57 protein-coding genes and 1 tRNA gene (2 of these 58 running past the window's edge) are annotated in these 55,583 nt (G+C 63.5%); 31 read left to right on the top strand and 27 right to left on the bottom strand.

Annotation, left to right across the window (positions count from 1 at the left end; genetic code table 11):
* From glyS to DXH78_RS17160, 4 genes are all read left to right on the top strand, one after another.
* Positions 1-1,772 carry the 3' portion of a glycine--tRNA ligase subunit beta gene (gene glyS, locus DXH78_RS17175; protein ID WP_115518432.1) on the top strand. Its footprint begins 475 nt before the window's first position, so only the last 1,772 of its 2,247 coding nucleotides appear in the window; its start codon lies off the left edge, out of view; it ends in the stop codon at positions 1,770-1,772.
* Positions 1,773-2,031: 259 nt separating this feature from the next.
* A complete protein-coding gene (locus DXH78_RS17170) occupies positions 2,032-2,175 on the top strand; it encodes a DUF3096 domain-containing protein (protein WP_115518431.1) in 144 nt (47 codons plus the stop codon).
* 111 nt (positions 2,176-2,286) lie between these two features.
* On the top strand, positions 2,287-5,088 hold the full coding sequence (gene ppdK / locus DXH78_RS17165) for a pyruvate, phosphate dikinase (protein ID WP_115518430.1): 2,802 nt from the start codon (positions 2,287-2,289) through the stop codon (positions 5,086-5,088).
* A 35-nt stretch (positions 5,089-5,123) separates the two neighbouring features.
* Complete coding sequence (locus DXH78_RS17160) at positions 5,124-5,390, top strand: hypothetical protein (RefSeq protein ID WP_115518429.1); 267 nt, start codon at positions 5,124-5,126, stop codon at positions 5,388-5,390.
* A 2-nt stretch (positions 5,391-5,392) separates the two neighbouring features.
* Here the strand turns inward: DXH78_RS17160 and DXH78_RS20290 are convergent, their stop codons facing one another.
* A complete protein-coding gene (locus DXH78_RS20290; RefSeq protein WP_115518428.1) occupies positions 5,393-6,742 on the bottom strand; it encodes a methyl-accepting chemotaxis protein in 1,350 nt (449 codons plus the stop codon).
* Between the two features lie 184 nt (positions 6,743-6,926).
* Here DXH78_RS20290 and DXH78_RS17150 point away from each other — a divergent pair, with 184 nt between their 5' ends.
* The 5 genes from DXH78_RS17150 to DXH78_RS17130 all read left to right on the top strand — a co-directional run bounded on the left by DXH78_RS17150 (position 6,927) and on the right by DXH78_RS17130 (position 11,624).
* Complete coding sequence (locus tag DXH78_RS17150; RefSeq protein ID WP_245416915.1) at positions 6,927-8,174, top strand: cell wall hydrolase; 1,248 nt, start codon at positions 6,927-6,929, stop codon at positions 8,172-8,174.
* A gap of 166 nt (positions 8,175-8,340) precedes the next feature.
* Positions 8,341-9,585 carry an MFS transporter gene (locus tag DXH78_RS17145; RefSeq protein ID WP_115518546.1) on the top strand — a complete coding sequence of 415 codons (1,245 nt, stop codon included), beginning with the start codon at positions 8,341-8,343 and terminating at the stop codon, positions 9,583-9,585.
* A gap of 83 nt (positions 9,586-9,668) precedes the next feature.
* Complete coding sequence (acuI, locus tag DXH78_RS17140) at positions 9,669-10,655, top strand: acrylyl-CoA reductase (NADPH) (protein ID WP_115518427.1); 987 nt, start codon at positions 9,669-9,671, stop codon at positions 10,653-10,655.
* A gap of 107 nt (positions 10,656-10,762) precedes the next feature.
* Entirely contained in the window at positions 10,763-11,221 is a 459-nt protein-coding gene (locus DXH78_RS17135; RefSeq protein WP_147292667.1) for a hypothetical protein, read from the top strand.
* Between the two features lie 79 nt (positions 11,222-11,300).
* Complete coding sequence (locus DXH78_RS17130) at positions 11,301-11,624, top strand: 2Fe-2S iron-sulfur cluster-binding protein (protein ID WP_115518545.1); 324 nt, start codon at positions 11,301-11,303, stop codon at positions 11,622-11,624.
* Positions 11,625-11,635: 11 nt separating this feature from the next.
* Here the strand turns inward: DXH78_RS17130 and DXH78_RS17125 are convergent, their stop codons facing one another.
* From DXH78_RS17125 to ygfZ, 5 genes are read right to left on the bottom strand one after another with little or no spacing between them, the layout of a single operon-like run.
* Positions 11,636-12,109 (bottom strand): PaaI family thioesterase, encoded by a 474-nt coding sequence (locus DXH78_RS17125; RefSeq protein WP_115518425.1) that lies wholly within the window; start codon positions 12,107-12,109, stop codon positions 11,636-11,638.
* A 19-nt stretch (positions 12,110-12,128) separates the two neighbouring features.
* Positions 12,129-12,635, bottom strand: a complete 507-nt coding sequence (locus DXH78_RS17120; RefSeq protein WP_115518424.1) for a tyrosine phosphatase family protein — start codon at positions 12,633-12,635, stop codon at positions 12,129-12,131.
* Positions 12,636-12,641: 6 nt separating this feature from the next.
* Positions 12,642-13,289, bottom strand: coding sequence for a YfbR-like 5'-deoxynucleotidase (locus tag DXH78_RS17115; RefSeq protein ID WP_115518423.1), 648 nt, complete (start codon positions 13,287-13,289; stop codon positions 12,642-12,644).
* The gene (locus DXH78_RS17110; RefSeq protein WP_115518422.1) at positions 13,286-13,921 is read right to left on the bottom strand and encodes a DNA-3-methyladenine glycosylase I; all 636 of its coding nucleotides are present in this window, start codon (positions 13,919-13,921) and stop codon (positions 13,286-13,288) included. Before DXH78_RS17110 ends, DXH78_RS17115 begins: the two co-directional genes overlap by 4 nt.
* Before the next feature lie 43 nt (positions 13,922-13,964).
* On the bottom strand, positions 13,965-14,855 hold the full coding sequence (gene ygfZ, locus DXH78_RS17105; protein ID WP_115518544.1) for a CAF17-like 4Fe-4S cluster assembly/insertion protein YgfZ: 891 nt from the start codon (positions 14,853-14,855) through the stop codon (positions 13,965-13,967).
* Positions 14,856-14,989: 134 nt separating this feature from the next.
* Here ygfZ and DXH78_RS17100 point away from each other — a divergent pair, with 134 nt between their 5' ends.
* Both DXH78_RS17100 and DXH78_RS17095 read left to right on the top strand, forming a co-directional pair.
* A complete protein-coding gene (locus tag DXH78_RS17100) occupies positions 14,990-16,327 on the top strand; it encodes a dihydroorotase (RefSeq protein WP_115518421.1) in 1,338 nt (445 codons plus the stop codon).
* Between the two features lie 145 nt (positions 16,328-16,472).
* Positions 16,473-17,210 carry a response regulator gene (locus DXH78_RS17095; RefSeq protein WP_168192876.1) on the top strand — a complete coding sequence of 246 codons (738 nt, stop codon included), beginning with the start codon at positions 16,473-16,475 and terminating at the stop codon, positions 17,208-17,210.
* A gap of 44 nt (positions 17,211-17,254) precedes the next feature.
* Here DXH78_RS17095 and DXH78_RS17090 read toward each other — a convergent pair whose 3' ends face one another.
* The 4 genes from DXH78_RS17090 to DXH78_RS17075 form a co-directional block, all read right to left on the bottom strand.
* Positions 17,255-17,521, bottom strand: a complete 267-nt coding sequence (locus tag DXH78_RS17090; protein ID WP_115518419.1) for a hypothetical protein — start codon at positions 17,519-17,521, stop codon at positions 17,255-17,257.
* A 167-nt stretch (positions 17,522-17,688) separates the two neighbouring features.
* Complete coding sequence (locus DXH78_RS17085; protein WP_115518418.1) at positions 17,689-18,096, bottom strand: TIGR02301 family protein; 408 nt, start codon at positions 18,094-18,096, stop codon at positions 17,689-17,691.
* Between the two features lie 84 nt (positions 18,097-18,180).
* Positions 18,181-18,630: an NUDIX hydrolase gene (locus DXH78_RS17080; RefSeq protein WP_115518417.1), complete on the bottom strand. Its 450-nt coding sequence runs from the start codon at positions 18,628-18,630 to the stop codon at positions 18,181-18,183.
* A gap of 28 nt (positions 18,631-18,658) precedes the next feature.
* Positions 18,659-19,174 (bottom strand): hypothetical protein, encoded by a 516-nt coding sequence (locus DXH78_RS17075; RefSeq protein WP_245416914.1) that lies wholly within the window; start codon positions 19,172-19,174, stop codon positions 18,659-18,661.
* A 90-nt stretch (positions 19,175-19,264) separates the two neighbouring features.
* Between DXH78_RS17075 and DXH78_RS17070 the strand changes: the two genes are divergently transcribed.
* A complete protein-coding gene (locus DXH78_RS17070) occupies positions 19,265-20,023 on the top strand; it encodes an SOS response-associated peptidase (RefSeq protein WP_115518415.1) in 759 nt (252 codons plus the stop codon).
* Here the strand turns inward: DXH78_RS17070 and DXH78_RS17065 are convergent.
* Genes DXH78_RS17065 through DXH78_RS17055 form a run of 3 tightly spaced genes read right to left on the bottom strand, consistent with a single transcriptional unit; the run spans position 20,020 to position 22,896 of the window.
* On the bottom strand, positions 20,020-20,448 hold the full coding sequence (locus DXH78_RS17065; protein WP_115518414.1) for a GNAT family acetyltransferase: 429 nt from the start codon (positions 20,446-20,448) through the stop codon (positions 20,020-20,022). The genes DXH78_RS17070 and DXH78_RS17065 overlap by 4 nt on opposite strands.
* Before the next feature lie 8 nt (positions 20,449-20,456).
* Positions 20,457-21,893, bottom strand: coding sequence for an FAD-binding oxidoreductase (locus DXH78_RS17060; protein ID WP_168192875.1), 1,437 nt, complete (start codon positions 21,891-21,893; stop codon positions 20,457-20,459).
* 28 nt (positions 21,894-21,921) lie between these two features.
* Positions 21,922-22,896 carry an L-threonylcarbamoyladenylate synthase gene (locus DXH78_RS17055; protein WP_115518413.1) on the bottom strand — a complete coding sequence of 325 codons (975 nt, stop codon included), beginning with the start codon at positions 22,894-22,896 and terminating at the stop codon, positions 21,922-21,924.
* A gap of 101 nt (positions 22,897-22,997) precedes the next feature.
* Between DXH78_RS17055 and DXH78_RS17050 the strand changes: the two genes are divergently transcribed.
* Positions 22,998-23,074: transfer RNA gene (locus DXH78_RS17050), tRNA-Pro, on the top strand.
* 44 nt (positions 23,075-23,118) lie between these two features.
* Here the strand turns inward: DXH78_RS17050 and DXH78_RS17045 are convergent.
* Genes DXH78_RS17045 through DXH78_RS17035 form a run of 3 tightly spaced genes read right to left on the bottom strand, consistent with a single transcriptional unit; the run spans position 23,119 to position 25,521 of the window.
* A complete protein-coding gene (locus DXH78_RS17045) occupies positions 23,119-24,066 on the bottom strand; it encodes a DMT family transporter (protein WP_115518412.1) in 948 nt (315 codons plus the stop codon).
* Positions 24,063-24,794 (bottom strand): FadR/GntR family transcriptional regulator, encoded by a 732-nt coding sequence (locus tag DXH78_RS17040; RefSeq protein WP_430727504.1) that lies wholly within the window; start codon positions 24,792-24,794, stop codon positions 24,063-24,065. Before DXH78_RS17040 ends, DXH78_RS17045 begins: the two co-directional genes overlap by 4 nt.
* 16 nt (positions 24,795-24,810) lie before the next feature.
* A complete protein-coding gene (locus DXH78_RS17035) occupies positions 24,811-25,521 on the bottom strand; it encodes a ribonuclease activity regulator RraA (RefSeq protein ID WP_115518411.1) in 711 nt (236 codons plus the stop codon).
* Positions 25,522-25,715: 194 nt separating this feature from the next.
* Here DXH78_RS17035 and DXH78_RS17030 point away from each other — a divergent pair, with 194 nt between their 5' ends.
* The 4 genes from DXH78_RS17030 to DXH78_RS17015 all read left to right on the top strand — a co-directional run bounded on the left by DXH78_RS17030 (position 25,716) and on the right by DXH78_RS17015 (position 31,406).
* On the top strand, positions 25,716-26,666 hold the full coding sequence (locus DXH78_RS17030) for a TAXI family TRAP transporter solute-binding subunit (protein ID WP_115518410.1): 951 nt from the start codon (positions 25,716-25,718) through the stop codon (positions 26,664-26,666).
* 65 nt (positions 26,667-26,731) lie between these two features.
* Entirely contained in the window at positions 26,732-28,645 is a 1,914-nt protein-coding gene (locus DXH78_RS17025; RefSeq protein WP_115518409.1) for a TRAP transporter permease, read from the top strand.
* A 22-nt stretch (positions 28,646-28,667) separates the two neighbouring features.
* Positions 28,668-30,395, top strand: a complete 1,728-nt coding sequence (araD, locus tag DXH78_RS17020) for an L-arabinonate dehydratase (RefSeq protein ID WP_115518408.1) — start codon at positions 28,668-28,670, stop codon at positions 30,393-30,395.
* A gap of 96 nt (positions 30,396-30,491) precedes the next feature.
* A complete protein-coding gene (locus DXH78_RS17015; protein WP_245416911.1) occupies positions 30,492-31,406 on the top strand; it encodes an MBL fold metallo-hydrolase in 915 nt (304 codons plus the stop codon).
* A gap of 56 nt (positions 31,407-31,462) precedes the next feature.
* Here DXH78_RS17015 and DXH78_RS17010 read toward each other — a convergent pair whose 3' ends face one another.
* Both DXH78_RS17010 and DXH78_RS17005 read right to left on the bottom strand, forming a co-directional pair.
* A complete protein-coding gene (locus tag DXH78_RS17010) occupies positions 31,463-32,302 on the bottom strand; it encodes a DUF1499 domain-containing protein (RefSeq protein ID WP_168192874.1) in 840 nt (279 codons plus the stop codon).
* A 118-nt stretch (positions 32,303-32,420) separates the two neighbouring features.
* Entirely contained in the window at positions 32,421-34,748 is a 2,328-nt protein-coding gene (locus DXH78_RS17005; RefSeq protein WP_115518406.1) for a putative bifunctional diguanylate cyclase/phosphodiesterase, read from the bottom strand.
* A gap of 593 nt (positions 34,749-35,341) precedes the next feature.
* On the opposite strand from DXH78_RS17005, the gene DXH78_RS17000 reads away from it, so the two are divergent.
* Together DXH78_RS17000 and DXH78_RS16995 are read left to right on the top strand one after the other, a co-directional pair.
* Entirely contained in the window at positions 35,342-36,319 is a 978-nt protein-coding gene (locus DXH78_RS17000; protein WP_115518405.1) for a crotonase/enoyl-CoA hydratase family protein, read from the top strand.
* A 97-nt stretch (positions 36,320-36,416) separates the two neighbouring features.
* A complete protein-coding gene (locus tag DXH78_RS16995; protein WP_115518404.1) occupies positions 36,417-37,556 on the top strand; it encodes a zinc-binding metallopeptidase family protein in 1,140 nt (379 codons plus the stop codon).
* Positions 37,557-37,572: 16 nt separating this feature from the next.
* On the opposite strand, the gene DXH78_RS16990 is transcribed toward DXH78_RS16995, so the two are convergent.
* From DXH78_RS16990 to DXH78_RS19685, 3 genes are all read right to left on the bottom strand, one after another.
* Entirely contained in the window at positions 37,573-38,709 is a 1,137-nt protein-coding gene (locus DXH78_RS16990) for a hypothetical protein (RefSeq protein ID WP_115518403.1), read from the bottom strand.
* 124 nt (positions 38,710-38,833) lie between these two features.
* A complete protein-coding gene (locus tag DXH78_RS16985) occupies positions 38,834-39,268 on the bottom strand; it encodes an FKBP-type peptidyl-prolyl cis-trans isomerase (protein ID WP_115518402.1) in 435 nt (144 codons plus the stop codon).
* Between the two features lie 100 nt (positions 39,269-39,368).
* On the bottom strand, positions 39,369-39,596 hold the full coding sequence (locus DXH78_RS19685; RefSeq protein WP_147292666.1) for a hypothetical protein: 228 nt from the start codon (positions 39,594-39,596) through the stop codon (positions 39,369-39,371).
* A 460-nt stretch (positions 39,597-40,056) separates the two neighbouring features.
* Between DXH78_RS19685 and DXH78_RS16980 the strand changes: the two genes are divergently transcribed.
* Both DXH78_RS16980 and DXH78_RS16975 read left to right on the top strand, forming a co-directional pair.
* Positions 40,057-40,485 carry a DUF1810 domain-containing protein gene (locus DXH78_RS16980; RefSeq protein WP_115518401.1) on the top strand — a complete coding sequence of 143 codons (429 nt, stop codon included), beginning with the start codon at positions 40,057-40,059 and terminating at the stop codon, positions 40,483-40,485.
* A 155-nt stretch (positions 40,486-40,640) separates the two neighbouring features.
* Entirely contained in the window at positions 40,641-42,335 is a 1,695-nt protein-coding gene (locus DXH78_RS16975) for an alpha/beta hydrolase (protein WP_115518400.1), read from the top strand.
* On the opposite strand, the gene DXH78_RS16970 is transcribed toward DXH78_RS16975, so the two are convergent.
* On the bottom strand, positions 42,283-43,923 hold the full coding sequence (locus DXH78_RS16970; RefSeq protein WP_115518399.1) for a fatty-acid--CoA ligase: 1,641 nt from the start codon (positions 43,921-43,923) through the stop codon (positions 42,283-42,285). The two genes, DXH78_RS16975 and DXH78_RS16970, sit on opposite strands and share 53 nt — an antisense overlap.
* Before the next feature lie 233 nt (positions 43,924-44,156).
* On the opposite strand from DXH78_RS16970, the gene DXH78_RS16965 reads away from it, so the two are divergent.
* The gene (locus DXH78_RS16965) at positions 44,157-45,134 is read left to right on the top strand and encodes an extensin-like domain-containing protein (protein ID WP_168192873.1); all 978 of its coding nucleotides are present in this window, start codon (positions 44,157-44,159) and stop codon (positions 45,132-45,134) included.
* Between the two features lie 9 nt (positions 45,135-45,143).
* Positions 45,144-46,067 carry a metallophosphoesterase gene (locus DXH78_RS16960; RefSeq protein ID WP_115518398.1) on the top strand — a complete coding sequence of 308 codons (924 nt, stop codon included), beginning with the start codon at positions 45,144-45,146 and terminating at the stop codon, positions 46,065-46,067.
* A 65-nt stretch (positions 46,068-46,132) separates the two neighbouring features.
* Here DXH78_RS16960 and DXH78_RS16955 read toward each other — a convergent pair whose 3' ends face one another.
* Positions 46,133-46,810, bottom strand: a complete 678-nt coding sequence (locus DXH78_RS16955; protein ID WP_210209605.1) for a L,D-transpeptidase — start codon at positions 46,808-46,810, stop codon at positions 46,133-46,135.
* Positions 46,811-47,191: 381 nt separating this feature from the next.
* On the opposite strand from DXH78_RS16955, the gene DXH78_RS16950 reads away from it, so the two are divergent.
* The 3 genes from DXH78_RS16950 (at position 47,192) to DXH78_RS16940 (ending at position 48,860) form a co-directional block, all read left to right on the top strand.
* Positions 47,192-47,377: a hypothetical protein gene (locus DXH78_RS16950; protein ID WP_115518397.1), complete on the top strand. Its 186-nt coding sequence runs from the start codon at positions 47,192-47,194 to the stop codon at positions 47,375-47,377.
* Between the two features lie 221 nt (positions 47,378-47,598).
* The gene (locus DXH78_RS16945) at positions 47,599-48,570 is read left to right on the top strand and encodes a magnesium transporter CorA family protein (protein WP_115518396.1); all 972 of its coding nucleotides are present in this window, start codon (positions 47,599-47,601) and stop codon (positions 48,568-48,570) included.
* 89 nt (positions 48,571-48,659) lie between these two features.
* Positions 48,660-48,860 (top strand): hypothetical protein, encoded by a 201-nt coding sequence (locus tag DXH78_RS16940; protein ID WP_115518395.1) that lies wholly within the window; start codon positions 48,660-48,662, stop codon positions 48,858-48,860.
* Positions 48,861-48,883: 23 nt separating this feature from the next.
* On the opposite strand, the gene DXH78_RS16935 is transcribed toward DXH78_RS16940, so the two are convergent.
* Together DXH78_RS16935 and pdxH are read right to left on the bottom strand one after the other, a co-directional pair.
* Positions 48,884-49,636, bottom strand: a complete 753-nt coding sequence (locus tag DXH78_RS16935) for an SDR family NAD(P)-dependent oxidoreductase (protein ID WP_115518394.1) — start codon at positions 49,634-49,636, stop codon at positions 48,884-48,886.
* 25 nt (positions 49,637-49,661) lie between these two features.
* Positions 49,662-50,303, bottom strand: coding sequence for a pyridoxamine 5'-phosphate oxidase (pdxH, locus tag DXH78_RS16930; RefSeq protein ID WP_115518393.1), 642 nt, complete (start codon positions 50,301-50,303; stop codon positions 49,662-49,664).
* 130 nt (positions 50,304-50,433) lie between these two features.
* Between pdxH and DXH78_RS16925 the strand changes: the two genes are divergently transcribed.
* Both DXH78_RS16925 and DXH78_RS16920 read left to right on the top strand, forming a co-directional pair.
* Complete coding sequence (locus DXH78_RS16925; RefSeq protein ID WP_430727500.1) at positions 50,434-50,856, top strand: RT0821/Lpp0805 family surface protein; 423 nt, start codon at positions 50,434-50,436, stop codon at positions 50,854-50,856.
* Between the two features lie 143 nt (positions 50,857-50,999).
* Entirely contained in the window at positions 51,000-52,010 is a 1,011-nt protein-coding gene (locus tag DXH78_RS16920; RefSeq protein ID WP_115518392.1) for a DnaJ C-terminal domain-containing protein, read from the top strand.
* Positions 52,011-52,135: 125 nt separating this feature from the next.
* Here the strand turns inward: DXH78_RS16920 and DXH78_RS16915 are convergent, their stop codons facing one another.
* Positions 52,136-52,945: an anti-sigma factor family protein gene (locus DXH78_RS16915; protein WP_115518391.1), complete on the bottom strand. Its 810-nt coding sequence runs from the start codon at positions 52,943-52,945 to the stop codon at positions 52,136-52,138.
* Between the two features lie 13 nt (positions 52,946-52,958).
* Entirely contained in the window at positions 52,959-53,447 is a 489-nt protein-coding gene (locus DXH78_RS16910) for a sigma-70 family RNA polymerase sigma factor (protein WP_115518390.1), read from the bottom strand.
* Between the two features lie 242 nt (positions 53,448-53,689).
* On the opposite strand from DXH78_RS16910, the gene fabI reads away from it, so the two are divergent.
* The 3 genes from fabI to aroC form a co-directional block, all read left to right on the top strand.
* Complete coding sequence (gene fabI, locus DXH78_RS16905) at positions 53,690-54,502, top strand: enoyl-ACP reductase FabI (RefSeq protein WP_115518389.1); 813 nt, start codon at positions 53,690-53,692, stop codon at positions 54,500-54,502.
* 58 nt (positions 54,503-54,560) lie between these two features.
* Positions 54,561-55,154: a histidine phosphatase family protein gene (locus DXH78_RS16900; RefSeq protein WP_115518388.1), complete on the top strand. Its 594-nt coding sequence runs from the start codon at positions 54,561-54,563 to the stop codon at positions 55,152-55,154.
* A 62-nt stretch (positions 55,155-55,216) separates the two neighbouring features.
* Positions 55,217-55,583, top strand: the beginning of a protein-coding gene (gene aroC, locus DXH78_RS16895; RefSeq protein ID WP_115518387.1) for a chorismate synthase. Its footprint extends 752 nt past the window's final position; the window shows 367 of its 1,119 coding nt (coding positions 1-367); its start codon is at positions 55,217-55,219; its stop codon lies beyond the right edge, outside the window.

The following is a 55,583-nucleotide window of genomic DNA, read 5'->3' as shown; positions in this document are numbered from 1 at the left end:
ATTCCATCATCGCCACCTTCGGACCCGAGACCGAGGAGCCGGTGGTGCTGCCGTTCGCGATTGGCGGCATCACAGCCGGCAACGAAACCCGCGGCCATCGCTTCATGGCGCCGGCCGCCTTCAAGGTGCGGCGCTTCGACGATTACGTGGCGTCGCTCGAGAAGGCCAAGGTCGTGCTCGATCCGGCGCGGCGCATGGACATCATCCGCACCGATGCGCGCAACCTTGCGTTCGCGCAAGGGCATGAACTGGTCGAGGACGAAGGGCTGACGGCGGAAGTCGCCGGTCTCGTCGAATGGCCGGTGCCGCTGATGGGCGCCTTCGACAAGGCCTTCCTGGATATTCCGGGCGAAGTCATCCGCTCGACCATCCGCGCCAACCAGAAATGTTTCGTGCTGCGCGATCCCTCGACGAGCAAGCTGGTCAACAAGTTCATCCTCGTCGCGAATATCGAGGCGACCGACGGCGGCAAGGCCATCGTCGCCGGCAACGAGCGCGTCATTCGCGCGCGCCTGTCGGATGCCAAGTTCTTCTACGAGACCGACCTGAAGAAGAAGCTCGAGGATCGTCTGCCGAAGTTCGAGCAGATCGTGTTCCACGAGAAGCTGGGCTCGCAGGCTGAACGCATCGCGCGCATCGTCTCGCTCGCCGGCGATCTGGCGCGGGCCGTCGACGCCGACCGGGCCAAGGCCGAACGCGCGGCGCAGCTCTGCAAGGCCGATCTGCTCACCGAAGTGGTCGGCGAATTCCCTGAACTGCAAGGCCTGATGGGCCGCTATTACGCCGAAGCGCAGGGCGAGGACGAGGCGGTCGCGCATGCGATCGAGGATCATTACCGGCCGAAGGGCCCGGACGATCTCGTGCCGGCCGATCCGGTGTCGATCGCCGTGGCGCTTGCCGACAAGATCGATACGCTTGTCGGTTTCTGGTCCATTGATGAGAAGCCGACCGGATCGAAGGACCCCTATGCGCTGCGCCGTGCGGCGCTCGGTATCATCCGCATCATCATCGACAACCAGTTGCGCCTGCCGCTGCGCCGCCTGCTGTGGCGTCACTTCGGCGCCGTGGCGCGCGACGAGGCTTTGGCTTCGGCCTTCGCGGCGCTGCATCCGATCCACGACGAGATCGCCAATATCGGCGCCACCGACATCGAACTGGCGATGAAGCTCGAAGTGCTGGTGTCGACCAAGGAGCGCAGCGTCGCCGGGCCGAAGCTGATCGAGGCGCATTCCTTCGTCGTGCCGACGCGCGATCTCATTGCCTTCTTCGCCGACCGTCTCAAGGTGCAGCTGCGCGAGCAGGGCGCCCGGCACGATCTCGTCGATGCCGTGTTCGCGATCGAGGGTCAGGACGACCTGCTGATGGTCGTGCGCCGCGTCGAGGCGCTCGGTGCGTTCCTCGAAACCGACGACGGCAAGAACCTGTTGGCCGGCGTCAAGCGCGCCTCGAATATCCTGCGCATCGAAGAGAAGAAGGACGGCAAGGCTTATGCCGGTGCCGTCGATGCGTCGCTGCTCAAGGAAGCGGAAGAGAAGGCGCTGGCCTTAGCCACCGCTGCCGCCAAGCAGGAGACGGCGGCCGCCGTTGCCAAGGAAGACTTCGCCGTCGCGATGAGCGCGCTGGCCAAGCTCCGCCCCACCGTCGATGCCTTCTTCGACAAGGTCACCGTCAATGCCGACGACAAGGCCGTCCGCGCCAACCGCCTGACGTTGCTCAACGAGATCCGTGAAGCCACCCGCACGGTGGCGGATTTCGCGCGGATCGAGGGGTAAGTTCCTTCGTCATTCCGGGGCGCGAGCGCAGCGAGCGAACCCCGGAATCCAGCGGAGTTTGAGGGTGGGTCTGGATTCCGGATCCGGTGCTTCGCGGACGGAAGGAGAAAGGCAGGCCGCCCCGGGCCTTTAAAGAACAGGGGCGATGGCGCACGCCTTGCGATTCTGGCAAGGCCATCCTGCAGCGGGCGCGGGAACTCGCGCCTGCTTCATCTGTTCTAGGTTCCGTCCCTCCTGCACCCCAAAAGGATTCTCTCCCATGACCATCAGCATCGCCAATTTGCAGCCGATCGTCGCCATTCTGGCCGGCGTTCTCATCCTCATCATGCCGCGGCTGCTGAACTACATCGTCGCGGCCTATCTGATCGTCATCGGCCTGATCGGTCTCGGTATCTTCCGCTAGGTCTAAAGACCTGTCCGTACCGGGCCTTTCCGGGCTTGCGCTGCAGCATTCGGCGTGATTTGACGGCCCCGGGTTCCATATCCTCCCCCGATCCAGGACCAGATCTCCGAGATGGCTAAACGCAAATCCAAGAAATCCGCCCCGAAAAAGGCCGCAGCCAAGAAGGCTGCGGTCAAAAAGACCGCGGCCCGGAAGATGCCGGCCAAGGCAAAAGCCAAAGCCGCGCCAGCGGCGAAGGGCAAGTGGGTCTATGCTTTCGGCGGCGGCAAGGCCGAGGGCAAGTCGGAGATGAAAAATCTCCTGGGCGGCAAGGGCGCCAACCTCGCCGAAATGGCCAATCTCGGCCTGCCGGTGCCCCCCGGTTTCACCATCACCACCGAGGTTTGCGTTTATTACTATGCCAACGGTGAAAAATATCCGGCGGCATTGAAGGGCCAGGTTGAAAAGGCGCTGACCCAGGTCGGCAAGATCACCGGCAAGGTGTTCGGCGACCGCGTCAACCCGCTGCTGGTGTCGGTGCGCTCCGGTGCCCGCGCCTCGATGCCGGGCATGATGGATACCGTGCTCAATCTCGGTCTCAACGACCAGACCGTCGAGGCGCTGGCGGCGAAGTCCGGCGACCGTCGCTTTGCGTATGACAGCTATCGCCGCTTCATCACCATGTATTCGGATGTGGTGCTTGGCGTCGGTCACGAGCATTTCGAGGAAATCCTCGACATGCACAAGGAGAAGCAGGGCTACTCGCTCGACACCGATCTGACCGCCGACGACTGGGCGCAGCTCGTCGAGCGTTACAAGGCGCGCGTCAAACAGGAGCTGGGCCGCGACTTCCCGCAGGATCCGCACGAACAGCTCTGGGGCGCCATCGGCGCCGTGTTCGGTTCCTGGATGAACCAGCGCGCCAAGACCTATCGCCGACTGCATTCGATTCCCGAAAGCTGGGGCACCGCGGTCAACGTGCAGGCCATGGTGTTCGGCAATATGGGCGACACCTCGGCGACCGGCGTTGCCTTCACGCGCAATCCTTCGACCGGCGAGAAGAAGCTCTACGGCGAATTCCTCATCAACGCGCAAGGCGAAGACGTTGTCGCCGGCATCCGCACGCCGCAGGAAATTTCCGAGGACGCGCGCAAGGAAGCCGGCTCCGACAAGCCCTCGATGGAGTCGGCGCTGCCCGACGCCTACAAGGAGCTGACGCGCATCTACAACAAGCTCGAGAAGCATTACCGCGATATGCAGGACCTCGAGTTCACGGTCGAGCAGGGCAAGCTGTGGATGCTGCAGACCCGCAGCGGCAAGCGCACGGCGAAGGCGTCGCTGCGCATCGCCGTTGAACTGGCCAATGAAGGCCTGATCTCGAAGAACGAAGCAGTGTTGCGCGTCGATCCGCTGTCGCTCGATCAATTGCTGCATCCGACGCTCGATCCGAAGGCGCACCGTCATGTGCTGGCGACCGGCCTGCCGGCGTCGCCGGGCGCGGCCTCGGGCGAAATCGTGTTCTCGTCGGATGAAGCGGCGCAGCTCAAGGCCGACGGCCACAAGGTCGTGCTGGTGCGCGTCGAGACCTCGCCGGAAGACATTCATGGCATGCACGCCGCCGAAGGCATTCTGACGACGCGCGGCGGCATGACCTCGCACGCCGCCGTGGTGGCGCGCGGCATGGGCAAGCCCTGCGTCTCCGGCGCCGGCCAGATCCGCGTCGACTATGCGGCCGGCACCATGAGCGCCGGCGGCAAGACCTTCAAGAAGGGCGACCACATCACCATCGACGGCTCGACCGGCCAGGTGCTGGAAGGCAAGGTGTCGATGATCGAGCCGCAGTTGTCCGGCGAGTTCTCGACGCTGATCGGCTGGGCCGACAAGGTGCGCAAGCTTGGCGTTCGCGCCAATGCCGACACGCCGAACGACGCCAAGGCGGCGATCCGCTTCGGCGCCGAAGGCATCGGCCTGTGCCGCACCGAGCATATGTTCTTCGACGACGAGCGCATCCAGGCGGTGCGCGAGATGATTCTCGCCGACGAGGAAAAAGCGCGCCGCGCCGCGCTCGCCAAATTGCTGCCGATGCAGCGCGGCGACTTTGTCGAGCTGTTCGAGATCATGGACGGCCGTCCGGTCACCATCCGTCTGCTCGATCCGCCGCTACATGAGTTCCTGCCGCATGGCGACGAGGAAATCGCCGAAGTCGCAGCCGCGATGGGCGTTGATGCCAAGAAGATCGCCGACCGCGCCAAGGAGCTCGCCGAGTTCAACCCGATGCTCGGCTTCCGCGGCTGCCGTATCGCGATTGCCTATCCGGAAATCGCCGAGATGCAGGCGCGCGCCATTTTCGAGGCCGCCGCCGATGTCACCAAGCGTACCGGCAAGAAGGTCGTGCCGGAAGTGATGGTGCCGCTGATCGCGACCAAGGCCGAACTCGACCTCGTCAAGGCGCGCATCGACGCGATGGCCGAAGCGGTCAAGAAAGAAACCGGCGCCAAGCTCACTTACGACGTCGGCACCATGATCGAACTGCCGCGCGCCGCACTGATGGCCGGCGAAATCGCCGAGTCGGCCGAATTCTTCTCCTTCGGCACCAACGATCTGACGCAGACCACGTTCGGCATTTCGCGCGACGATGCCGCGAGCTTCCTCGGCATCTACACCGCGCGCGGCATTCTGCCGGCCGATCCCTTCGTCTCGATCGATCAGCAGGGCGTCGGCGAACTCGTGAAGATCGGCGTCGAGCGCGGCCGCAAGGTGCGCCCGAAGCTCAAGGTCGGTATCTGCGGCGAACACGGCGGCGATCCGTCGTCGGTCGCGTTCTGCCATGAGGCCAAGCTCGACTATGTGTCGTGCTCGCCGTTCCGCGTGCCGATTGCGCGTCTCGCGGCGGCGCAAGCGGCGCTCGGCAAGGCGGCGGCAAGTCAGGCCTAAGACAGCCGATCAACAATAAAGGGGGGCGACAAGCCATGAGGATCGACTGGATTTTCTACGGCTTCTCGCTCCTCATCGGCCTTGCCGCCGCGGGACTGTACATCTATGTGCCGGCGAGCCGCAGCTTTGCGGTGTCGCCTTATTTCTGGATTCTGGTCGCGATCGCGTTGTTCGAAACCGTGGTGATGTATCTCCGCGGTTTTCAATTCGGTCCGCCGCTGAGCATGACGCATCGCATCGCCGGCTTTGCGCTCGCGGTCGGCCTGTTCCTGATCCTGCGCACCAGCGCCGGGCTGCAGTAGCGCTAGACAGCCACTTTCTTCAGGAAGTCCTCGACCTCAAGCCGCAGATTGCCGACTGCGGCTTCGACGGTCTGCGACGTCGCGCGCACGACCTCGGCCGACGCGCGCGTTTCGTCCGCAGCCGCCACCACTTCGCCGGTTACCTGCACGACATGGCTTGCGCCTTGGGCCGCGCCAGCAACGTTCTGCGAAATTTCATCGGTGGCCGCGCTTTGCTCCTCGATCGAGGCGGCGACCGTCGCGGTGTAGCGATTGATCTCGCCCATGCGCTCGGCGATCTTGCGGATCGCTTCAATGGCGCCGCCGGTCGAATTCTGCACGGCGAGAATATGGCCGGCGATTTCCTCGGTCGCTTTCGCCGTTTGCACCGCCAGCGATTTGACTTCGGAGGCGACTACGGCAAAGCCGCGGCCGGCCTCGCCGGCGCGCGCGGCTTCGATGGTGGCGTTAAGCGCCAGCAGGTTGGTCTGCCCCGCAATGTTGCCGATCAGCTTGACCACGTCGCCGATCTTTTGCGCGCCATCGGCCAGTTGACCGATTTCGCTGTCGGTCGCGCGAGCTTCGTCGGTCGCCTGCTTCACGATATCGCTGGTGTGGCTGAGCTGGCGGCTGATCTCGCCGATCGATTGCGACAGCTGTTCGGCGGCGATCGCCGCGGTTTCGACATTGGCGCTGGCTTCGGTGAAAGCCTGTGCGGCGCTGTCGGCGCATTGCGAGGTCTTGTCCGAGGCATCGAACAACGCACTGGCGGTGGTGCGCATGGTTGATGCGCCCTCGCTGACGCGCAACAGCAGATCTTCGGCAACCGGGCGGAAGGCGACGATCGCGCCGTCGACCGCGGCGCGGCGCTTCTCGGTGTCGCGGTTGGCGGCGCGCTCGAGTTCGGCGTTGCGCTGCTGGGTGACGTCCTCATGCGTCGAGACCCAGCCGCCGTCGGACAGCGCTTCGTTTCTGGCGAGGACAATGCGCCCGTCGCTGGCCGGCACATAGGCGCCCATGTCGCTGCCGCCGCGCACTCGCCTCAGGATATCGGCGCAATAGGCATCGATGTCGCCCTTGAACAGGCCGGTCGCCTGCCTTTGCACCATCAGGTCGCGCAGCGGCAGGCCGGGCGTCACTGTTTCCGTCGACAGCCGGTACATTTCGAGATAGCGGCGATTGCTGAAAACGACGCGGCCGCGGTTGTCGAACATGCACAAGCCTTGCGACATGTTGTCGAGGCCCAGCGACAGGTGTCGATACTGCGAGCGTTGCCGGCGATAGACGACTGCAGCGGCGATCAGCAACACAACGCTGATCTTGCCCAGCGCGGCCTGGCCGCCGAGAGTCGCCAACAGCGGTAACAGGTCCATGATGGCCCCGCGATCACCAGAAATGGTATCCGATTGTGAGCGATACCGATTGCCAGAGGGTTAATAGACTCTTGCGAAACGCCGCGGCGGTGCGGCGTTAACGCGCGGGCAAGGTTAACCGGCCAATAACGAAACCTGTCGCATTGTCCTGATCGCGGGTGGCATTTGTGGTCGAGGACGTTGCGTGGCGTCGCGTAAGGTCGATTTCAGAACGCGTCGGCGTTATGGCGCCAGGACGAGGGGCAAGCTGTTTGGCTGTGCCCTGTCGGTCTTTGCCGTTCTGCCCACATCCACCGGTTATCAGGACCTGGCTTCATTGCTGGCGCGGCAGCCCGGCGTCGCCGAGCGCGCGCGGGAACATCTGATCGCGTCGCCCTTCGGCACCATTCACGCCGCGATGTTCTCGATGCCGCGGCCGGTCGGCACCACGATTCCGCAGCCGGTTGCCTACACGCTGGCCAGCCTCGATCCGAACGATGTGTCGCGTTCAATCGCGGCGCAGCCCTGGACCGATCCGAACGCGCCTTTCAGGTTCCCGACCGTGAACCGCAAGAACAAGCGGGACTCGCTGATCTCTCGGGCGCGCACACCGATGCCGCCGATGCCGGCGCTGACCGCGATCGAACCTGCGGGGCCATCGCTCGATCTGAGGCGCAAGGATGACGGCCCGAAGCTTGAGCTTTATTCCACCGACGAGGTGTTCTTCGGCCGCCAGCCGCTGGCCGGCGAACGCGAACGTCTGTTGCCCTGGGCGCCGGGCGACGCGCCGGTCGTGGTTGCGTCGGGCGATCCCGATGTGAAGATGTCGGCGCTGGCGCCGCCGAACGGCGACATCAAGATCGACGAGGGCCACAGCGTCGCCTCCAAAGGTGTCGTCACCGGTCCCGATCAGCGGCCGCGCTCGCCGTCCGAACGTTTGTCGTTGTCCGGCGTCAAGCGCACCCAGGCCGAAAAGTGTCTCGCCCATGCCATCTATTTCGAGGCCCGCGACGAACCGGTCACGGCGCAGATCGCGGTGGCGCAGGTCGTGCTCAACCGCGTGTTCTCGCCTTATTACCCGAACGATGTCTGCGGCGTGGTCTATCAGAACAAGCACCGGCATCTGGCCTGCCAGTTCACCTTCGCCTGCGACGGCAAATCGGAAGCGATCAAGGAGCCGGAGGCCTACGACCGTTCGATGCGCATCGCCCGCGATTCGCTCGACGGCAAGCTGTGGATGCCGGAGGTCGCCAAGTCGACGCATTATCACGACGACTGGGCGCGGCCGAACTGGGTGCCCGAGATGAAGAAGATGGACAAGCTTGGCGGCCTCATCTTCTACCGCCCGCGCAACTGGGGCGACGGCGCTGCGGAGCCGAGTTGGGGGGATCCCAAATTCACGCTGCAGGAGGCTCGCAACCTGACCCGGATCTACGGCAACGCCGGTCGATAGCGGCGGGCGAGGGCGAAATCCCCAACGATTTCCGCGCGAGCCATGCGTGCCGCAAATGGCTTTGATCAGTACTTTTCGCTAGGGGCGGCGCAGGCTTGTTACTATGTTTCGGCTCTTGGCCGGTGGCAAACTGCCGCTGGCATTGAACTTCGCCGGAGCAACCCGAATGTCCTCCCAGACCGCCAGCGCACCTCCGTCCCTTGGCTGGCGCGCGCCTGCCGTGATTATCGTGTGCGGCTGTATCATCGCGCTTTTGGGCTTTGGCCCGCGTTCGGCGCTCGGTTTCTTTCTCACCCCGATGTCGCAGCTTCACAATTGGGGCCGCGACGTCTTCGCCTTCGCGCTGGCGGTGCAGAATCTGTTGTGGGGCATCGGCCAGCCTTTCGCCGGCGCGATCGCCGATCGCTACGGCGCGCCGCGGGTGTTGATGGCCGGCACCGTGCTCTATGCCGCCGGGCTGTTTCTGATGGCCTATTCGACGACCCCGGCGACGCTCACTTTGTCGGCTGGCGTGCTGATCGGGTTCGGTTTGTCGGGCTGCTCTTTCACCATCGTCGTCGGCGCCTTCGGCAAGCTTTTGCCGGATGAATGGCGCTCGACCGCCTTCGGTTTTGGCACCGCGGCGGGCTCGTTCGGTCAGTTCCTGTTTTCGCCACTCGCCGTGGGCCTGATCGGCTCGGCCGGTTGGACCAGCGCGCTGTTCGTCTTTGCCGCGCTGATGCTGATCATTCTGCCGCTGTCGCTGGTGCTGGCGGCGCCGCGCAAGCCGGCGGCCGGTACCGTCGCGCAGCTCCCGCAATCCTATAAACAGGCTTTGACCGAAGCCTTCGGTCATCGCAGTTACGTGCTGCTGGTGATCGGCTTCTTCACCTGCGGTTTCCAGCTTGCCTTCACCACCGTGCATTTGCCGGCCTATCTTGCCGACCGCGGACTGTCGGCGGAAATCGGCGGCTGGACGGTGGCGGCGATCGGCCTGTTCAATATCGTCGGCTCGATCACCTCGGGCTATCTGGGCTCACGCATGCCGAAGCGTTACATCTTGTCGGCGATCTATTTCGGGCGCGCGATCTCCATCGCCGCCTTCGTGCTGCTGCCGGTGACGCCAGTGACGACGTTGATCTTCGGCGCGGTGACCGGTCTGTTGTGGCTGTCGACGGTGCCGCCCACGTCGTCGCTGGTGGCGGTGATGTTCGGCACGCGCTGGCTGGCCATGTTGTTCGGCATCGCCTTCTTCAGCCATCAGGTCGGCGGCTTCCTCGGGGTGCTGCTCGGCGGTCTCGCCTACGAGCATTTCCAGAGCTACAACCCGGTGTGGTGGCTGAGCGTTTTCTTTGGCGTCCTGTCGGCGATCATCAACCTGCCGATCGTGGAAAAGCCGGTAGCGCGCCCGCTGGTCCCGGCTGCGGCCTGAAATCGTCCCCCTAAAACAGTTGCGCGCGGGGCCTCCGCGCGCGAAAACCCTCGCAAATCCTCTGGATACGAAGCGAGGCCCGGGTGACGACTTTCAAGGCGATGGTGATCGAGAAAACCGAGAGCGGCACCAAGGCCGCGCTCGCCGATTTCGATGAAGCAAACCTGATGGACGGCGACGTCACCGTCCGCGTCGAATATTCCACGGTCAATTACAAGGATGGCCTCGCCATCACCGGCAAGGCGCCGGTGGTGCGCCGGTTCCCGATGATCGCCGGCGTCGACTTCGCCGGCACCGTCGAGGCGTCGAGCCATCCCAAGTGGAAGGCCGGCGACAAGGTCATTCTCAATGGCTGGGGTCTCGGCGAAACCCATCTCGGTGCCTATGCCGAAAAGGCGCGGGTGAAGGGCGACTGGCTGGTGCGCCTGCCGGCCGGCATCTCGACCCGTGACGCGATGGCGATCGGCACCGCGGGCTACACGGCGATGCTTTGCGTCATGGCGCTGGAAAAGCACGGCCTGACGCCGGCCAGCGGCCCCATTGCCGTCACCGGCGCTGCTGGTGGCGTCGGCTCGGTTGCGGTGGCGATCCTGTCCAAGCTCGGCTTTTCGGTCAGCGCCACCACCGGCCGCCCCGAGCAGGCCGACTATCTCAAGAGCCTCGGCGCCAGCGAAATCGTCGAACGCGCCGCGCTTGCCGGCACGCCCAAGCCACTGGCCAAGGAGCGCTGGGCCGGCGGCATCGACAGCGTCGGTTCCACGACCCTGGCCAACCTCCTGTCCATGATCCGCTATGGCGGCGCGGTTGCTGCCTGCGGGCTTGCCGGCGGTATGGATCTGCCGGCGTCCGTCGCGCCGTTTATTTTGCGCGGGGTGTGTCTTTTGGGCATCGACTCGGTGATGTGCCCGCTGCCGAAGCGCGAAGAGGCGTGGAAAAGGCTGGAAACGGACCTCGATCGCCAGAAATTAGCCGCGATGACCCGGGAAATCGGCCTCTCCGAACTGCCGGAGGTGGCAGCCGCCATCGTCGCCGGGCAGGTTCGGGGTCGCGTCGTGGTCAAGATCGGGTAAATTCCATTCAGGATTTGCCAACGATCGTTAGGCATACTCCGCAAGATGTTTTCTGGCGGGCGCAAGCCCGCTAATCTTGTCTTGTGGCGTCAGTTGGAGTTCCCGTGATGTTGCGTGTAAGTGCGTGCGTGATCGGCCTGTTGGCCGTCCTGCCGTCAGTGGCAACGGCCGAAGAGCTGACGGCTGAACAGGCGCGCGCTTTCGTCGTCGGCAAGACCTTCAATTACACCTGCTTCGAAGGCACCCGCGGCCGCGGCCGCGTGCTGCATGACGGCTCGGTTGTCGGTTCGATCCAATTCCAGGGCGCCGGCAAGGTGCGCTACGCCGCGCTGCCGGCCAATACGCTGCATGTGCGCGAAGGCTCGGTCTGCGCCAGTATGAAGGGCCTGCCGATCGACCCGTGCTTCCGCGTTACCAAGGTCGACGAATACACGTTCCGTGGTTCAGTCTCCGGTCTCGGCTTTGCCTATTGCGAGTTCACGCGCCGGCCGACGCGTTCGGCCAGTGTCGAGAACGAAGATGGCCCGCTGAAGCTGCGCTCGTCGTTCGCCGCCGGCAACAACTGAAAATATACGATGTAGACCGATGATGGATGGCGGCGGGCCGCCACCAGGCGCCGCCATGCGCGCGCCGGAGGCTGACACCATGCCGACCATCGTCTTTATCGAGCCGAACGGCCGATCCCAGCCCGTCGACGCGCCGCCCGGCATGACGCTGATGGATGCAGCGGTCGATTGCGAGATTGACGGCATCATCGGCGCCTGCGCCGGCAGCTGTTCCTGCGGTACCTGTCACGTCTATATCGACGAGCCGTGGTTGTCGCGCCTGCCGAAACGCAGCCGCGAGGAAGACGACAAGCTCGATGAAGTCGCCGCGGAAGTGAAGAGGTCGAGTCGCATGGCTTGCCGCATCATGCTGACGCCGCAGCTTGACGGCATGGTGGTGCGGGTGCCGCCGACGCAGGGCTGAAGCGACCGCTTCTACGGCTTCGCCGGCATGATCATGCAGGTCGTCGTGGCGTGAGCGTAAAGCTTGCCGCTTGCGTCCTTGAGGTCGCCCTCTGACGTTGCAATGGTGCGTCCGCGGTGGATGACGCGGCCTTCGGCACGCACCGGGCCGGTGTCTTTGGTCATCGCCCGCACATAATTCAGCTTCAGCTCCAGCGTGGTCCAGGCATCGCCTTTGAGCATGGTCGTGAAGATCGCGCAGGCGAGCGCTGAATCGAGCAAGGTCGCGGCGAAGCCGCCATGCACGGTGTGGATCGGATTGTAGTGCCGCTGTTCGGGCAGGCCCTCGAACACCACGCGATTGGGTTCGGCCTCGATCAGATGAAAGCCGAGCGTCCCGGCGATCGGCGGCTGCGGAAACTGTCCGGAGATGATGCCCTTGAGAAAGCTCAGGCCGTCGTGAGCGGCAAGTGTCTCCGGGCTGACCAGTCCGTAGTGCAATGACATGGTGAAGTCCCCGGTGGTGCTAGCCGATATCGAGGCGGAACGGATGGCCTTGCATCGCCTCGGTGCCGCGGCCGAGCGCTTCGACGGCGCGCACCATGCGGCCGTCGCGCTTGAGCACCTCGTCGGCGATGGCGACAATGCGCTTGTTGGGCATGGCGGTCGGCGAAGACGCACGGATGGTGCGCGCGATGTCGGCCTCGTCGCGCTGCGGATTGATCGCGCAGGCGGCGGTGAAGGCCGCCGCCGTCGAGCGGCTGATGCCGGCAAAGCAATGCACCACCATCGGCGCCGAACGATCCCAGCGCCGCGCGAAGTCGACAAGACGCACTACATGATCCGCAGCCGGAACGGTGCAGCCTTCCTCCGGATCGCAGATGTCGTCGACGGCAAGAATGAGATGATTGCCGGCGGCAATATGCGCCGGCCGCGTCACCCGGTCGGTGAGGCGGAGCAGGGTGACGATGTGCTGGGCCTTGGTCTCTTCGACCGTCTGGTACAGCAGCGCAAGGGAGCAGACATGGATCATGACAGGCTATTTAGGCTGGCGCGGCGGCGCTGAAAAGCCGGGGCCGAGCAGTTTTCCCACCCGCTCGGCAAAGCGCTTGGCGGCGGTCGACGCCGGCCAGGGCGTGAGGTAGTCGCGTTCGATGGCAGCGGAAAAAGTCGGCGGCGGGCCGAAGAACTTGCGCGCCTCAGTGTCCGCAAAGCCGGCAAGCCTCGTGGCTTCGAGAAAGGCGGCGTGCCGGTCGGCGGCCTTGATGGTCTTGACCCAGGCGTTGGGCAATTCGGCCGGCAGGCCGAAATGCAGATGGATGGCAGCGAGCAGCCGGTTCTCGACTTTCTTGTAGCTGTCGCCGATCACCGCCTTGAACGGCGAGATCATGTCACCGATGACGTATTCGGCGGCGTCGTGCAGCAGGATGGCGAGGCGGAGCTTGTCGTCGAGACTCGGCGACTTGGCACGCGCCAGCGCCTCGACCAGCAGCACATGCTGCGCCACGGAGAAGATATGCGCGCCTTTGGTCTGGCCGTTCCAGCGTGCGACGCGCGCCAGCCCGTGCGCGATGTCTTCGAGTTCGACATCGAATGGAGAGGGGTCGAGCAGGTCGAGCCGGCGGCCCGACAGCATGCGCTGCCAGGCGCGCGGCGCTTTACCGGCTGCGGCAGGCGCCTTGCTCATTTCTTCTTTTTCTTCTTGGCGTGCTTGGCCGCGAGCTTGTTGCACTCGGCGTGGCACCAGCACGTGACTTCGTGATCGTTGACCATGCCGACCGCCTGCATGAAGGCATAGACGATGGTCGGGCCGACGAATTTGAAGCCGTGGCCGATGAGCTGCTTCGACATCGCCTTCGATGTCGGCGTTTCGGCGGGGGCGGATTGGCCGGCGCGCATTTTGTTGTCGAGCGGCTTGCCGCCGACATGGTCCCACAGCATCGCGGAGAAACCGGGGCCGCTCTCCATGATCTTGAGGTAGCCGCGCGCCGACAGGATCGCGCCCTCGATCTTGGCGCGGTTGCGCACAATGCCGGCATCCTGCATCAGGCGTTCGACTTTTTTCGGCGTGTAGCGCGCGATCTTCTCAGGCTCGAAGTCGTCGAAGGCTTTGCGGAAATTGTCGCGCTTGCGCAAGATCGTGATCCACGCCAGCCCGGCCTGGAAACCGTCGAGGATCAGCTTCTCGAACAGCGCGCGGTCGTCCCATTCGGGCACGCCCCATTCCTCGTCGTGATAGGCGACGTAGAGCGGGTCTTCCTTGGGCCAGCCGCAGCGCTTCAAGCCGTCGGCATGCAGAATCGTCTTCGGGATCGGCATGGGGAAGATATAGCGCCTCGCGCGTGGACTGTCGCGTCGCGGTTCACTCCGCCGCTTTGGCCTCGCCGGGAAATGCGAAGCGCGCCCAGTCCGGCTTGACCACACGCAAGGCGACGCCGCCCGACACCAGCGGCGTGCCGGCGGCCATTGCGTCGCCGACACGGTCGAGCCGCAGCAGCGCCAGGCCGCGGCCATCGAGGGCCGAGCCCATCATGCCGACCTGTTTGTCGCCGGCCATCACTTCGAGGCCCTGCATCGGCGCATTGTCCTCATAGGCGACGGGCACGACGCGGCTGCGGGCTGTCGCGCGGTGTTCGACGCGCGAGACGACTTCCTGGCCGATGTAACAGCCTTTGTCGAAATCGACACCGTCGAGCTGGTCCATGTCGGCTTCGTGCGGGAACGTGTCGCCATAGGTGAAGTCGTGGCCGCCGCGCGGCACGCCGAGCGCGATGCGGTGCGTCTCATAAGCCTCTGCATCGGCGAGGCTTGCGCCGAGATCGGCAGCGGCTTCGGCCGCGACGTCCGGCGGCAGGATCACGCGACAGCCAAGCGCCGGCAGGCGCGGGTCGGGATAAGTGAGGCCGTAGTCGCTCGTTCCGGTGCCGCTCCAGACCGCCATGACGCCGAGCCGGTCGGACAGGTCCTCGATGGTCACCTTGGCGCGCAATTTGTAGAAATTGAGCTTCTGGGCGAGTGCCGGGGCGAGCGCCTTCGGCGCGTCGAGGTAGAAGCCGCCGCCATCCTCGGCCGCCGCCTCCGTGACGAGAAAATCGGCGATGATCTTGCCTTGCGGCGTCAGCAGGGCGGCAAAGCGCGCGGCGCCCGGGCCGACTTTGCCGACATCGCTGGTGACGATGCCGTTGAGGAAGCCGCGGGCGGCCTCGCCGGAAACCTTGATGACGCCCCGATCGGGTAGCAAAGCTGCCTGCATGGTGCGGAAAATCCCCGGAATCGCCTCTGGAAACGCGAGGTCCGTCATATCAGAAACGGTCTTGCCAGAAACGTTCGGTAAACGTAAGCGCTGACCGGCAATCCTCAAGCCCGGCGGAAAGGCCGCGCCCCCTCATGGCTGAAACCTTCGACCTCATCCTCAAGGGCGGCACCGTCGTCAACCAGGACGGCGAGGGCGTGCGCGATGTCGGCATCCGTGACGGCCGCTTCGCCGCCATCGGCGATCTCGGCTTTGCCGCGGCCGGAGAGGTCATCGACTGCCGCGGCCTGCACGTCCTGCCCGGGGTGATGGACACCCACGTCCATTTCCGCGAGCCGGGGCTGACGCAGAAGGAAGACCTCGAAACCGGCTCGCGCGGTGCCGTGCTCGGCGGCGTGACGCTGACCTTCGAGATGCCGAACACCATCCCGACCACGACCGATGCCGCGGCGCTCGCCGACAAGGTCAGCCGGGCTCATCATCGCATGCATTGCGACTTCGGCTTCTATGTCGGCGCCACGCGCGAGAATACGAAAGATCTCGCCGAGCTGGAGCGGCTGCCCGGCGCCTGCGCCATCAAGGTGTTCGCCGGCTCGTCCACCGGATCGCTGCTGATCGAGGATGACGACGGCATCCGCGCGGTGCTCAAGAACGTCAATCGCCGCGTGGCGTTTCATTCCGAGGACGAATATCGCCTGCGCGAGCGCATGAGTTTCCGCATCGACAACGATCCGCGCTCGCACCCGGTGTGGCGCGACGCGCAGGCGGCGCTGATGTGTACGCAGCGTCTGGTGCGGCTGGCGCGCGAGACCGGCAAGCGCATTCACGTCCTGCACGTCACGACGAAAGACGAAGCGGAATTCCTCGCCGGCCACAAAGACGTCGCCTCCGCCGAAGTAACGCCGGCGCATGTCACGCTCACCGCGCCGGATTGTTACGAGCGGCTCGGCACCTTGGCGCAGCTCAATCCGCCGGTGCGCGACGCTATGCACAAGGCGGGGCTGTGGCATGCTCTGCAGCAGGGGATCATTGACACCTGCGGTTCCGATCACTCCCCGCATACGCGCGAGGAAAAGGCGCATCCTTATCCGAAGGCGCATTCCGGTATGCCGGGCGTGCAGACTTTGGTGCCGCTGATGCTCGATCACGTCAATGCCGGCCGTCTTACCCTGCAGCGGTTCGTCGATCTCACCAGCGCCGGTCCTGCCCGTATTTTCGGTATTGCCGGCAAAGGTCGCATTGCCGTTGGTTATGACGCGGATGTTACAGTCGTCGACATGAAACGGCGCGAAACCATCACGGAGAGCTGGATCGCCTCGCGCGCCGGCTGGTCGCCTTACACCGGTGTGAGTGTCAAGGGCTGGCCGATCGGCACCTTCGTGCGCGGCCGGCAGGTGATGTGGGACGGCACGATTGTGACAGCCTCCAGCGGTGAGTCCGTCCGCTTTCTTGAGACGCTGGCGCCAGCCTGACGGAATTATAATTTTTTAAACATCGCTTTTCGAAGAAATAAGCTGGTATCGGGTTGCCAACGCGATGCGACCCTGATTAACGGTATGCGCGTGTCGTGCTTTGGGGAGTGCGGCGCGTTCGGCATCAATGGGCGCGGGGGCACCCATGAATCATGAGTTCGTTTCGCTCAACATGATGTTGATCGGGTTCGCCGGTTCCGAATTGGAACTCTGGCGGCAGGGCGTCGCTTTGGCCAGCATCCCGGTCGATTTGTCGGTTTATGACACCGCCCCCGGTATCGCGGCCCTGGCGCAGGGCGGCGTTGATATCTGCGTGCTGGACGGCGGCTTGCCGGACGCGGTGAAGCAGGCGGCGCTGGCCTCGACCAAGGCGTTGCGCTCGAGGCCCTATCTGTTTGTCCGTGCCGCGCGCGGCGCCGCGATGCCGGCCGGCATGACCGGCATGCTGACAAAGCCCGTCGATGTGGCCGACGCCCATCGCCTGGTTGAATTGTGCGTCCGCACCAAGCTGCCGACCCGCGCGCTCGTCGTCGACGATTCCAGCACAATGCGCGGCATTGTCCGCAAGATTTTATCGGCCTGCCGCTTCCAGCTCGAACTGCACGAATCGGAGGAGGGGTTGGCGGCGCTCGAACGCCTGCGCCGGGAGCCGTTCGATCTGGTGTTCCTCGACTACAACATGCCGGGCTTCGACGGCTGCGAGATTCTGTCGGAGATCAAACGAGAGGTGCCGCAGGTTGCCGTCGTGATGATGACAGCGACGGTTGACACCGAAGTGGCCGATCGCGCCGCGGCGCTCGGGGCGCTGGGTTTCCTGCGCAAGCCGTTCTATCCCGCCGATATCGATCGCTTGCTCGACCGCTTTTACGGCTTCGCCGTCTGAGAGACGGCAAGCGAGCGGTCAGGTGCGATGGGGGCAGGCGCCGGTTACTGGCGCGGCAGATCGACGGAAAATTCGCCGTTGCGGATGCGGGAGGCAAGACCTTCGGTGAAGGTGGCCGCCGCTTCCTCGCCATAGGTCGAGACGAATTCGGCCAGCGCGGTGAACAGGCAGGCCTGCGCCAGGCAGTCGCCATCGACGCCGTCCAGGCGCGCTTCCGCCCAGGCCTCGTTCAAATAGCTCAGCGCCACGCGCTTCTGCTCGTGATCCGGCACCGGCTCGCGCATGTGCGTTGAACGCTCTGGAGTGGTCATACTTACCTTCGTCCCCAGTCGCCCGGATACGGGCGACAGTCCCAAAACTCGCCGGGACCCTACCACGGGCCTGTCGCGGCCATAGCCCACACCTAAAGGAAAGGTTAATGGCTGTGCGCAAATGTGAATAGTGCCGGTTCCGGCCGAAACTGCGGTGCCGGACGCTTCTAGTTGGCGTAACGCGCGGTGATCTCGCGGGCGATTTTGGCGCCTTCATCGAGATAGCGGCGGATCGCCAGATCGGCGGCCGGCGTGCAGGTGCGGTAGGTCTGCTCGAAGCCGCGATAGCCGCGATTGAAGCGCGCCACGATCTGGCGGCGGCGCTCGCCTCCGGGCGCTTCGCTGTCGATCAGGGCCTGCATTTCATTGCGCCATTTCTGGCCTTCTTTCGAGCCGCAGATCGTACGCAGATACTGCAGCGAGCCCAGGATTTCGGCGAGGCGCTGCAGATCGGCGTCGTAAGGCGCGGGCACGGAATCCTGCACGGGCGCCGCCGCGGGCGGCGCCGATTGCGCCTGCGCCGGCAGGGCGGCGAAAGCGGTCAGGACAAAGGCTGCGGCAATTCGTCGAAACAAGAGCGGATCTCGGTGGCGTTGCGTTCGTCATATGCGCCGGCGCGGCGGCATCCGCAAGGCGGCCGTTCCGCCCGCCGGCGGCTATTAATCCTGATGCGCGCCGTCGATCAGGCCGACGGCGGCGGTCACGATCTCGATGAGGCGGTCGGTGGTCTTCAGCCCGGCGAATTCATGCGGTGCCAGCCAGCGCGCATCGTCGAGTTCGTCGTTGAGCCGGATCTCGCCATCCAGCAGCCGCGCGGCAAAGCACAGGATGACGAAGTGCCGTTCGACGCGGCCTTCCTTGTCCCGCATGATGGCTTCGCGATGGCCGGCCAGCGCCACCGGCTCGATCGCAAGGGCTGTCTCCTCACGGATTTCGCGGATCGTTGCCTCGAACAGCGTTTCGCCCGCTTCGACCACGCCGCCCGGCATGGTGTAGAGCTCGATCGCCGGTTTGCGGGCGCGGCGCACCGCGAGCACCTTGCCGTCGTGGACGATCGCCGCGGAGACGGCGAGGAAGGGACGTTGCGGGTAGGCGCGGGGATCGATCATCGGCCCATCGTTCGGCACACCCGCTGTCCTAACCGATCATCCGGTCGACGGCGGATTGCGGCGTGCCGTCGGCGCCGATCGTACGCTGGCCGTTGATGACGGCGCCGGCCTGCGCGGCCAGCAGCTTGAGCCAGGCGGCCGTTCGCTCGGCAATGTTGGCGGACAGCCGCGCATTCGGTTCGTTATCGATGGCCTTGCGGGCGTGCTCGACCAGTGTGGTCATGGTCTCGGTGACAGCATCGAGCATGTCGCGCGCCGCCGGATCGGCGTTCTCATAAGCGGTGATAGCGCGGTCGCGGCCGGCAAAACCCGATTGGCGAAAATGGTCGCAATAGCTCATCGGTGTCCAGGCGCGCAGGTCGTCGCGGCACTCGGGACAGGCCGGGAGCATTTCGAGAAGCATGATCGCTTCATTGAAGTGGTTGAGGTAATCGGTGGCCAGGCCGGTGACAGGATTAATATGGGCAATTGTCGCTGGTTCGGCGGCGCGCGGCGCAGGCGCGTCTTGCTCGTCCAAAGTGGCGCTGAACTGGGCCCGAAACAAGGAATTTCCCCGACCATTCTCCGATTCAAGTTTGTTATATTATCCCAAGTTAAGACGCGCTTAAGCGTGTTGCTTTTACAGGTTCAGACGATGTGCGGGCGCTACACGCTCACGGCCTCGCCGCAGGCCATACGCGATCTTTTTCGGTATGCGGAACAGCCGAACTTCCCGCCGCGCTATAACATCGCGCCGACGCAACCGATTGCAGTCGTCTGCCTCGTGAATAGGCAACGGCAATTCGTCTTGATGCGCTGGGGCTTGCTGCCGTCCTGGGTGAAGGATCCCAAGGCCTTCTCGCTGATCGTCAACGCGCGCGGCGAAAGCGTTATCGACAAACCTTCGTTCCGCGCTGCGATGAAACGACGCCGTTGCCTGATACCAGCGGACGGTTTCTACGAATGGAGGGCTGGCGGCCCCCGCAAGCAGCCTTATTTTATCCACGCCAGATCCGGCGCGCCGCTGGCCTTCGCCGGATTGTGGGAAACCTGGACCGGTCCCAATGGCGAGGAACTGGATACGGTGACGATCGTCACCACCGAGGCCAACAGCACCGTGCGCCCGTTGCATGACCGCATGCCGGTGATCGTGCCGCCCGAGGCTTTCGGCCTGTGGCTCGACACCGACAATGTCGATGCGGCAACTGCATCGTCGCTGATCATGCCGGCGCCCGACGATCTGCTCGAGGTGTGGCCGGTTTCGACCGACGTCAATCGCGTTGCCAACGACAATGCGCAACTGATCGAACGAGTTGCCGAAAGCACGGAGCCGGCGCCATCGCCAAAGGTTGCGGCAGCGAAGAAGTCGAAGGCCACCAAACCGAAGGACGACGGGCAGGGCGTGTTGTTTTAAGGCGTCGGCTCACGGCCATCGAGCCAGCGCGCCATCACGGTGCGGGGCTGGTCGAAGTAGCCGAGCGTTTCGTAGAATTTCTGCACGCCGGTATTGTCCCGCCGCACCATCAGCATCGCCTTGACGATGCCGCGCTCGACAAGCCACCGCTCGGCGGCTTCGACGATGTTGCGGCCATAGCCGTGCTTCTGCATCTCCGGCGCCACCGACAGATAATAGAACCAGCCGCGGTGGCCGTCGTGGCCGACCATCACCGAGGCGACGACTTTGCCGTCGTTGCGGCCGACCAGAATGGCTGAGTTCGGTCCCTTGCGGGCAAAGTCGATGTCGGTGCGTGGATCGTTCCACGGCCGCGTCAGGCCGCAGGCGAGCCACAGCGCGACCACGGCGTCGATATCGGCGTCGGTTGCTTCGTCGATGATCATGTCGCTTATCACAGAACCTTGCCGGGATTGAGGATGCCGTTCGGATCGAACGACTTCTTCAGGTCGCGCATCAAGGCCAGCGCCACCGGGTCCTTTACCTTCGCCAAAGTGTCGCGTTTGAGCTTGCCGATGCCATGCTCGGCCGAGAACGAGCCGTTGAGCTTGAGCACGATCTTGTCGACCACGGCGTTGACGTCCTTCCACCGTGCGAGAAACTCCGCCTTGTCGGCGCCGACCGGCTGGCTGACATTGAAATGCATGTTGCCGTCGCCGACATGGCCGAACGGCACCGGCCGTGAGCCGGGGATGAGCTTGACGACGGCTTCGGACGCCTCGGCGATAAATTGCGGCACGGCGGCGACCGGTACGGAAATGTCGTGCTTGATCGAACCGCCTTCGGGCTTTTGCACTTCGGTAAGCGTGTGGCGCATGTGCCAGAACGCCTTGGCCTGGTCCATATTTGCCGCAAGCGTCGCGTCGCCGACGATGCCTTGCTCGATGGCTTCCGCCAGGAATTCCTCGACATTGTCGCGCAGCCCTTCGGCCTGCTGCGACGACACTTCCATCAGCACATACCATGGATGCGGCCCGGCCAGCGGGTCGCGCACATTGTGGCCGTGCTTCAACGCGAATTCGAGGATGCCGCGGATCATCAGTTCGAAACCGGTGACCGTGCCGCCAATGCGCGACTGCGCAAGGTTGAGCAGCTTCACCGCGGCGTCCGGCGACGGCAAGCCGATGAAGGCCGTTTCGATGGCGCGCGGCTGCGGAAACAGCTTCACCACCGCCGTGGTGATGATGCCGAGCGTGCCTTCGGCCCCGACGAAGATGTGGCGCAGGTCGTAACCGGTGTTGTCCTTCTTGAGTTTGCGCAGCAGGTTCATGACGCGGCCATCGGCGAGCACGACCTCGACGCCAACCATCAGTTCACGCGCAATGCCATAAGCCAGCGCGCCGGTGCCGCCGGCATTGGACGACAGGTTGCCGCCGATGGTGCAGCTTCCCTCCGAGCCGAGCGACAGCGGAAACAGGCGGCCTGCGGCGTGCGCGGCCTCCTGCGCCTTTTGCAGCACGACGCCGGCCTCGAGGGTCATGGTGTTCGACTCGGAATCGATTTCGCGAATCTTGTCGAGCCGCGACAGCGATAGGATGATCTCGCCGTCGAACGGAATCTGGCCGCCGACGAGGCCGGTGTTGCCACCCTGCGGCACGATCGCGGTGCGCGTCTCGTTGGCAAGCTTGAGGATCGCCGCGACTTCCGCCGTGTTGGCGGGTTTCAGCATCATCGCGGTGTGGCCGTGATAGAGGCCGCGGCCTTCGATCAGATGCGGCGCCAGCACGTCGGGGTCGGTGATTGCGTATTTGTCGCCGACGATCGCCTTAAAGCGCGCCATCAGCTCGGGCGCTGGTGCAAGACGCATCGGGTGTTCGGTCGGCGCATTCATTGGCGGCATGTCCTCGTCGGTTTTCTTCTTATGCTTTGGGCGCCGCTGCCCGCGCAAGCCGGTCGTTGATTGCCTCGCCGAGGCCCTCGTTCGGCACCGGCATCACCGCGATGGCGGCAACGCCGGCAGTATCGAGCCGGCGCAGATGCGAAAACAGCTTGGCTGCCGCTTCGACCAGGTCGCCGGTCGGCGACAGATTGAGCGTCACGCCGGAGAAGGGCGGCGCCGGCCCGAAGGCGAGCAGAGCTTCGTCCGCGCGCGGTTCGCGCACATTGAGCCGCACCGCGGCCTTGGGGGCGTAATGCGAGGCCAGCATCCCCGGCGCCAGTGGCGCCTCCTCATCGACGGCGCGGTCGGGCGCCTTGAGCGGACGGCCGAGCACGCGCTCGATATCGGCGCGCGGCAGGCCGCCGGGCCGCAGCAAGGTCGGCTCCCCGAGCAGGGCGACAATGGTCGACTCGACGCCGACCGGGCAGGGGCCGTCGTCGAGGATGAGGTCAATACGGCCGCGCAGATCGGCGAGGACGTGTTTGGCGTCGGTCGGCGAGACATGGCCGGAGCGATTGGCCGACGGCGCCACCACCGGCTTGCCGAAGGCCTCCAGCAGCGCCCGGGCAGTGCGCTGCGCCGGCACCCGCAGCGCAATACTGTCCAGCCCGGCCGTCGCCAAATCCGACACCGGGCAGTTCGGCTGTTTGGGCAGCACCAAAGTCAGGGGGCCGGGCCAGAAGGCCGTGGCCAGCCGCTCGGCGTCCGGGTTGAAGCAGGCCAGCCGGCGGGCGGCGTCGAGGCCGGTGACGTGGGAAATCAGCGGGTTGAAGGCCGGCCGGCCCTTGGCCGCATAGAGCCGTGCCACGGCCTCGCCCTGGGTGGCGTCGGCGCCGAGGCCGTAAACCGTCTCGGTCGGGAACGCGACCAGCCCGCCGGCCGTGAGGCAGGCGCTGGCGGTCTCGATGGTTGCCGGATCGGCCGGCAGGACCCGCGTTTGCGGTTCGGCATTCATGTCGTGGGTTTCCCCGATTTTCCCGTCGTGGGTTTCCCCGATTCATGACCGAGGGTCATGCTTGCGGTTTTAGCCGGGGGGGTTATAAGGCCCGCCACAGTCGGAGTGTAGCGCAGTCTGGTAGCGCACCTCGTTCGGGACGAGGGGGTCGCAGGTTCAAATCCTGCCACTCCGACCAGTTTTTCCCTCAAAACCTGACCGAAAACGGCCGTTCGCCGCACTTTACGCCGTCTTCGCCGGCGTCTTGCCCTTGCGCGATGCCAGCCAGACGCCGCCGATGATCAGGGCGAAGCCGACGATATGGAACGGGTACAGGTGTTCGCCGAGCACGCTGGTGGCGATGATCGCGGTGAACACCGGGATGAGATGCAGGAAAGGACCGGCGCGATTGGCGCCGATCAGCTCGATGCCGCGGTTCCACAGGGCGTAGGCGGCAAAGCCTGGGAAAAACGAGACATAAGCCAAGGTGCCGAAGGTGAGCCAGTTCGCCTTGAGCTCGAAGCCGGCCGCCCACTCCCACACCGCAAAGGGCAGCGTGACAATCGTCGACAGGGCAGCGAGCATGAACAGCATATTCAGCGGCTGAATCTTCGGCGACAACCGTAGAGACGTCGAATACAGCGCGAACACCAGCATCGTAAAGAGTGTGATCAGGTCGCCGGTATTGAACGACAAGGCGCGCAGGTTTGTCAGTTCACCATGGGTGACGATCGCGATCACACCTAGCGAAGACACCACAATGCCGGCGAGCTGCACGCGCGTCACGTGGTCGCGAAACGCCACCGCGCTGACGATGACGATAAGCACCGGCACCAGGGAATTGAGCACGGACACGTTGAGCGCGTTGGTGTGCTGCAGCCCGATATACTGGAGGCCGGTGAATAGCGCGCCGCCGCTGAACGCCAGCCAGAACACGATTTTCCAATGCGCGGCAATCACCGGCCAATCCAGCCTGAAACGTTCCCGCACAAACGGCCACAACAGGACCGTCGGTACAAACCAGCGTACGACGGCGATGGTGAGCGGCGGCACTTCGCCGCTCGCGGCCCGGCCAATGACGTGATTGCCGGACCAGAACAGCGAGGTGAGCGCGAGCAGGAGGTACGGGTTGTTGGCAAGCCGGAGCGCGCGTTCGGTCGGCGACGCCGAAGGCGGCGATTGGGTGGTCACTCCGTCACGCCCTCGAACATGCGCCGGCGCGCATTGGCGATGTGATGCTGCATGGCGTCGCTAGCCGCTTCCGGGTCGCGAGCCTCAATAGCTTTGAGAATGGCGCGATGTTCATCCTGGACCAGTCGCACCCGCTCGGCGGGGCGCAGCATCGACAGATTTCGATTTACGTTCATGCCATACCGGATATGCGGTTGCATAGAGGTCTGCATCGAAACGTAATAAGGGTTGTGCGTTGCACGCGCGACTGCGGTGTGAAAGCGTTCGTCGGCTTCGGCGCCGAGTTCCACGTTCTTGATCGCCTGTTCCAGCGCAGCGAAGGCGGCGCGGATTTCTTTGAGATCGGCGTCTTCCCAGCGTTCGGCGGCGAGCGCCGCGGCGGAGCCTTCCAGCCCATGGCGGAATTCGAAACAGCGCTGGATGTCGTCGATCGAGCCGCCCGGGGAGAGTTTCAATACGGCGACGTCAGGCCGGCGCTTCACATAGCTGCCGGAGCCTTGCCTTGAAACGATAACGCCATCGTCGCGCAGCCGCGCCAGCGCCTCGCGCACCACCGGACGAGAGGCGCCGAAGCGCGTCGCCAGATCGGTTTCGGAAGGCAGCCGCGCATTCACCGGAAAATCGCCGCTGACAATGAGTTCGAAGATGCGCTGATAGATGAGGGCGCTGCGTTTCGCCTCGCTCCAGCCGGAGCCGGATGCCGCGATCGCCGATGGGGAGCGGTTCAGCGCCACCTCATGCTCCCTATCGCTTCTTGGTCGCACGCCAGCGTGCGAAATCCTCTTTCGCTTCCGGCGATGGCGGATAGATGCCGAAGATGCTCTTGCCGGCCATTACCTGCTCCTGAACGTAGTCTTCGAAAACAGTCTGTTCGAAAGCCTCGTCGGCCACGTCGTCGGCAATGTTGGCGGGGATCACAACGACACCTTCGGCGTCGCCGACAACGATGTCGCCGGGATAGACTGCAACTTCGCCGCAGGCAATCGGTACATTGAGGTCGACGGCGTGGTGTTTGATGAGGTTAGTCGGTGCCGCCGGTTGGGCATGATAAGCGGGGAACGGCATGGCGGCGATTTCCGGCGTGTCGCGAAAGCCGCCGTCGCTGACGATGCCGGCACAGCCGCGCTTCCACAGTCGCGTGAGCAGGATGTTGCCAGCCGAGGCGGCGGACGGATTGCGTCGGCTGTCGATCATGAAGACGGCGCCGGCCGGACATTCCTCGACGCCCTTGCGTTGCGGATGGCTGCGGTCTTCGAATACGCCGAGATGGTCAAGATCCTCGCGCGCCGGAATGTAGCGCAGTGTGTAGGCGGGCCCGACCATGTTTGGCTTGTCGCCGGCGTTGATGCGACAAATGCCGCCGATGAAGGTGTTGCGGAAACCGCGCTTGAACAGCACCGTCGTTAGCGTGGCGGTCGAAACCGCCATCAGCTTGTTTTTCGTTGTTTCCCGCATGGCATCCCCCGGCGTTTGTTTCCTCGTTTGATCTCACACTTGGTCCGGTAGACCCAATGTTGTCAAGAGTTGTAAAATCCTCTTGTGCGATGACCCGCCCGCCCAGTAAGGTCGCGGCTCAGGGATAATGAAGCCGCCATAAAGGCGGCTCGCAAAAGCCGGCGCGCACAAGCGCGGGCGTGGAGGAGACAACAATGAAGAACTCTTTCTCTATTCTTGCGACCGTGGTCGGCGTGTCTCTCAGTCTCGCCGTTCCGGCTGCCGCCGTTGACCTCAAGCTGATGACCGGCCCGCAGGGCGGCGTCTGGGTGCCGCTCGGCGGCCAGCTCAAGGACATGTGGGAAAAGGCCGTGCCGGGCCTCAATGTGCAGTCGCTGCCGGGTGCCGGCATCGCCAATGTCCGCGGCGTCGATGAAGGCAAGGCCGATGTCGGCTTCGGCAACTCGATCTCGACCGTCGACGGTCTCAAGGGCACCGCGCCGTTCCCCAAGCCGACGACCAATGTCTGCAACGTCGCGACGCTCTATCCGCAGTATTACCAGCTCGTCGTCTCCGCCGACTCCGGCGTGAAATCGGTCAAGGACCTCAAGGGCAAGGGCGTGACCACGCAGCAGCGCGGTAACACCGGCGAGCTCATCACCGGCCAGCTTCTGAAGGTCAACGGCCTCTCGTACAACGACGTCAAGATGAGTTTCGTGTCGTACACCGACTCGGTGACGCAGATGCAGGATGGCCACGCCGTCGCCTTCGGTCTCGGCACCACGATCCCGTCGGGCGCCGTGATGGATCTCGCTGCCGCGCGTCCGGTTACGATCCTCGACCTCTCCGACCAACTCGCCGAGATGCGCAAGCTCAATCCCGGCTATACGCTGGTCAGCATTCCGAAGGGCACCTATCCGAAGCAGGACAATGAGGTGAAGGTGATCGGCTATGCGACGCACATCGTAGCGTCGTGCAAGCTGCCCGCCGACATGGTCTATGCCATGACCAAGGCGATGGCCGACAACATCGTGTCCATGGCCTCGGTCAACAAGTCGATGTCGGGCCTGACGCCGAAGGCGATGGCCGAGGATATCGGCGTACCGTTCCATCCCGGCGCCGCCAAGTACTACAAGGAAGCCGGCATCACGGTTGCCACCAACTAAGAGCGAGGGCGCCGGCCGCTCGTCGAGCGGCCGGCGTTCTTATTTCCGGGCCGAGAGGGGGCGGTATGCAGATCGACACCAGCTATCGCGGGCTTCTGCGGATTGTCCTCTATGCCATCGCCATCGCGATGGCGTTTTACCACATCTGGGCCATCGCCTTCGGCTCGCCGGAAGCGGTGCTGTTCCGCGCGACGCACTTGCTGTTCGCGCTGGTGCTGGTGTTCCTGCTGTTTCGTTTCGGATCCAAGACCGAGGATATGGAGCTCGCGCAGGGCGCGCAGGTCGAGGCTAGGCTGTCGCTGCCGGCGCTGTTCGACTACGTGCTGATCGCGGTCTCCGCCGCGCCGATCCTCTATCTGTTCCTCAACTACGATTACATCGTCAATCGCATCTTCTACATCGACGACCTGTCGCCTATGGACATGATCATGGGCGTCATCATGACGCTGGTCGTGCTTGAGGCGACCCGGCGCGTCATCGGCTGGGCGTTGCCGGTGACGGCGATCGTGTTTCTTGTCTATGGGCTGTTCATCGCCCGGCTCGAGCCGATGCGCCTGCTCGATCAGCTTTACATGACCACCGAAGGCATCTTCGGCATTCCGCTGTCGGTGTCGGCGGGCTACGTCCTGATTTTCGTGCTGTTCGGCTCGTTCATGGAGCGCACCGGTACCGGGCAATTGTTCATGGATTTCGCCATGGCCCTCACCGGAAGACAGGCCGGCGGTCCGGGCAAGGTGTCAGTGGTGTCGTCCAGCCTGTTCGGCACCATTTCCGGCAGCGCCGTCGCCAACGTGATGGTTGACGGGCCGATCTCGATTCCGCTCATGAAGCGTTCCGGCTTCCCGGCGCACTTCGCCGCCGGCGTCGAGGCGACCGCTTCCACCGGCGGGCAGATCATGCCGCCGATCATGGGCGCGGCCGCTTTCGTCATGGCCGAGTTTCTCGCCGTATCCTATGGCCAGGTGGTGATCTGGGCCATCATTCCGGCGATCCTCTACTACGTCGCGTGTTTCGCGGCCGTGCATTTCGAGGCCAAGCGCCGCGGTCTCCTTGGGCTGCCGCGCTCCGAACTGCCGCGGCTTGGCGAGACATTGCGTGTTCGTGGCCACCTGTTCATCCCAGTGATCCTCATTCTCGTCGTCATGTATTCGGGATACAGCGCGCCGCTCGCCGCGCTGGTCGGCACGCTCGCCTGCTTTCCGGTCGCGGCGTTGCGCAAGACGACCCGCGGCTATGTCAACGTGAAGAATGTGCTCGACGCGTTTGTCGATGGCGCGCGCAACGCGCTCGGTGTCGCCACCGCCTGCGCTTGCGCCGGCATCGTCATCGGCGTGGTGACACTGTCGGGCGCCGGCATTGTCTTCACGCAGTTCGTCACCCATCTGTCCGAGCATACGCTGTTGCTGGCGCTCATCATGACCATGTGCGCGGGCATCATCCTTGGCATGGGCATGCCGACGACGCCGGCCTATATCATCATGACCGCGCTGCTGGTGCCGGCGATCATCAAGCTCGGCGTCATTCCGCCGGCGGCGCATATGTTCGCGCTGTACTTCGCCGTGCTGTCCGCAATCACGCCGCCGGTGGCGCTGGCGGTGTTCGCCGCGGCGGGCATCGCCAAGGCGGATCTCTGGCAGTCCGGCTGGGCCGCGGTGAAGATCGGCGCCGCCGGTTTCGTCGTTCCTTTTATGCTGGTCTACGAGCCGGCCTTGCTAATGATCGGCGACTGGCCGACGATTTTCGGGGCTTTCCTGACCTCGTCCTTCGGCATCCTGATGTTTGCCGGCGGTCTGCACGGCTATTTCGTCACCGCGACAACGACATGGCAGCGGGCCTTGCTCATTGTTGGCGGGCTGCTATTGATCAAACCCGGTCTGGAGACCGACCTCGTCGGCGGCCTGATCGCGGCGGTGGTTATCGCCACTCAGATCGTCGCGCGCCGCAACGCCCCGCAACCGGCGCCAGCAAAATCCACATGAGATCGTTCAAGAAGTAACAGACATGCCTTCCAAGAAGCGTCCTGAAGATCTGCGCAGCCATCGCTGGCTGGGCGTTACCGATCTGCGTTCGTTTGGCCACCGCTCGCGGTTGCGCCAGGTCGGCTACGACACCGGCGACTGGGCGGGCAAGCCGGTCATCGGCATCATCAATACTTGGAGCGATATCAATCCGTGCCACGTCCATCTGCGCACCCGCGCCGAGGAAGTGAAGCGCGGTGTGCTGCAGGCCGGCGGCTTCCCGATCGAACTGCCGGCGCTGTCGCTGTCGGAATCCTTCGTTAAGCCGACGACGATGCTCTACCGCAACCTGCTGGCGATGGAAGTCGAGGAATTATTGCGCAGCCATCCAATCGACGGCGCCGTGCTGCTGGGAGGCTGCGACAAGACCACGCCCGGCTTGCTGATGGGCGCGATCAGCATGAATGTGCCGGCGATCTTCATGCCGGCCGGGCCGATGCTGCGCGGCAACTGGCACGGCGAGGTGTTGGGTTCGGGTTCGGACACCTGGAAATACTGGGACGAGAAGCGTGCCGGCAAGATCACCGAAGCGCAGTGGGAAGAGATCGAAGGTGGCATTGCGCGCTCCTTCGGCACCTGCATGACCATGGGCACCGCCGCGACCATGATGGCGGTCGCCGAGGCGCTCGGCTTCACGCTGCCCGGCGTGTCGTCAATTCCGGCGCCGGATTCGAACCATCCGCGGGCCGCCAAGGAAAGTGGCCGCCGCATTGTCGAGATGGTGTGGGAAGATCTCAAGCCTTCCGACATCATGAGCAAGGAAGCGGTCGACAATGCCATCAAGGTTCACATGGCGATGGCCGGTTCGACCAACTGCATCATCCATCTCATCGCCATTGCCCGCCGCGCCGGCATTCCGCTGGAGATGAGCCGCTTCGACGAGTTGTCGCGCGAAGTACCGGTCATCGTCAATGTGCGGCCGTCCGGTGCTTATCTGATGGAAGACTTCTTCTATGCAGGGGGCCTGCGCGGCCTGATGAGCCAGCTGCGCAGCGTGCTCGATCTGTCGGCGATGACGGTCACCGGCAAGTCGGTCGGTGCCAATATCGAGGGCGCCGAGGTTTACAAACCGGACGTCATCAAATCCCTGAACGATCCTGTGTCGCGCGACGGCGCCACCGCGGTGCTCACCGGCAATCTTGCACCGCGCGGCTGCGTGATGAAGCCGTCAGCGGCCGAAAAGCGGCTGCACAAGCACCGCGGCAAGGTCATCGCCTTCGAGGATTACAACCACATGGCCCGTGAAGTGGAGCGCGACGATCTCGACGTCACTGCTGACCACATCCTCGTCTTGAAGAACTCCGGCCCGCAGGGTGGCCCCGGCATGCCGGAATGGGGCATGCTGCCGATCCCGAAGAAGCTGGTGAAGCAAGGCGTGCGCGACATGGTGCGCATTTCGGACGCGCGCATGAGCGGAACCTCCTACGGTGCCTGCATCCTGCACGTCGCGCCGGAGAGTTTCGTCGGAGGGCCGCTCGCCTTTGTGCAGACCGGCGACGAGATCGAGATCGACATCCCGGCGCGGAAGATTCACCTGCATGTGTCGGACGAGGAACTGGCGCGCCGCAAGGCGGCCTGGAAAAAGCCGGCGCCGAAATATCCACGCGGCTACGGCGCGCTGTTTTCCGACCATATCGGCCAGGCCGACGACGGCTGCGATTTCGATTTCCTCAGCCGTCCGGGGCAGGTGCCGGAGCCGGAAATTCATTAGGCGGTCGCGCTACGGCGGTGCCACCTGTGCAATGGCCGGCCTTGTGCCGGCCATTCCGCTTCGCTAGGCATCGTGCGGCAACGCGACAGGTGCTCTTTGGCCGACGATATCCCCTTCAATAAGACCCTCGATCTGGCTCCCGATACGGTGGACGAGGTGGCGCCCGGCGTGCGCCGGGTTATGGCCAACAATCCCGGGCCGTTCACCTTCAAGGGCACCGTCAGCTACATCATCGGCAAGGGCAAAGTCGCTATCATCGATCCCGGCCCGGACGATCCGGCCCATGTCGCCGCGCTGCTCGATGCGGTGCGGGGCGAGACCGTGACGCATATCTTCGTGACCCACACCCATCGCGATCATTCGCCGGCTGTGCCGGCGATCAAGCATGCCACCGGCGCGACCGTTTACGCCGAAGGCATCCATCGCGCCGCGCGGCCGCTGCATATCGGCGAACTCAACCCGCTCGATTCATCGGGCGATCGCGATTTCGTGCCGGACATTTGTTTGAAGGACGGCGAAGTTGTCGAAGGCGATGGCTGGGCCGTCGAAGCCGTGACGACGCCGGGACACTGCGCCAATCATATGGCTTTCGCGCTCAAAGGCGAGAATTCGCTGTTCGTCGGCGATCATGTCATGGCCTGGGCGACATCGATCGTCGCGCCACCGGATGGTGCCATGAGCGACTACATGATGTCGCTGCGTAAACTGGCCGCCCGCCCCGAGCAGCTTTATTTTCCGGGGCATGGTCCGGCGATCCCCGAGGCCGTGCGCTTCGTGAATTACTACATCCTGCATCGCCTTGCCCGCGAACAGTCGATCCTGCATCGGCTCTCCAAGGGTGCTGCCGATATTCCGACCATCGTGCGTGCGATCTATATCGGGCTTGACCCGCGGCTCACGGGCGCCGCTGGCCTGTCGGTGCTGGCGCATATGGAAGATCTGGTGGCGCGCAACGCCGTCGAAACCGATGGCTTGCCCGCCATTGATGGCGTGTTCAGGCTCGTTGGCTAGCCCATGATCCCAACAAGCGGGAACCGGGTTTCGAACAAGATCAGGCGCAAGAACTTCTAAGAGCGCTTCGGTGTCCGTCGTGGCGCCGGCTTCTGGTCTTCCGGCCGGGGCTCGGGGCGCGGTTCCGGTGCATTGCTCACCGCCTCGTCGATTTCTTCCAGAAGCGAGCGCAGCCGCGCCGCATTGGTGCCGAGATCGGGAATTGAGACGCGCGAGGCCGAGCGCAGATCGATGCGTGAGCCGTTGCCCGCCGGCGAGATGCGAATGGTAACGTCTTCGCGGAAGCCCATGACCAGCGACCGCGCCGTGGTCTCGATGGTCCCCTCGCGTCGCGGGCCGGTCGGTGCTTGCGCGGCGGCAATCGGCCATTTGTGTTTGTTGATGAGGGTCAGCACCACGTCATAGGTGTTGCGCGGCGGCAGATCGACCTGCAGAGGGACAATGTCGCCATAGGCGGCTCGCTGGAGCTGAGCGGTCTGCCCGCCGGGATAGGCCACATGACCCGGCGGCCGCTGCGGCGCCAGCGCGACAAAGCGTGGCGGGTTCACGGTATCGGTCGATATGTCGTTGATCGGGGGCAGCTTGAAGGCGCGCTGGGCCAGATAGGCCGGATAAGCCAGCAACAACAGGCTCAGAAACAGTCCGCGCAGGGCCCGGCCGAGGCCTGCGCCCCCCGTTCGCCAGATCGCGATAAAGGCGATCAGGGCAAACAGGATAGAGACGCCGGCAAATGCCAGCGCCGCGCCGAAGGTTGCCAGTGCCGGCCCGAATTCAAACGCCCCCGTTGTCAGGATCAGCGCCGAGAGCCCGGCGACGGCCAAGGCGAAAAGCGACAGCCGCGACGACCAAACGGCCCAAGGCGACAGGTCTTCTTCGATATAGAGGCGGCGCGCCACGGCAGCTTCCCGTCCGGCCGGCGCCTGGACGCGGCCTTCATGCAATCCGATAATGCAGAAGGGATAAAGCGAACGGCGCCGCCGCGCAATGTCGCCGGGATCCGCGGGCGCCGCCGTGTCAGGCGACCCGGCGGATGGCGATGATCGGCTTGTCCAGCCGGGACCGGATGTCGTCCGCCGGCATCGGCTTGCCGAACAGATAGCCCTGGCCTTCATGGCAGCCCTGCGAGCGTACCAGATTCATCTGCTCTTCGGTCTCGATGCCTTCGGCAACCACGGTCTTGTCGAGGCCGGCCCCCAAGCTTGCCACCGCGCCGATGATCGCGCGCGCGTCGCGGCCGTCGCCGAGATCGGTGATGAATGAGCGGTCGATCTTGATCTTCTGGAACGGGAATTTGCGCAGGTAATTCAGCGACGAATAACCGGTGCCGAAATCGTCCAGCGACAGGCTGACGCCGAGAGCGTGTAACTGATGCATGGTATCGAGCGTGTTGTCGTTGTCTTCCAGCAGCAGCCGTTCGGTTACTTCCAGTTCCAGACGCTGGGCCGACAGCCCGGACTTTGCCAGCGCCGCGACCACCTGGAGGCCGAGGCCCTCGTCGCGGAATTGCACCGGTGACAGGTTCACCGCGACGCGGACTTCGCGTGGCCAGCTCGATGCGTCGGCGCAGGCGCGGTTCAGCGCCCATTCGCCCAGCGCGATGATCAGTCCCGTTTCTTCCGCCACGGGTATGAACACCGCCGGCGGAATGTTGCCGCGCACCGGATGAGTCCAACGCAACAGCGCTTCGCAGGTCGTGACGCGGCCGGTGTGCAGATCGACGAGCGGCTGATAGTGCAGCTGGAATTGATCGAGCGCGATGGCTTCGCGCAAGTCGAGTTCGAGTGAGCGCCGCTCCTGCGCGGCGTCTTCCATCTCGATGGCAAAGAACCGATGGTTGCCGCCGCCATTGCTCTTGGCTGCATAGAGCGCCATGTCGGCCTTCTTGATCAGTTCGTCGGCATCGACGCCATCGTGCGGCGCCATGGCAATACCGATCGAGGCGCCGACATCGATGCGATGGCCGGCGATGTGGAACGGCTCTTTCAAGGCCTTGGCGATGCGTGAGGCGAGCGCGTGTGCGGCGCGCTGGCGCGGCGTGTTGGTCTGAAGAATGACGAATTCATCGCCGCCGAACCGCGTGATCATATCGCCGGGTCGGACAAGGGCGGTCAGACGCGCCGCGACTTCCTTGAGCAGCAGGTCGCCGATCGGGTGACCGAGCGTATCATTGACGGTCTTGAAGCGGTCGAGATCGATAAGATGGATGGCGAGGTGATTGGCGCGATCCTTCACCGCAGCCAGCATGTCGCCGATGCGCTCGCGGAACTGGGTGCGATTGGCCAATCCTGTCAGTTCGTCGAAGCGCGCGAGCCGCGCGATTTTCTCCTGCGCATTGTTGCGCTCGGTCACGTCTTCGAAAATCACGACCGAGCCGCCGTCCGGCATCATGCGACGGGAGATGGCGAGGGTGCGTGAACCATCGAGCGACACCTGGAACTGGTCGAAGTTGTCCTGGCGCAGGCCGTTGACCAGGTCGTGGACCACCAGCTTGACGCTGTCGGAATTATGATTGCGGGCGCGCAGGCTGTGCCGAACGATCTGGGAAATGCGCATACCGACCCGAACGGACGCGTTCTGCAGATGCAGGAGCTCGAGGAAGCGCTCGTTCCAGACCTGAAGGCGATCCCGCGCGTCGAGCATACACAGGCCGTGCGACATGTTGTTGAGTGCGGCGTCGAAGCGGTTGGCCTGCTCCTCGAAGCGGGCGGCGAGCGCCGCTTCCTTGCGGGTCATGATCAGTGCCTGAAAGATGACGTCGCGGATGCCGAGCGTGATGTCCATCATGCCGTAGATAAACAGCAGGCCGACAAAGCCGAGGACCTTGTGGGTCCAGTCGGGATAGATCAGCAGCCCAACCACGATCGGCAGCATTACCAGCGTGAATTGGCCACCGGCGATAAAGGGCCGGCCGGCGTTGCGGCCGGCGATGGCCGCGGCGTAACCGGTTGCGGTCGTAACCACTGCCATCTGCAGCGCGGAATTATCGGTTTGCGTCAGGGTCAGCCAGCACAGCAGGCCGAGCAGGGCGGAAAAGCCCCAAGCGCCGTATTCATAGGCGGCTTCCCAGAATCTGACATGACGGACGGCCAGTTTCTTGGATCGCCGATAGTACAGCGCCGACACCACCCTCAACGCGCCTACGGCCAGAATAGCGGCCGAGGTCAGCATGATTTGCTGGTTGTTCAGGTTCCACGCGACCAGCATGCCGATGATCGAGCAATTGATCGCACCGATAGCGAGTGAAGCAATCGGTGCAAACAAAGACTCGACCAATGCCGCGCGAACTTCGTTCGGCAGCTCGGCATCGGCGCGGCGAATTTGCATCAACTGCTTGAAGAGCATGGTGCTGGGCGCGGCTTCCTCGGATGTGGAAAGGTTAGCTGCTGAAAATCAACACCGAGCAAACGTATTCAACTGCCGTTGGACGTGCTTAAGAAACGTCAACTGAGCCAGCTCAAATCATGCTCAATTTATTCCGATTCGGCGACCGGTGGATGGCCTGGAACTGCGTTTAACGCTGTCCAGTCATCGTTTTTTACAGCATCCGCTTTGTCACGTCGGGTTGCTAAGGCGTGTTCTGCCCGCCTTTGGAACCCACAAGGGTCGAATTGGTAATCGGGCACAGCCGCAATCCTCGCCGCGAATGGGTAAGGCGATCGGACATTTTCGCGGCAATTTTGCGGTTTCGCTGCAGCCGTTGCGGTCGGGGGTCTGAAGGGCCACGAACGCCATTTCATCGTCGTGGTTAATGCACAATATCTTCCGGTATTTTCGAGGGTTCGGCCGCCCGTAACGCCGGCGCCGCCGCGTTGCCTCCGACAGGATGCATGAAGGCTCTGGCGCAATCTTAAGAAAGTGTTAAGGTAAAATAATCTTTAACGGGCTGAGTTCGGGCCGCCCGTCAGTGTCTGTTGCGTTGTGAGCGTGGTGGTCAAATGACGAGTATTGCGTCGCGCGACTCCGTTGCGAAGGGCCGCTTTTTACCGTTCGCGCTGCCGCCCGCGCTGCAGGCGGACAGTGTGTCCCGCATCGAGGCTCGATCGCTCGAACTGCAAAGAGCCGCTGACGCCGCCCGGCTGTTCTGCCTCGAACACCTCGAAGTCTCGTTCGACGACAAAAGTGGCGCGTTGTGGAGCTTCATGCGCTCGAAAGGGCGTCCGAGCTACAGCTTGGCTTTGCTTGATGACATTCACGCCATGCAGGACGGCATCGTCGCACGGTTCGGTGGCCAACCGACCGAGCTGCGGTATCTGGTGGCAGGCTCGCGTTCGCCCGGCGTCTTCAGCCTCGGTGGTGATCTCGACCTGTTTGCGACCTGCATCCGTAACAAGGATCGACAGGCCTTGATCGACTACGGCAAATCCTGCGTGCGGGTGCTGCACCGGTTTCATAGCGCGCTCGACCTGCCGATCATCACCATCGGTCTGGCGCAGGGCGACGCTCTCGGTGGGGGTCTGGAATCGCTGCTGTCGTTCAATGTCGTCATAGCCGAGCGGAACGCGAAGTTCGGATTCCCCGAAACCTTGTTCGGTCTGTTTCCCGGCATGGGCGCCTACAGCATTGTGTCACGGCGGACCAATGCCGCATTCGCCGAAGAGATGATGCTGAGCGGCCGCACCTATACGGCCGACGAGATGAAACAGGCGGGGCTGGTTCATATTGTGGTTGAGCCCGGGCAGGGGATCGATGCGGCGAAGGAGTACATGCTGCGCAGCCAGAGCCGCCATGCCGGCATCCGCGCCGTTTATGATGTTGGCCGGCGTGTCAATCCGATGCCGCTCGACGAACTCGACGACATTGTGAGAATTTGGGCCGATTGCGCCCTCAAGCTCAGCGATCGAGACCTCAGGCTGATGCAGCGGCTGGTCGCTGCGCAGAACCGGTTGCCGAAGCAGTTGCAGGCCGCTGAGTAAAAAAGCGGTCGGTTGCCGGTTGGCCGGAACCCGGCAGAAGCCTTGGCGTTGCTGTGGGTTCGCTCAACCCGGCTCTGCCCGCACATTTTGAAATGTTATGAAACTGTTCAAGTGCCAGTCCTGCGGCAACATTGTTTATTTCGACAACGTCTCCTGCGAAGTCTGTGGTCATAGGCTTGCCTATCGGCCGGCGCAGACCGAAATGACCGCGATCGAACCGCTTGGCGATAACTGGTGGAAGCCGCTCAATGCGCCGGAACAGCGCCGGCTTTTGTGTGCCAATGCGGAGCACGGCGTTTGCAACTGGTTCGTCCCGGACGAAACGACCGACGCCTATTGCCTGGCCTGTCGGCATAATCAGACCATCCCCGATCTGTCGGTGCCGGCCAACCTGCCGGCCTGGCAGGCGCTGGAAATGGCCAAACACCGGCTGTTTTATTCGCTGATCCGCCTCAACCTGCCGCTGACCACGATCATCGACGACCCGGTGCGGGGCCTGTCGTTTGAATTCCTGGCGGACGCCCCCCAGATTGGCGGCCCCAAGGTCATGACCGGCCATGACAGCGGCAAGATCACCATTGCGCTCGCCGAGGCCAACGACGCCGAGCGCGAAAGACGCCGTGTTGCGATGGGCGAGCCGTACCGGACGCTGCTCGGCCATTTCCGGCACGAGATCGGCCACTACTATTGGGATGTCCTGGTGCGCGACGGCGGCAAGCTCGACGCTTGCCGCGCCATGTTCGGCGACGATAGCGAGGATTACGGCGCAGCGCTGCAGCGGTACTACAAGGATGGCACGCCGACCGATTGGCAAGACAATTTCGTGTCGCAATACGCCAGCGCGCATCCTTGGGAGGATTTCGCCGAAACCTGGGCGCACTACATCCACATCGTCGATACGCTGGAGATGGTCGTGGCCTCGGGCATGTCGGTGAAGCCGAAGGTGGACAACACCGGCGAGTTTGCGGCCAGGGTCACGTTCGACCCCTATCGTGCGGACAGCATCGAGCAGATCGTCGACGCCTGGTTGCCTTATGTGTTCGCCATGAACAACGTCAACCGCTCGATGGGCGCACGCGATCTTTATCCCTTCGTGCTGTCGCCGGGGGTGATCCGCAAACTCGGCTTCATCCACGGGCTGGTCCATGATCGCGCTCGCGCCGGCCGAGAGCCATCGACGTCGCTGGCCGACGCGCTGATCGGCGGTTTGCTGCCGTGGACACGCAAGGCCGGCTAAGAGGCCAGTTCGCGCGTTACTTCAGGTAGCTGACCAGACTGGTGGCCTTGCTGCCGGAACTGCCGCTCGAGCCGCCATTGAACATCGACGCCAGCCGGTAATTCTGGACCAGCCGGTTTTGCAGATCGCTGTTGTAGCCCGAGGCCGCCTTCTCGGCGGCGCTCATCTTGTTGTAGTGGCTGATCAGAGCCAGGCTCTGACTGCCGGCATCGGTCGAGCCGCTGGACCCGCTGAAGACTGTCATGAGACTGGCGCGGTGACGCTGGGACAGTTCTGCCTTGGCCGCGCGCGCTTCTTCCGCGGAGAACTTTCCATCCTGATTGAGCGTGACCAGAGCCAGCGACTGGTTGCTGAAACTCGTGAAGTCGACGAACTGGCCGGTCTTGCGTGTTGAATCGAACACCAGCTCGGTGCCGGCGTCGCGCGCCTTGTTGGCCAGCGCATCGAGCCGCGCCCGCGCATCGGTGACAATCGCGGCGTCGGAGGTCGCATTGCTGGCATTGGCGACCTGCGATGTCTTTTGCAGCAGCGCCGCAATGGGGTCATTGCCGTTCGTGGTTTGCGGCGCCTTCATCGGCGATTGCCGCGCCAGCGCCAGTCCCTCATCGACGGCTTTCCGGGTGCTGATCCACAATGGCGTCGCGCGTTCATCGGCGCCGGCCTTGTCGAGATAGTCGGCGGCGGCCTTGTAAAGGCCGGCATAATCGCCGGTGTGGCGGGCGACGACGACATGCGGCGCCAATGCATCGTCGAAGCGCTTCTGCAGCGTCGCGCCGGCGGCAAGCACTTCGTCCTGGCTGAACAGGTTGTCGGTATTGGCGGCAATGGCTGACAGCGTTTCGCGGCTGATCGAGGTCATGTCGAGCGCCACACTACCGTCGAGCATTGGCGACGAGCGGCCGGTCGTCTTGTACTGCGCGTCGAACCATTTTCGCGCCGTCGCGGCCAGACTTGCCGCGTTGGTCGTTTGGTTCGAGAGGTAGGCCTTGGCGGCGTCGGACAAATCGACCGTGTCGGTGCTGCTTGTCGCTGAGCCCGTGTTGTCGCCGGTCTTGTCCGTCGTCTTGGTTGTCGTTGCCGCGGTGCTGGCGGTTTGCGAGCCATAGGCGGCGCCCGCGGCGCCGTAAGGATTTGAGCCGATCGCTGTCGTCACGCGCGTCCATTCCCGGTTGAACCGTTAACGGACATTAAGAAATCATGGTTAACCGGCTCTTAATGCAACACGGCCTCCGGCGCGTTTGGCACCGGAGGCCGTTTCATTTTTTCAAGCGCCGCGCTTACTTCACGCCGAGCAATTCGACGTCGAAGATCAACGTCGCGTTCGGCGGAATGACGCCGCCGGCGCCGCGCGCGCCGTAGCCGAGCTCCGGCGGGATGATGAGTGTGCGCTTGCCGCCGACTTTCATGGTGGCGACGCCTTCGTCCCAGCCCTTGATGACGCGGCCGGTACCGATCGGGAATTCGAAGGGTTCGCCGCGATCGACGGACGAATCGAATTTCTTGCCCTTCTGGCCGTTCTCATAGAGCCAGCCGGTGTAGTGCATCACGCAGGTCTGGCCGCGCTTGGGCGTGGCGCCGGTGCCGGCTTGGGTGTCCTGGATCTGAAGGCCTGAAGCAGTGGTCATAGTCTTTCCGGTCTGTGCGGTGGCGGGGAAGGGCGCGAGGCTCGCGGCAATGGCCGCGAGCAAGGCGGCCCGGCGGGTAATCGGCATTCCGGCGCTCCTTGAAAAACGCAGCGCCGGATGCCGGCGCCGCCGTCGCGGCCTTTTACCCGAGGACTTGCGATTTCCCAAGTCGTGTTCCAAGTCGGCTTCAGCCCTGTGCCGCGGGATCCCGATTCCCGTCCCCGGTCGACGGCGCCGACAGGAAGCCAGCGGATTTCGCATCATCGGCCGTCAGCTTGCGCGGGTAATCGGTGCGACAGTCGACGCAGCGGAAAAAACAACTGTATCCGTCACCGCGCGGCGTGCGATGCATCTCTCTCAATCGGGTCTTGCCACCACAGACGGGGCAGAGGGGCGGCAGGTCGATATTGATCATCGGTCCCTCCGTTGGTTGATTGCACCCTTTAAGGCGCGAAACATCGCTCGCACGCTCGACTGCGCGAGGCGTGATGTGATCATCGTTCTTCGGGGTTAGTCCGGGCGGTTCGCCCTAGCAGGTGCCAAGATAACGTCACCAGGGAACAATGGTGCCGTCACGTTCCGTTACCGCTGCATGAATTGGTGATATTGCGCGTGGGAACAGGTGCTGTCGCAAACCGGCCGGGGCGTGGCCACAACATGGCATAAATATGCGTCGGGCATTGCGGCCCACGCCGACAGCATCGACAATAAACGCTATCCGCGATCCGCCGGAATCATTTCGCCGGCTTGACGCTTCAGCGCCGTTTCCTCTGGACCCTGGTCGCTGCGAACACGTTAACGAGCGTGCCCAAGGTGCGGACATTAATTGTCGATAAAAGAACTCGGTATCTTAGTTACGAAGCGTGGTGACGGGTATGACGCAGGATGTTTTTAATCTCGATCGGTTCGTTACCGCGCAGGCGGCGGTCTACGCGACCGCCTGCGATGAATTGCGCCGCGGAAGGAAGCGGACGCACTGGATATGGTTCATCTTCCCGCAGATTGCGGGGCTTGGGCTCAGCATGATGTCGCAGAAATATGCGATCTCCGGCCTCGACGAGGCGCGGGCTTATCTCGCGCATCCGGTCTTGGGCCCGCGTCTTGTTGAGTGTACGCAGTTGGTTGGTGTGTCGGGGCGTTCGGTCGCAGAAATTTTCGGATCGCCCGACGATATGAAATTCAGATCGTCGATGACGCTGTTCGCGAAGGCGCAAGGGGAGGGTGTGTTCGGGGAGGCGATCGAGAAATATTGCGGCGGTAAGGCGGACGAGGCAACCAAAGTTAGAATTGAGCCGTCCTCCTGAGTCGGCCATTGCCGAGTGCTTTGACCGGTCCCTCTGGCGGTCAAAGCGCTTCAATAATCGCAATTTTTACGTGTAAAAGATCTGGCGGTGCACAACCCAGGCGACATATAATTGTCACAATATGGGGGGCGCAAATGGGGCGGCGAAAGCGTGTCATGCATAGCATCAGGGAGCCGCTGTCTCCCTATGGAGCAGGCACTTACAATTCTCTGATCACCGTCGTCCAAGCTGTGCCCCTCGCGGCTTTCCTCTGGGTCATGGTGGACAACTCCCGCGGCGGGGATAGCCTAGTCGAAACGTTCAGCAAGGCGCTTTCGACGCTCGATTGGTCAATCGTTCCCGTCAATTCTCTTGTGAAGATAGTCATCTCAATCCTCGGGATTATGACGATCTGGCATGCCTATGCGACGAACGACCAGTTTCATGCCTATAGGCAGAAATTTCTCGACACAGCGATTCCTTTTTTATTTGGATTGTTCGAAACATGCGTCGTTCTCACGATTCCATCGGAGCGAATGGCGTGGACTTCGTTCTGGCTCATGATGACGATGATTCTTGGCATGGTCGCGATATGGAATATGAAATTCCAAACGCAGAATCAGCGTGCACTACAGGTCTTTGAAGATCATTTTGAAAGCGATGCCGTCCGTGTATATGAGGCCGTTATTGAATACTGCAGCGCGTCGATCTCGATACTGTGGCGGTACGCCAAGTACATGTTCATAGCGGTGCTTGTGTCGCTTCCAATCGGTATTTTGCAGTCGGTTCACAGGCATTACATCGATACGATCTTTATCGTTGTCGTGTATCTGTGTTCGATCGTCGAACTAAAGATCAACGATATTGAATCGTTTCTATCTTGTATCGATGACGACGACGATGGAGGCGGCGCCGTTCTCCAGACGGTCGACGTCGATGGCAAGAGCGTCGAGGTCGTCTCGAGGAGCTACGGTCGTGACTCTCTTGAAGGCGGTGCGATATTTTTTTTGCCGGGCTGGTCCGCTGGCGGCGCCCATTCGCTTGTCAGGTTCTGCGGTCACCTGGCGAGTGCTGCGGACACACGGGTCGTCAGTCTGGAAACCAAGCCGGTGGCCGGAGAAAAGAACTCTATCTTGATCGAGTCGATGGCCGCGGTGAATTATATCGGCGGCGTTAAGCCATGCGTCGTGACATTGATTGGCCATTCGGAGGGCGCGATCAAAGTGTCGCATGCGATTCGTTGTCTTAAGGAGAGATCGCCGAAGACAAAGATTAACGCGGTTATTTTGATTTCTCCCGTCGGTCTGTTCGAGCATGCGCCGTCGGCTCTGATTTCTCGTTTCTTGCGCGATGCGACTTTCGGGACGCTCATTCTGATCTTGCGGAACTTTCAAGTCGTGGGTGATCTGGCGGTGCGGGCGTCTGGCGCGGCGTTGGACGTCGTCGCTCATGTGGCATCGGATGTGCGAAGGCTGCGAATTGGCTATGTCAAATCACTCTTGTGGCGGATCGGTGAGCTTTCGAAGATCGACCCCGCATGGGGAGATGTCGATTGTCCGGTCATATTGATTGCCGGGCGCGGAGACCGAGTCGCCTTTCCCGTGGACATGTCCGGCGGTGGTGGGCGTGCTGCGTCCGTCCGGCGGTCGACATTGTTGGACGGACGGTTTGTAAAAGCATCTTCGGTCCAGATATTTATGCCATTTCGATACGGCGTTCACGGATTGATTCATTTTCGGGCGGAGCAAATAGCCCGCGTCTGCGCCTACCTCGTTCGGCGCAGACTGCGCCATGACGCAAGGGTTGGGCCCGGTCATCTCACTCCGCCGCCTCTCCCGCCGGAAGCCGATAATCCGCGAACTGCTTCCTGAGCGTAATCTTCTGAATCTTCCCCGTCGCAGTGTGGGGAATTTCGTCGACGAAGGCGACATCGTCCGGCATCCACCACTTGGCGCATTTGCCCTGCATGAATCCGAGGATTTCATCCTTTGTGGCTGTCTCGCCCTTCTTGAGCACGATGACGAGGAGCGGCCGCTCGTCCCATTTGGGATGCGCAACGCCGATTACGGCGGCTTCCGCCACCTTGGGATAGCCGACGGCGAGATTTTCCAGATCGATCGACGAGATCCATTCGCCGCCGGACTTGATCACGTCCTTGGAGCGATCGGTGATCTGCATATAGCCGTAAGGGTCCATGGTGGCGACGTCGCCGGTGTCGAACCAGCCGTCCTTGTCGAAGGCCTCGTTGCCTTCGCCCTTGTAGTAGCTCTTGGCCACCGCCGGCCCGCGCACCTTGAGCCGGCCGAACACCTTACCGTCCCAGGGCAGAGGCTTGTTGTTGTCGTCGGTGATCTTCATCTCGACGCCGAACGGCGGGTGGCCTTGTTTCATCTCGATGTCGAGCTTGGCGTCGCCGGTGAGGTGTACGTATTCCGGCTTCATGGTGCAGAGCGAGCCGAGCGGGCTCATCTCGGTCATGCCCCAGGCATGGATGACCTCGACGTCGTAGACGTCCTGGAAGGTCTTGGTCATGGCGCGCGGGCAGGCCGAGCCGCCGATGACGACGCGCTTGAGGTCGGGCAGCTTGCCGCCGGTCTTTTCGAGATCCTGCAGCAGCATCAGCCATACGGTCGGCACCGCGGCGGTGAAGCTGACCTTGTATTTGGTGAGCAGTTCGTAGATCGAGGCGCCGTCCATCTTCGGCCCGGGCATCACCAGCGTCGCGCCGACCATCGGCGCGGTCAGCGCCAGGCCCCAGCAATTGGCATGGAACATCGGCACCACGGGCAGGATCGTGTCGCGGCTCGACGCCGCCATGGCGTCGGGCATCGCCGCAATCATCGAATGCAGCACGTTGGAGCGATGCGAGTAGAGCACGCCCTTCGGGTGGCCGGTGGTGCCGGAGGTGTAGCACATGCCGGCGGCGGTGTTCTCGTCGAACTCTTTCCAGGCGAAGTCGCCATCGACTTGCGCAATCCAGTCCTCATAGGCGACCGCGTTCTTGAGCGTCGTCTGCGGCATGTGCGCGGCGTCGGTGAGGATGACATAGCGCTCGATGGTCGGCAGCTTGTCGGCAATCTTCTCGATGAGCGGCACGAAGGTGAGATCGACGAACATCATGCGGTCTTCGGCATGATTGACGATCCAGACGATCTGCTCGGGGAACAGACGCGGGTTCACGGTATGATAAATGGCGCCGATGCCCATGATACCGTACCAGCATTCCAGGTGCCGCCAGGTGTTCCACGCCAAAGTCGCCACCCGGTCGCCGAGCCTGATGCCGTCCTTATCCAGCCGCTGCGCCACCTTGAGCGCGCGCCTGCGGATCTCGGCGTAATTGGTCTCGACGATCGGTCCTTCGACCGAGCGGGTGATGACCTTGCGCTCGCCATGGAATGTGGCGGCGTGATCGACGATGCGCTGGCATAACAGCGGCCAGCCCTGCATCAGTCCAAGCATGGAATTCCCTCTCCGTGTTGTTGGGCGGCTTGTATCGCCGCCGCAGCCTGTCGGCTTTTTGGACCGGCCCCTCGCCGGTCACGGATAGATTAGCGGTCGTGGACGAAAGTGAAAGCGTCGGCGTTGTGGGCCGGTTCGATTTGTGCCTCGCACAAACGCCGCATTCGTGTCAGAGATCGCGAACAATGAGGCGATTGGCGGCAGCATTTTGCATCGCAGTGGGGGGCGGGCTGTTGTCGGCCGTCCTGCCCGCGTTCGCCGATGATGTGCCACTGCCGCGCTCCCGGCCTGCGATACCGGCAACGCCTGCGACCCCTGCGCCATGGCGTGAGCCTCTGTCGTTCCGCGAGGCCGCTGGCGCCGATTTCCAGGGTGCTGCGGTCACGTCGGCGCCCTCGGAGTGCCGGCAGCGGCTGGAAAAAACGGCCAAGCTCAGACCGATCCCGCGCCTGATTGGGCCGGGCGCCTGCGGCGGCGAAGACATGGTCGAGCTCGAGGCCGTCCTCATCAACAAAGACAGACGCATCGACATCAGGCCGGCCCCGTTCCTGCGTTGTGAGATGGCGGAACAGTTCACGCTGTGGGTGCGCGACGACGTTGCAGCGCGGGTCACCAAGAACGGCCAGACGCTTGCCAGCGTCGAGACCTACGACGACTACAGCTGCCGTGGCCGTAACCGCATCTTCGGCGCCAAGCTCAGTGAGCATGGCAAGGGCAATGCGGTCGACGTCCGCAGCATCACCTTCACCGACAAGAAGAGCGTGCTGCTCACCGACAAGACTTTCGCCAAGGACGTACGGACCGATTTGCGGGCTTCGGCCTGCGCGCGCTTCACTACCGTGCTTGGCCCCGGTTCGGACGGCTATCACGAAGAGCATATTCATGTGGATCTGGCGCAGCGCCGCGGCGGCTTCCGCATGTGCCAATGGAATGTGCTCGAGCCGCCACCGCCGCCGCCGCCACCACCGAAACCGGCCGAGGTCGCTAAAGCTGACCCCAAGGGCGATGCCAAATCAGAAGCCAAGTCCGAGAAAAAGCCGGACGAGCCCGCCCCGGAGGAACACGCCGACGACGCCGACGATGCTGCCGCCGAACCGGCCAAAACGGCGCCGATCGCGATTGCCGACGTGCCATTGCCGCGGCCGCGGCCGGCGATGAAGCGCAAGAAATCGCGGGGCGGCGTCTACTTTCCTTTCAACCTTTTGCGCTAGTTCCGGGGCATGACCTTCGATGTGCGCCGATCGGCGCCGCCACCGCCGGCCGCATCCGGCATCAGCCGCCGCGGGCTCATCAAGGCCGGCCTCGGTCTCACCGGCCTTGCCGGCGTGGTGGTGCCGGGCACGGCCGCTTATGCAGCGCTGGAAGCTGCCAACGGCCTGTCGATCACCGACTACCACCTCAGCCCGCCGGGGTGGCGGGCCGGGCAGCGCCTGACCATCACCGTCATCGCCGATATCCACGCCGGTGGCCCCAATATGGGCATCGAGCGCGTGCGCCAGGTGGTCGATGCCGCCAACGCGCTTGGCAGCGATTTGACGGTGCTGCTCGGCGATTATTTCGCCACGCATCGCTTTGTTACCGAGGTCGTGCCGCCGGAAGGCTGGTCATTCGAACTCGCGCGGCTCAAGGCGCGTCTTGGCGTTTATGCGATCCTCGGCAATCACGACTGGTGGCATGGTCTTGAACCGACCCGCGCGGCGTTGCGCAATGTGCGCATCCCCTTGATGGAGAACGATGCGGTGCTGCTCGGCGAGCCGGGCGCGCGATTCTGGCTGGCGGGTCTTGGCGATCAGATTGCCCACCGGCTCGGCCATGGCCGCTTTCGCGGCGTCGACGATCTGCCCGGCACGCTCAAGCGTTGCGACACCGCCGATCCGGTGATTCTGCTGGTCCATGAGCCCGACATTTTCGTCCAGGTCCCGGAGCGGGTATCGCTCACGCTCGCTGGCCACACCCATGGCGGCCAGATCCGGCCGCCTTTCGTTGCGCCATTCTGGGCGCCGTCGGCCTATGGCGCGCGCTTCGCCTACGGCCGGATCATCGAGCAGAATCGGACGATGATTGTCTCGGGCGGCCTCGGCACCAGCATTGTGCCGATGCGGCTCGGCATGCCGCCGGAAATCGTGCGCGTGACGCTGGGCTAAACAAAAACGGCGCCCAAAGGCGCCGTTTCCGTCTCAGTCCCCGTAACTTTGAATTTCAGCGCTGATCAGTCGAACAGGCTGACCGACGCCATGCGCGGCTTCGCCGTCGGGCTGAAGGGCGAGTCGCCCTGGCCCGGAGCCAGCACCACCACGACGCTGTTCGGCTTCACGCGGTTGTAGAGGTCGATGATGTCCTCGTTGGTCATGCGGATGCAGCCCGAGGAAATCGCCTGGCCGATATATTCCGGCTGGTTGGTGCCATGGATGCGGTAGAGCGTGTCCTTGTTGCCCTCGTAGAGGTACAGCGCGCGCGCACCCATCGGGTTCTGCGGGCCGGAGCCAACGAAGTTCGGCACATCCATGCGCTTCTTGATGTCCGCGGTGGGGGTCCAGGTCGGCCATTCGGCCTTGCGGCCAACCTTGGCGACGCCCGACCAGGCCAGCGCTTCTTCACCGACGGTCACGCCGTAGCGGATCGCCTTGCCGCCATCGAGCACGTAGTAGAGATAGCGCGCGTCCGAATCGACGACGATCGTGCCGGGCACTTCCTTGCGGTGATAGCCGACGATATGGCGTTGATACGGCTCAGGAATTGTCGCCTTTTCGTAGGGCGCCGCGGCCAGCAGCTTCTTGTCGCGAGGAGTCATGCTGGCTTCTGAGGCCGGCTCGACCGTGGTCTGCATACAACCACCGAGCATCAGCCCGACGCCAAACACAGCCAAAATCAGTCCCTTAGCCCGCATTTTCGTCCTCTTTCCCGGTCGCTCGTTCAGCGCCCGACCTGTCCACTGCCGCAATGCAATTAAGCGAAGACGACGTGATTTTGCCACGCTTGTTAACTTCGCGACGGCTGTTCCTGTGCGGCTGTTGCAGGAAAGCCGCAGTTTTTCCGGCTTTTTAACACGCGCAACGCGGAACTCTTGCGCTCGTCCGAAAAAAGACCTTGCCTACAACGTGTTAACAGGGGGTTTACCATAACAAAGGGTATACTGGACCCGATAGTCTCAACGGCCCGGTTTTGCGCCAGAGTCACAGTCAAATCGCGTTTGGTTGCGCAATTCCGCCCCAGTTGGCGACAACAAACACCCTCGAGGAAACCTCAAGGACTATGGAGCAACACTGAAATGACCGCGCCCAAGGGTACGGAGCGTACTGAGCGTCCGCAGCAACAGCAGCAACAGGGCTCGTCGAGCCAGCTCAACGAGCGTTACGGCAAGATCGGCATCTCCGCCGTCGCCGGCGCCGTACGCCACAAGCCGGAGCGCAAGCCGGTCGAAGCCAAGCGCTTCCTGCCGAACGACTGCGACTAAGCCAACCGCTCACGGTACAGCGCGCGGCCCGCGCCATCTGAGAGCCCGGCCGCACCACGTTTCTCAGAACTGGGTGACGTTCACCACGCCGCGCTCGACATGTGCGCGGCCGGCTTTGTGACGCCTTGAAGGACGGCGCGCGCATTTTCCGGCTTGCGCCGGATGATGCGTTCTTGCCATGAAAGCTCACCGGCTTCGGCGGTGATGGCCCAGGGTGAGTGATGCTTTCGATCTATGTCCAGCGCGGCACCCTTCTTGAACGCGTTCCGGTGGAGCCCGGCGATGAGCCGCCGGACTCGCCGGTCTGGATCGATCTTCTCAACCCGACCGTCCAGGAAGACAAACTGGTCGAGCAGATCCTCGGCATCGCGGTGCCGACGGCCGAAGAAATGCAGGAGATCGAAGTCTCCAGCCGTCTCTATGTCGAAAACGGCGCGCGCTTCATGACGGCCACCCTGATGTGCCAGTCCGACTCGGCGACGCCAAAAACCACCGCCGTCACCTTCATTCTCACCAAGCACTGCCTCTGCACCGTGCGCTACGACACGCCGCGGCCTTTCGCGCTGATCGAGCACAAGCTCGGCCGTTTCTGCGGGCCGAAGGTGACTGGCGACAGCGTGTTTATGGACCTGCTCGACGCCATCGTCGATCGCTCCGCCGACATTCTTGAGCGTGTCGCCGCCGAGGTTGATAAAGTGTCGCATACGATCTTCGAGCCGGAGGAGGGCGCCGGGCCGCCGTCCTATAACGACGTGCTCAAGACGCTCGGCCGCAAGGGCGACCTCACCTCGAAAGTGCGCGAATGTCAGGTCTCGGTCGGCCGCCTGTTGTCGTTCCTCGCCAACGAAGCGGAGGCGATGAAGTGGCCGAAGGATTACAAACTTCAGCTGACCTCGATGCAGCGCGACGTGATCTCGCTGTCCGACCACGCCACTTATCTTGCCGGCAAGATCACCTTCCTGCTCGATGCGCTGCTCGGCATCGTCTCGATCCAGCAGAACGACATCATCAAGATCTTCTCGATCGCAGCCGTGATCTTCATGCCGCCGACTTTGGTCGCCTCGATCTATGGCATGAACTTCAAGCACATGCCGGAGCTGGAATGGCTCGCCGGCTATCCGCTGGCGCTGGTCATCATGCTGTGCGCCGCCATCGGGCCGATTCTCTTCTTCAAATGGAAGAAGTGGCTGTAGCCGCCTGTTGACACGCTCGAAACCGTGGAACTCCCCGCATCCCCCTGCGTTCATTGACTGAAAGCAGGCGTAGCCGCTGGAGGGAAACCATGGGCCGACCGCGCATCATCATCACCTGTCCGGAGACCGGCATCGCGGTCATCAGCCGCATTGCCTACGAGGATATGATCAACCCGCTCAAGGCACCGATGGATTTCAAGTGCCCGTGCGGTGAGACGCACAGGCTGAAATTCGCCGGCTTGCAGCGCCGCCGCGAGCCTGCGACAAGGCCGACGCCACAGGCGCTGTGATTATTTGAGTCGAATTGCAGCGGTCAGACGTGCTGGCCGCCATTGATGTGGATTTCCGCGCCGTTCACATACGAACTGGTCTCGGTGCAGAGCACGTAAATGATCTTGGCGACTTCGTCCGGCGTGCCGAGCCGCTGCATCGGGATCTGCTCGACGATCTTTTCGGTGCCCGGCGACAGGATCGAGGTGTCGATCTCGCCCGGCGCGATAGCGTTAACGCGGATGCCGAGACGGCCGAAGTCGCTGGCCATTTCGCGCGTCAGCGACGCCAGCGCCGCTTTGGAGGTGGCATAGGCCGCGCCGGCGAAGGGATGTACGCGCGAACCGGCGATCGAGGTGACGTTGACCACGGCGCCGTTGGCGGCCTTGAGCTGATCGACCAGCCCCCGTGCCAGCATGATCGGCGCGAAAAAGTTCACCGCAAACACGCGCTGCCAAGTGCCGATATTGGTGTCGAGCGAGCCGAGTCGTTTGCCGCCGTCGGCCTTCGGCGAGATCGCCGCGTTGTTGACCAGCGCATGCAGTTCGCCGCGCTCGAGGCGGCGTTTGATTTCCGCGATCGCCTCGACGGTGTTGGCTTCGTCGGAAAGGTCAACCTGGATGTGATCCTCGGGCCCGGCGTCCCACGGGCAGTTTTCCGGAAACGGATGACGCGAGCAGGTGATGACGCGCCAGCCGGCGGCGGAAAAACGTTTCACCGTCGCATGCCCGATGCCGCGGCTGGCCCCGGTCAGGAGCAAGGTGCGGCGTGGCTGGTTGGATGGGCTGGTGGGCATTCGTTGTGTCTCCGGAACCGTCATATCACGGATAGAGCCGCGTTTTGCTCCACGGCGCGCCCGGTTTTTCGCGCTTGAACACAATACGGTCGTGCAGGCGGAACGGACGGTCGTGCCAGAACTCAATGGACGAGGGGACGATGCGGAACCCCGACCAGTGCGGCGGCCGCGGCACCGTGCCGAGGGCGTATTTGGCGGCATTGATGGCGATGGCCTTCTCGAAGGCGAGGCGGCTTTCCAGCGGCCGCGACTGTTGCGAGGCCCAGGCGCCGATCTGCGCCTGCTTGGGGCGCGTCGCGAAATAGGCGTCCGCTTCTTCCGGCGTCACGCGTTCAACGACACCGCGCACGCGGATCTGCCGGTTGAGCGACTTCCAGTGGAACACCAAGGCGGCTTTGGCCTGGGCGGCGAGTTCATTGCCCTTCTGGCTTTCGGTATTCGTATAGAAGACGAAGCCATGTTCGTCGGCGCCCTTGAGCAGCACCATGCGCGCGTTCGGCAGGCCGTCGCTGTCGACCGTGGCGAGCGTCATCGCGGTCGGGTCTCGCGGCTCAGATTGTGTGGCGTCGCCCAGCCAGGCGGCGAACAGCCGCATCGGCTCGTCGGCCTCGGTAAAATCACCAGTCGTTAACTTTACTGTGTGCTCAATCGGTGTCGTTTCGGACATCTGCAAGTCCAGTCTTTCGGGAGTGTCTCGCGTGACCGGTCTTCCGACCCGTCAGCCGGCCTGTGAAATGGCCCCTAGGTACCGTCGGGCCTTATATAGAGGAACCGTCGGGCCACGCCTATGGCGCGGGATGGCCGGCGTGTCGGCAATGCTTGTCGCACTCGCTGCAGGCGGTTGCAGTTTGTCGGGCCAGTTCGATTCGGTGTTCGGATCCAATTCCGACGTTACCGGCTCCATCACCCCGCCACCGGGTTCCAAGGACGCCGACGAATTGCCGCCCGCTGCCGACCTCGCCTTCGCCCGCGCCGCCGTGAAGGAAGTACTGGCGCGCGGCGGTAAGGATTCGAGCCAGCCCTGGGAAAATCCGGCGACCGGCGCGCGCGGTACCGTAACGCCGATCGCGCAGGCCTATGCCAATGGCGCGCAGACCTGCCACGACTTCTTGGCGAGCTACGTCAACGGCCCCAAGGAGGCCTGGTTGAAGGGCGAGGCCTGCCGGCCGCATAAGGGGGCCTGGGAAGTCCGCTCGATGAAGCCCTGGAAGCGGTCGTAGGCCGCCCACGCGTTGAAGATGCGCGGGAACGCGCCTGTGCTCCGTTGCATCGCGGCAACAGGAACCCCACATTAAGTCTCGATTCGGTGGCATTAAGCTGCCGGACGGGGCTGTTTCACCGGGTTTGACGGGAGTTGTCAGGGATGCGTGACCCCTACACCGTTTTGGGGGTGTCCAAGACCGCGAGCGAGGCGGAGATCAAATCCGCATTCCGCAAACTTGCCAAAAAGCACCATCCCGACGCCAACAAGGACGATGCCAAGGCGGCCTCGCGCTTTGCCGAGCTGAACGCCGCCTACGAGATCGTCGGCGACGACGAGAAGCGCAAGGCGTTCGATCGCGGTGAGATCGACGCCGAGGGCAAGCCGCGCTTTCAGGGCTTTGCTGGCCAGCCGGGCGGCGGTTTCCATCCTGGCGCCGGCGGTTTTGGGCAGGGTTTCGGCCAAGGCGGCGGTGGCTTCGAGAGTTTCTCCTTCGGACCCGATGGCTTCCAGCGCCGCGCGGGCGGTGCCGGCGGCTCGGGCTTCGAGGATCTGCTGCGCGGCATGTTCGGCGGCCGCGCCGGCGCCGGCCCGCGCGGCCATGCCGCCGAGTTCGAGCCGGAAGACTTCGGCTCGCAGGCGACCGGGCAGGATCTTGCCGCTTCGCTCACCATTTCGCTGACCGATGCCGCCAAAGGCGCGAGCACGCGCGTCAGCCTGCCGACCGGCAAGGATGTCGAGGTCAAGATTCCGGCCGGCATCGCCAGCGGTCAGCAGATCAGGCTGAAGGGGCAGGGCTATCCTGGGCCGCTCGGCCGTAACGGTGACGCCATCATTACGATCAACATCGCGCCGCATCCGGTGTTCAAGGCCGACGGCGACGACTTGCGCATCGACCTGCCGATCACGCTTTATGAGGCGGTGCTGGGCGGCAAAGTTCGCGTGCCGACGCTCGATGGCGCGGTTGAACTGGCGATTCCGGCCGGCACGAATGCCGGTCGTACGTTCCGTCTCAAAGGCAAAGGCCTGAAAGCCAAGGGCGGCAAGAGCCACGGCGACCTGTTCGCCACTGTGCGGGTGATGCTGCCCGACAGCGTCGATGAAGAGTTGAAGCGCGAAATCGAGAAACTGCGCGACGACAGGCCTTACGATCCAAGGAAGGATCTGGGTTGAACCTGTCCCGGGCGCAATGCGTCACGCCGTGATGCATTGCAGAACCGGACCTTCCCAAATTCTGTGTCTGCGGCGGCCCCGGCTCTGCGTCGCATCACTTCGTGCTGCAACGCGTCCGGGGCAAGTCACCCCTTCTTCTCCGGCCCTTTATCCATCTGGCCGTAGATATTCTTGGCGACCGTCTCGAGCTTGTCGCGGTCGGACGGCCCGCTCACCACATAGCCGATGTTGTCGTCGACCCAGGTGACCGCTGAATACTTCTCGCCGGTCTTGAAGTGCAGCGCGGTTTCGCCCTGCGTCGCCTTGGCGCAATAGATCGTGTAGCGGTCGCCGGCAGCGTTCTCATACATGTAGAATGCCGCTGCGCTGCCGGTCGGGCCGGGGAGCAGCCGTCCGCCGACCAGCTTCAGGCCGAGCGACGACAGATCGGGAATGCTGAGCTCGTAGCCGACACGCTTCGACAGCCATTGCCGCAAATGCGCGGCCTCTGCGCCCGGCACTTCAACCGGATGGCGCACTTCCACGACATAGAGTTTGTAGGCGTCGAGCGCCTGCGCGGTCATTTGGTCGAAGTTCGAGGGCGCGGCATCGGGTGCGCCACGTGCGGCCCAGCCGGCGGCGGCGCCGCCGATAAAGGCCAGCAGCACCGCCGCCGCAGCCATCATGCGAAATGGCCGGTTGCCGCGGCGCGCGGCCACGATGTCGCCGGCAATGATACGGTCGAGCTGCAGGCGTTCGGGAATGGGCTCGTTCGCGATGGCGCCGTAGCGCGCGCGTATGGCGTCGGCTTGCGCGCGCCAAGCGGCGATGAGGGCTGCTGCTTCCGGATTGGCCGCGAGCCAGGTCGCCACCGCTTCCTGCCGGTCATCGGGGAGAAGGCCGTCCACATAGGAATGCAGTTCGTCTTCTGTCACCGGCTTGTCATGTTCGGTCATGATTTTGGCCGTCCTATTTCACGCGGCGGAGCGCCGGGCGCCCGCCCTCGAGGAAAGTTTTGATTTGGCTGCGCGCACGCGCGAGACGCGACATAACGGTGCCGATCGGCACGCCCTGGATTTCGGCGACTTCGCGATAACTCAGGCCTTCGAGCACGACGAGAAGCAGAACATGGCGCTGCTCGTCGACGAGTGTTGCCAGCGCGCGCTCGATGTCGCGGCCGCCGGCTTCGGGCGCGGCCTCGGCGGCGTCGCCATCGTCGATGGGCGTCATCGTCGGCCGCCGCGACAGCGCGCGCAGGCGGTTGCGATTCAGGTTGGCGAGGATGGTGTACATCCAAACGCGGATGTCCCCGCCGTGGAACAAGTGCTCCGAGCGCAGCGCCCGCACCAGCGTGTCCTGCACCAGATCGTCGGCCAGATCGGCATCGCGCGTCAGGGCCCGGGCGTAGCGCCGCAACGCCGGGATGGTCGCCTCGATTTCATGGCGGAACGTGGCCAATCGTTTGCTCCTGAGAAAGCCGACCCGATTGCCGGGCGACCGTCAACCGGTTGCCCGGACCGGGGGCCTCGGGGTGAGGGTCCGGTCCGGGGTCTTGGAAGGAAAAACCCCGCCGCATCAGTCCTATTCCGCGGTGCGGCGCGAATTCACATCGGCCGTGGGGGCGGGGGCGGTTTGCTTGATGGCCCTTGGACCCTATGCCATACGGAGGCGGCCGCCGGGCGGCCCAAGCGAGGACGGAAATGGCTGAAGTTTCGGAATTGATGCGCGGCAAACGCGGGCTGATCATGGGAGTGGCCAACAACCGCTCGATCGCCTGGGGCATTGCGCGGGCTTGCCGCGACCACGGCGCCGACCTCGCTTTTACCTATCAGGGCGATGCGCTGAAAAAGCGCGTGGAACCCTTGGCCGAGGAGGTTGACGGGCTGGTGGTCGGGCATTGCGACGTCACCGATCCGGCCTCCATCGACGCCGTTTTCGCCCAGGTCGAGCAGGCCTGGGGATCGCTGGATTTCGTGCTGCACGCCATTGCCTATTCCGACAAGGACCAGCTCGACGGCCGCTATGTCGACACCACGGAAGACAACTTCACCAAGACCATGCTCATCAGCTGCTATTCGTTCACGGCGATCGCGCAGCGCGCCGAGAAGCTGATGAAGAATGGCGGCTCGATGCTGACGCTGACCTACTACGGCGCCGAAAAGTGGATGCCGCATTACAACGTGATGGGGCTGGCGAAGGCGGCGCTGGAGAGTTCGGTGCGCTACATGGCGGCCGATCTCGGCGTGAAGAACATCCGCGTCAACGCCATCTCGGCCGGTCCGATCAAGACGCTGGCGGCGTCGGGCATCGGCGACTTCCGCTACATCCTGAAATGGAACGAATACAATACGCCGATGCGGCGTAACGTGACGCTGGAGGATGTCGGCAAGGCCGGCGTGTTCTTCCTGTCCGACCTGTCGAGCGGCGTCACCGGCGAAATCCAGCACGTCGATGCCGGCTATCACGTCGTCGGCATCAAGCATCCGGACGCGCCGGACTTTCCCGTAAAATAACGCGCATGATCCCGAAAATTGGAAGCTGGTTTTCGGATCAGATCATGCGCAATCTGTAATGCGAACTGTTTATTACATCCGGCACGGCGAAACCGACTGGAACGCGGCCGGGCGTCTGCAGGGCCATCGTGACATTCCGCTCAATGACAAGGGCCGGGGTCAGGCGCGGCATTGCGGCAATGTGCTGCGCGATCTCTTCGCCAAGGAAGGCCGCGATCCCGCCTCGCTCGACTATGTATCGAGCCCGCTGCTGCGCGCCACCGAGACGATGGAATGGGTGCGTGAAGGACTCAAGCTGCCGCGCGACGGTTTCCGCCGCGAACCGCAGCTGATCGAATTGTCCTTCGGCGACTGGGAAGGCGCGACCCTCGCGCTGCTGCATCACAAGGACCCGGTGCGCATCGCCCAGCGCGAGCAGGACAAGTACCATTTCGTGCCGCCGAATGGCGAAAGCTACCGGATGGTGGAGATGCGGATGAAGCGCTGGTACGACACTCTGGCGGGCGACGTCGTGGCGGCGGCGCATGGCGGCACTTGCCGCGGTCTGATGGCCAGCCTCGGGATCGTCCATCCGGCCGCCGCGCCGCTTGTCGATATCGTCCAGGGGGTGGTCTACGTGTTCCGGGGCTCCGAACTGACCCAGTATGCCTGAACGGGCGAATTTGACCCCCGCCCGGGCGCAAGCTACCTAACCGCGGTAACGGCGGAACTCCCATGTCCTTCAACACTTTCGGCCACCTGTTCCGGTTCACCAGCTTCGGCGAAAGCCACGGGGCGGCGATCGGCTGCGTGGTCGACGGCTGCCCGCCGCGTATTCCGGTGACCGCGGAGGAGATCCAGGTTTTCCTCGACAAGCGCCGGCCGGGCCAGTCGCGCTTCACGACGCAGCGGCAGGAGCCGGATGCGGTGAAGATTCTGTCCGGCGTCTTCACCGACGAGGCGACCGGCCAGCAGGTCACGACCGGCACGCCGATCATGCTGTTGATCGAGAACGTCGACCAGCGCTCCAAGGACTATTCCGAGATCAAGGACAAGTACCGGCCGGGCCATGCCGGCTTCGCCTATGACGTAAAGTACGGCA

This window comes from Undibacter mobilis (genome assembly GCF_003367195.1).
In the GTDB taxonomy this organism is placed as follows: domain Bacteria; phylum Pseudomonadota; class Alphaproteobacteria; order Rhizobiales; family Xanthobacteraceae; genus Pseudolabrys; species Pseudolabrys mobilis.
This window is presented reverse-complemented; position numbering and strand designations above follow the sequence as displayed.

Bases quoted from the DNA above. Each gene is read 5' to 3' on its own strand.
- DXH78_RS16980 (WP_115518401.1), top strand. From the start codon at position 40,057: ATGACGCAGGATGTTTTTAATCTCGATCGGTTCGTTACCGCGCAGGCG.
- DXH78_RS17120 (WP_115518424.1), bottom strand. From the start codon at position 12,635: ATGATCCATGTCTGCTCCCTTGCGCTGCTGTACCAGACGGTCGAAGAG.
- DXH78_RS16970 (WP_115518399.1), bottom strand. From the start codon at position 43,923: ATGCTTGGACTGATGCAGGGCTGGCCGCTGTTATGCCAGCGCATCGTC.
- DXH78_RS17115 (WP_115518423.1), bottom strand. From the start codon at position 13,289: ATGAGCAAGGCGCCTGCCGCAGCCGGTAAAGCGCCGCGCGCCTGGCAG.
- DXH78_RS17130 (WP_115518545.1), top strand. From the start codon at position 11,301: ATGCCGACCATCGTCTTTATCGAGCCGAACGGCCGATCCCAGCCCGTC.
- DXH78_RS17170 (WP_115518431.1), top strand. From the start codon at position 2,032: ATGACCATCAGCATCGCCAATTTGCAGCCGATCGTCGCCATTCTGGCC.
- DXH78_RS17065 (WP_115518414.1), bottom strand. From the start codon at position 20,448: ATGATCATCGACGAAGCAACCGACGCCGATATCGACGCCGTGGTCGCG.
- DXH78_RS16985 (WP_115518402.1), bottom strand. From the start codon at position 39,268: ATGCCGATTACCCGCCGGGCCGCCTTGCTCGCGGCCATTGCCGCGAGC.
- ppdK (WP_115518430.1), top strand. From the start codon at position 2,287: ATGGCTAAACGCAAATCCAAGAAATCCGCCCCGAAAAAGGCCGCAGCC.
- DXH78_RS17035 (WP_115518411.1), bottom strand. From the start codon at position 25,521: ATGCGGGAAACAACGAAAAACAAGCTGATGGCGGTTTCGACCGCCACG.
- DXH78_RS17090 (WP_115518419.1), bottom strand. From the start codon at position 17,521: ATGACCACTCCAGAGCGTTCAACGCACATGCGCGAGCCGGTGCCGGAT.
- DXH78_RS17055 (WP_115518413.1), bottom strand. From the start codon at position 22,896: ATGAATGCCGAACCGCAAACGCGGGTCCTGCCGGCCGATCCGGCAACC.
- DXH78_RS17145 (WP_115518546.1), top strand. From the start codon at position 8,341: ATGTCCTCCCAGACCGCCAGCGCACCTCCGTCCCTTGGCTGGCGCGCG.
- DXH78_RS17095 (WP_168192876.1), top strand. From the start codon at position 16,473: ATGAATCATGAGTTCGTTTCGCTCAACATGATGTTGATCGGGTTCGCC.
- DXH78_RS17060 (WP_168192875.1), bottom strand. From the start codon at position 21,893: ATGAATGCGCCGACCGAACACCCGATGCGTCTTGCACCAGCGCCCGAG.
- DXH78_RS20290 (WP_115518428.1), bottom strand. From the start codon at position 6,742: ATGGACCTGTTACCGCTGTTGGCGACTCTCGGCGGCCAGGCCGCGCTG.
- DXH78_RS17160 (WP_115518429.1), top strand. From the start codon at position 5,124: ATGAGGATCGACTGGATTTTCTACGGCTTCTCGCTCCTCATCGGCCTT.
- DXH78_RS16925 (WP_430727500.1), top strand. From the start codon at position 50,434: ATGGCCGGCGTGTCGGCAATGCTTGTCGCACTCGCTGCAGGCGGTTGC.
- DXH78_RS16915 (WP_115518391.1), bottom strand. From the start codon at position 52,945: ATGACCGAACATGACAAGCCGGTGACAGAAGACGAACTGCATTCCTAT.
- DXH78_RS16960 (WP_115518398.1), top strand. From the start codon at position 45,144: ATGACCTTCGATGTGCGCCGATCGGCGCCGCCACCGCCGGCCGCATCC.
- ygfZ (WP_115518544.1), bottom strand. From the start codon at position 14,855: ATGCAGGCAGCTTTGCTACCCGATCGGGGCGTCATCAAGGTTTCCGGC.
- DXH78_RS16945 (WP_115518396.1), top strand. From the start codon at position 47,599: ATGCTTTCGATCTATGTCCAGCGCGGCACCCTTCTTGAACGCGTTCCG.
- araD (WP_115518408.1), top strand. From the start codon at position 28,668: ATGCCTTCCAAGAAGCGTCCTGAAGATCTGCGCAGCCATCGCTGGCTG.
- DXH78_RS16920 (WP_115518392.1), top strand. From the start codon at position 51,000: ATGCGTGACCCCTACACCGTTTTGGGGGTGTCCAAGACCGCGAGCGAG.
- DXH78_RS17080 (WP_115518417.1), bottom strand. From the start codon at position 18,630: ATGATCGATCCCCGCGCCTACCCGCAACGTCCCTTCCTCGCCGTCTCC.
- DXH78_RS17135 (WP_147292667.1), top strand. From the start codon at position 10,763: ATGTTGCGTGTAAGTGCGTGCGTGATCGGCCTGTTGGCCGTCCTGCCG.
- DXH78_RS16995 (WP_115518404.1), top strand. From the start codon at position 36,417: ATGAAACTGTTCAAGTGCCAGTCCTGCGGCAACATTGTTTATTTCGAC.
- DXH78_RS17030 (WP_115518410.1), top strand. From the start codon at position 25,716: ATGAAGAACTCTTTCTCTATTCTTGCGACCGTGGTCGGCGTGTCTCTC.
- fabI (WP_115518389.1), top strand. From the start codon at position 53,690: ATGGCTGAAGTTTCGGAATTGATGCGCGGCAAACGCGGGCTGATCATG.
- DXH78_RS17005 (WP_115518406.1), bottom strand. From the start codon at position 34,748: ATGCTCTTCAAGCAGTTGATGCAAATTCGCCGCGCCGATGCCGAGCTG.
- DXH78_RS16950 (WP_115518397.1), top strand. From the start codon at position 47,192: ATGACCGCGCCCAAGGGTACGGAGCGTACTGAGCGTCCGCAGCAACAG.
- DXH78_RS17125 (WP_115518425.1), bottom strand. From the start codon at position 12,109: ATGTCATTGCACTACGGACTGGTCAGCCCGGAGACACTTGCCGCTCAC.
- DXH78_RS17000 (WP_115518405.1), top strand. From the start codon at position 35,342: ATGACGAGTATTGCGTCGCGCGACTCCGTTGCGAAGGGCCGCTTTTTA.
- pdxH (WP_115518393.1), bottom strand. From the start codon at position 50,303: ATGTCCGAAACGACACCGATTGAGCACACAGTAAAGTTAACGACTGGT.
- DXH78_RS19685 (WP_147292666.1), bottom strand. From the start codon at position 39,596: ATGATCAATATCGACCTGCCGCCCCTCTGCCCCGTCTGTGGTGGCAAG.
- DXH78_RS16955 (WP_210209605.1), bottom strand. From the start codon at position 46,810: ATGCGGGCTAAGGGACTGATTTTGGCTGTGTTTGGCGTCGGGCTGATG.
- DXH78_RS17025 (WP_115518409.1), top strand. From the start codon at position 26,732: ATGCAGATCGACACCAGCTATCGCGGGCTTCTGCGGATTGTCCTCTAT.
- DXH78_RS17110 (WP_115518422.1), bottom strand. From the start codon at position 13,921: ATGCCGATCCCGAAGACGATTCTGCATGCCGACGGCTTGAAGCGCTGC.
- DXH78_RS16975 (WP_115518400.1), top strand. From the start codon at position 40,641: ATGCATAGCATCAGGGAGCCGCTGTCTCCCTATGGAGCAGGCACTTAC.
- DXH78_RS17070 (WP_115518415.1), top strand. From the start codon at position 19,265: ATGTGCGGGCGCTACACGCTCACGGCCTCGCCGCAGGCCATACGCGAT.
- DXH78_RS17100 (WP_115518421.1), top strand. From the start codon at position 14,990: ATGGCTGAAACCTTCGACCTCATCCTCAAGGGCGGCACCGTCGTCAAC.
- DXH78_RS16900 (WP_115518388.1), top strand. From the start codon at position 54,561: ATGCGAACTGTTTATTACATCCGGCACGGCGAAACCGACTGGAACGCG.
- DXH78_RS16940 (WP_115518395.1), top strand. From the start codon at position 48,660: ATGGGCCGACCGCGCATCATCATCACCTGTCCGGAGACCGGCATCGCG.
- DXH78_RS16935 (WP_115518394.1), bottom strand. From the start codon at position 49,636: ATGCCCACCAGCCCATCCAACCAGCCACGCCGCACCTTGCTCCTGACC.